This window comes from Bacillus sp. EB106-02-03-XG38 (assembly GCF_058792175.1).
Window position 1 is genome coordinate 859,775 of sequence record NZ_JBYTED010000002.1, and the last position, 41,654, is coordinate 901,428.

Genomic DNA, 41,654 nt, shown 5'->3' on the forward strand with positions numbered 1-41,654 from the left:
TTACTTATTTCAGCATTTTTATTACAGGAGATACTAGCTGTACTCGCTCCTACACTATTCGCGTACTTCAAGCCACCAATAACATAAGGAGTTCGACCACTTGCTGCAATTCCAATCACTGTATCTTTTTCATTTAATCCAATACTCTTTAAATCTTCTTCTGCTAACTCTTCGCGGTCTTCAGCACCTTCCACCGCTTTAGTAAACGCTTTCAATCCACCTGCTATAAATCCTTGCACCATTGTATCATCTGTGCCAAATGTCGGCGGGCATTCAACCGCATCTAAAATACCTAAACGGCCACTCGTACCAGCCCCAATGTAAATTAAACGGCCCTCATCTTCAAAGGATTTAATAACAATCTGTACAACTTTTTCAATTTCTTCTATTTCATTTTCAACTGCTAACGCAACAGTTCGATCTTCTTCATTCATACTTTGTAACACTTCTTTTATGCTCATCTCATCTAAATTCATCGTCTTCTCATTACGATGTTCTGTCGATAAATTTTCTAACATATTACCACCTACTTTGAAATTTAATTTCATACTTTTATTATAACTTCAAGAAATTTAAAATCAATATTACTTTATTATTTTATGAAATTTAATTTCTTTTCATGACGAATTTATGTCCGTCCGTATGCAAAAAAAGATGGGTTTCCCCATCTTCTCATTTTAGCTTCCGTAATCGCAAAGCTTCTTCTCTTGTTTCCATAAATTGATCTAGCACTTTATTACCAATGCGATTAAACGTGATGACATATAAAGCATCAATCATATTGAGTTGTGTCATTCTCGAAGCAATGCTTGCAATACGGTGATCTTGTTCTACATCTGGCATACAAAGACGAATATCCGCCTCTTTATATAACGGCGATGATTGATCAAGCTTCGTAATCGCAATAACTGTTGCACCTTGTCTCTTCGCATATTGCGCCATTTCAAGTACATCTTTCGTACGACCAGATGTTGAAATTGCCACAAATATATCGCCTTCTTTTAAATTCGTCACAAGCGGCAACATCATGTGAAAATCAGATAGCATCATCGCTGTAAATCCGAGCCTTGTAAATTTATAAGCCCCGTCCATCGCCGGAGTAGCTGATCCACCGACTCCGTAAAAGATAATTTTATCTGCATTTACAATACGGTCCGCTGCTTTCTCCAGCTCCTTCTTATCTATAGCCGTAACGCTCGCCTCAATTGCAGCTTTATTCACATACGTAACTTTATTAAACAAGTCGTACGGTCCATCTTCCGTATTCATCACTGAAAAATCATTAATATTATAATCAGCAATCGTTAATTCACGAACGAGTGCGATTTTAAATGCTTTAAAGCTCCCAATACCAATCGACTTACAAAAGCGAACAACACTCGCTTCACTTGCGCCTGCATTCGTTGACACTTCTTTCGTCGTTAAGTTCGGAACAATCTCTGCATTCTCCATTATGTACATGGCAACCTTCTTTTCAGCTGGTGAAAATTGATCCATATTACTTTCAATTTTAAATAGTAACGTTGAAGCTTTCACTATTTAACCTCCACTTCTTACGGTTGCTTTCATTTATTTTCTCTTGTTTCAAAAAGATAAAAACCATCATCGCCAGGAGGATGGTGAACGATTACAGTTCGATCCCCTTTTTTATATGCCGTTATTTCACCTTCAGACTTCTGTTTCTCCCAACCACCTATCCAAATCGCAAAGTCAGGTACAAAAGAAGTGTACTTATAGTCTTTTTGGTTTTCGTCTTCTACATAGGAAGAAAAAATAGAAACTGGAAACTCTTTCACTTTTGATTCTTTCCATGCGGTAAATGGTATGCATAGTGCAATAAGTGTGATTACACCGATAACCTTCCCCTTCGTAATCTTCACACATTTTCTCCCCTCGACTTATCATATACGTAGATTTTACCATAATTACAACCTATTCACGCTATATGACCATTGCTTTTCCAAATAAAAAAAGAGCTTACCTACATGAGATAAGCTCTTCCTCTCTATACAAAATACTTCTTCAAAAGCGGCGGCGTAATGATCGTCGTCAATATAACAACAATAACAATCGCTGTGAAATTTTCTTTCGCTAATAAATTTGCCGTAAGTCCATTTGCAGCGATGATAAGCGCTACTTCACCACGCGATACCATCCCCGCTCCGATACTAATAGAAGATTGAAGGTTGAACCCTGTTAGTCTTGCTCCTAAACCTGATCCGATTAACTTTGTAAAAATGGCAATAAGCGTCATAATGATAATGAACCAAAGCTGACTTCCAATGCCTTGAAATGTAATTTCCATTCCTATACTTACGAAGAAGACCGGTACAAATATCGCATACGCAATCGGTTCAATTTTATGTTCTACTTCGTGCTTATACTCTGTTTGAGAAATGGCAATTCCGGCTGCAAATGCGCCAATAATACCTGCAATTCCCATCATTTCACTGTAATACGAAAAAGAGAAACAAATAATAAGAGCTGCACTAATTAATGCCTCAGTCACACGAAGCGGTACAAGCATTTTCATAATCCACGGAACAACTTTCCATGCGATAAAAACTATGCTGACGAAGAAAATAATTTTCTTTACGATAACAAGTGTTATATTCACATCTTGCGTTCCTAAAAAACTCATAACAAACGCTAATAAAATAACGACGATAACATCATCAAATACGGCAGCACCTAAAATCGTTGTACTTTCTCTCGTATTCATTTTCCCTAAATCTCTTAGCGTTTGCACCGTAATACTAACTGACGTTGCGCAAAGTAATAAACCTAAAAAAATGGCATGGGATTGTATTAATCCAAACAACAATCCTGTTACATAACCACCGATGAAAGGAAAAATAATTCCACCAGCCGCGACTGCAAATGACGATTTCAAATTCCGATTTAACTCTTCTAAATCAGTTTCAAGCCCTGCCATAAACATAAGTAGTAAAACACCAATCTCACTCAGTTCATCAATTAATTCAGAGCTATTAATAATACCGAGTACAGCTGGACCGATAATAATACCGACAATTAATTTACCAAGTACAGAAGGCTGGCCGAGTCTCACGCTAATATCGCCAGCTAATTTCGTACAAAGTAAAATGACAACAAGTTCAAAATAAAATAACATAGCATCTGCTCCTACTTTAACTTTAATGAGTGGGTCGTTAACCCTCGTCCATTCCTGCCAGTAGTTTCCCCTATTCGTTCGCATTTTATTTGTCACATTTTTATTTGACAAAATATTCTGAATTATATTAAGATTAATCCAGCAATTTTAAAAATTATATACCATAACTGTACCTCCATTTACTTACATACTCTTTTCTAGTGGGCTCCTACTATATTCGCAGTTATGGAAATGAAAAAACGGGGGGAGAGTCCAAAGTGAAGTCATTATTACGAAAAAAAGCGCTTAGTACTGAATCACCACGGCAGTTAAATAGAACATTAACTGCACTTGATTTAACGTTTTTAGGAATTGGCGCCGTAATTGGGACAGGGATCTTTGTATTAACAGGTATTGTCGCAGCGAAACATTCTGGTCCTGGTATTATGCTATCATTCCTTATTGCTGCATTTACTTGTGCTTGTGTAGCCTTTTGTTATGCCGAATTTGCTTCTTCTATTCCAGTCTCAGGAAGTGTGTATACTTACGCATATATGACAGTCGGAGAAGTCGTCGCCTTCATCGTCGGCTGGTGTTTAATGCTAGAATATTTACTTGCAGTCGCCGCAGTAGCTGTCGGTTGGTCTGGTTATTTACAATCTTTACTACAAGGATTTAACGTCCATCTACCCGCCATAATCGCCTCGGCCCCTGGCGTAGGAAAAGGTGGCCTCATTGATTTACCAGCTGTTTGTATTTTACTACTCATTACTGGTCTTTTAAGTTTCGGTATACGCGAAAGCGCACGCATTAATAATATTATGGTTCTTATTAAGTTAGCTGTTATTATCGCCTTTATCGTAGCAGGCGCGAAATATGTAAAACCTGAAAATTGGACGCCGTTCATTCCATTCGGATACGACGGTATCATTACCGGAGCTGCCACTGTATTCTTCGCCTTCTTAGGCTTTGATGCAATCGCAACCGCGGCGGAAGAAACGAAAAAACCACAGCGTGATTTACCAATTGGCATTATCGGTTCCCTTCTTATTTGTACTGTTTTATATATGATTGTATCTTTCGTTTTAACAGGTATGGTTCCGTATACACAATTAGACGTTTCTGATCCAGTTGCGTTTGCCTTACATTTCGTTGGTGAAGATACAATTGCAGGACTACTCGCTGTTGGAGCGATGACTGGAATGACAACCGTTCTCCTCGTCGTTATGTATGGACAAGTTCGTGTCTCTTATGCGATGAGCCGCGACGGTCTACTTCCAAAAGCGCTATCACGTGTAAATAACAGAGTGAAAATCCCTTTATTAAACACGTGGATCACCGGCTTTGTTGCAGCTTTATTAGCAGGACTTTTAGATCTACACGTATTAGCTAATTTAGTGAACATCGGTACGTTAACAGCCTTTACATTCGTTTGCTGTGCGGTACTTATTTTACGAAAAACACACCCTGACTTAAAACGCGGATTCCGTACACCTTTCGTACCTGTATTACCAGTTGTCGCAATTCTTTGCTGTTTATATTTGATGGTTAATTTATCTAAAACGACGTGGATTAGCTTTATAGCTTGGCTTATAGTCGGCTTATGCTTCTATTTCTTCTACTCTAGAAAACATAGTCATTTAGCTACTGAAAAAACAAATGATGAGCAGAAAAAAGCATAACAAAATAGCTCGCCGGTAAAACGGCGAGCTATCTTTCTGTACGATTATATTTTTTCGTTAACGATTGTAAAATGAAAAATATGCCGATGCAAGCTGTAAACGATGCCCAATTTCCGATTGGCGTTCCGTATTTAATAATTCCAATACCTACAAGCACTAAGAAAATAATCACCTGATATATGAGCTTCCACTTTTGCATATATTCCCTCCTTTACTTCGTTCCCTTCTTTTTCTTCTTCCATGCATTTAAACTATCAAAGAAGAAGTTAATAAATAGCGTGCCTAAACCCGCTAATAAAAACGTCATTAAAAATAGAACCCATATACTTTTTTCTTTTAAGAAATAATATCCTACAAGGAGCACAACCGCGATCCATACATATTCAAGAATTCTTTTCAGCTTTTTCTCTTCCAAATTATCCGCTCCTTCATTCTATGCTACTTTTAGTATAACAAAAAAGAAGCCTATCATGATAAGCTTCTTTTTCTTCTCTCTTATTTGTTTATGCTTTTTTCAACGAGTGAAATTGCATATTCTACCGTACGATTCATCGTTTCTACTTGTGTATCTTTTACTTTCGCATCTTTTAACACAGATTCTGCCACTGTAATTTTTTGACTCAATGATTTCACTGAACCGTCCGTTACATTTGCAGCTTGCGCTTTTTTCACTACTGCTTTTGCAGATTCAATATTAATTTGTAATTTTTCTTTCGGTGTTTTCAGTTGTTCTTCTGCCACTTTTGATTGTACAAATGTTACATTAGCTGTTTTTAATTCATTATACGTTTGAACAACTTGTTCTCCCGTACTTGCTACATTTTCAAACACTTGCTTTGCAGCACTATAGCTTTTCTCTAGTGCTTGAAATGCTTCTTTTGAATATTGACCTGGCTTATCACCAAACTCATACGTACCAGCTAACACTTCTTTTACTTTTCCAAGCTCTTCATATAACGCGTTTACTTCTTCTAACTTCGTACGATTAGAAAACTCATTATACGCTGCTAATACTTCTGAAGAACTTAACGCTTTACTATATAATTTCGCAAGCGCAATTTGTCCATTTAACGGAATACCACCATTCCCATTGCTATCAGGGTCTGCACCAAGTGCAAATGGTACATTCGGGTGATATACTTTCCCTGTAGCTGGCTGGCTATTTACTTTTTTACCATCTACGTAAATGGCTACTTCACTGCCGTTATACGTTCCAGTTAAATGGTACGTTTTATTTGCTGCTAATTGAACGCCAACACGCTTATAGCTACCGCCAATATGAGCCCATAATTCTACATAACCACTTCCTGTAGATTCAAAGCCAATTCCGCCGCTCTCTGTATTTTGTAAAATACCTTGTCCACGGAGTTCATTCATTGAAAATACAGTTTCTAACGTAAACGTATTTGCTACTTTCTCTTTTTGTGCTGCTGAAAACGGAAGGTATCCAAATGTATTTACTTTTCCATTTAGCTTCATAACATTCTTTTTCAATGCTTTATCATATTCAATAGTCACATTGCCTTTAACATCACCTTTTGTACCAAATGATGAATTGTCTTTAAATGTACCATCTGCAAAGTTCACATCAAAAACATCTGCCTTCGGTACTTTCACATTCGGGTCAATATTATCTTTTTTCGTAGTGATTTCTGCTGTTAACGGCTGTATACTTTCATTGCCGAATGAATCAATCGCAACAACTTCAAGTGTATATGTTTTCCCGCCATCTAAACCTGCAAGTGTAAATGTCAACTCTTTCGGTACTGGATCACGATAAAACTCTGAGAATGCTAACAATTTATTCTTTATTTCACCTGTTTGCTTATCTTTAGCTTGTACACGGTAAGAATGAACAAGAAGGTTGTCCAACGCTTGCTGGAATGTTACTGTTGCTGCATTTTCTGTTACATTTGATACTGATAACTTCGCATCTTTTGCAAAGTAAGGCTTTTCTTTATCACGATCTTCTACATGTGTAAATGTTTCTTTCTTTGATGGCAACTGAATTTTCCACGGTTCGCCTGTCCAAGAATTTGTATGGAAATCACGGCGATTAATCGTTACTTCTTTATCATCCACTTCTACTAATAAACCTTGACTTAATGTACTTGCGCCTGATGGGATATTCCCTTGTACTTTACCACCTTCAACCTCCATATAACTTACAGAAGATGTACCAACTGATGTAAAGTCTTTTTGATGAATTGATCTTGGGTCATCTAACGGATAATGCGAATGCCCTGAAAACGTAATAACCTGTGGGTATTGTTTTAATACCTCATTAATTTTTGCACTATCTTGCGTTCCCCATTCTTGACTACCGTATACTGTATCTTTAATGTGCTGATGTAAAAATACGAAAATTGGTTTTTCTGGATCATCTTTTTGTGCTTTTGCCATCTCTTCTTTTAGCCAATTAATTTGCTTGTCTGAATAATACCCATGAGTTGTCCCATTCTCTGGAGACATAACAAGGAAGTGATACCCTTTCACCACTTTATGATAGTAAATTGATTCCATGCCCGTTTTTTCTAAGAAACGCTTCTGTGCCCCCTCTACAGATAAACCGTTCCAATAATCATGGTTTCCTAGGGAATTCATGCGTACTGCATCTTTATTTGCATTTTCATTGTATACTTGCATGAAACGATCATATTGCTGCACAGATCCTGTATCTGTGAAATCACCTACGATAACAAACGCATCTTGCTTTGGTGCAAGCGTATTGAGCTGTTCAATCGCTCGTTTCCAGCGAAACGTATCATCCGTTCCACTATTTTTAATATGTACATCACTTACGACTGGAAAAACTATCTTCTTTTCACTTGGTGCCTTTTCTTGCTTCTTCTCTTCCGCTTCGACTGATGTACTCCACGGAAATGATACGAATGCTAATACAAAAACCATTAATAATCCAATAAGACCTTTTACTTTTCGTAAAGCTGTTCTTTCCACGTGAATCCTCCTCATAATAATTGATTCATTACAAGGGCTATTTTATCTAAAACATGTTAATTTCGTTTAAATAACAAATGAATTTTATTAGATTTTTGTAAATATACAGTTAATTAGAAGTTAAGTCCAACATTCCTCGTACTATTGTATACAACCACCTTTTGTCTAAAAGAGTCTGATCATTCTTTTCCTATGACTATTCACATATAATCTTTTCTATAACACTAATGATAAGTTAAGGTTTTAGCCTATTAGACAATCTTAATTTTTAACATTTCCTTCTTTTTTTAACACATCGGCCATGCTTCTACATTTAATAATAGTAAAAGACAACTTAAAAGGAGGGGTTGTATTGAAGAACAAAAAAAATATTGGCTGTTTCGCTCCTTTATCTATCATTTGTCCAGATCCTTGTCCACCGTCCCCTCCTCCAAATCCAAGTTGTGAGCGAGTAACTAATGAATTTGCAGGGAATTTCCTCATAACTAACAACACCATTCCCTCTACCAAAGATGCACTACAATCAATGATACTGTGGCAAAGTGATGGGATACTACTTATATCAGGTACTGTCTCGGTTTACAATAGTACTAGCAGCACAGAAGCAATTACAATTCAAATTGTTGGAGCAGTAACTAATGTTTTCACTGTGTTTCCTGGTAATACAATATCGTACACAGGAAAAGACTTAGAGTCAGTCAGGATTATCAATATACAAAGTAATCCTTCACTATATTTAGAAGGTAAGTACTGTTGCCAATTTACATGTTGCTTATAGAATACCAATTTCATTACTTCCTTAATAAAAAAAGCATACCATTTACGGTATGCTTTTTTATGAAATTGGATAACGTACAGTAATACAAAACTCTCCTTGATTAACAGTTGTTCCTGTCGTAGTAATTCGGACAGTCGTAAAATATCGTACAGTGAAAGTACCACTACTTTGTGGTTGTACAGTAATTGTATCAACTACTGTAGCACCTACTAAAAAATCAACTGTAATCGGAGCTGCCCCTACATCATATTTCACGTAACCTGAACCATATACTTCTTGTGTAATATTATTCGTATATACAATTTGAGTACCAGCACCTGTAATAGACCAGTCTGTACATACTTGATCTTGCACAAGTGTTTTATTAGAACAACAAGACAAACCGGAACTTCTCATTCCCATTTTGATTCTCTCCTATTCTGCTATGAAAGTGAATAACGTGTTGTAATACAAAATTCTCCCTGATACGTTCCAGCAGGTGTTGCAGGTAACACAACTTGTATACTATCAAAGCGACGATACGTGAAAGCAATACTCGTTCCTGGGTTTAATGTTTGTGTATCAATTGTAGCCCCAGCAGAATCAAGCGCTTCTACAGTAATTGGACCTGGACCAACATCATATTTAACAAAACCAGTACCAACTACATTTTGGTTAATATTATTTGTATAAAGAACATTATCAATTGCTGTTGCAACTACAGTAGCAGACCACGGACTACACACTTTATCTTGTACATAATTTTTATCTGGACAACACGTTAATGCCGCCCCTGAGCATTCACAAGACATAGAAGTTTCCCCTCTCTCTTACTTATTCCTTATATGTGTATGTCCTTCAGAGTCTTTTGCCTGTACTATTCATCTATTTTCAAAAAATAAGACAACTCCTGTACGAATGACTAGATAGATTCCGTTCTATTTCTTTTTTTCATAAATTTATAGATTAATATACCACCTACAACAATAACTACGACTGCTAATATAGGTAGCATATATTGCCCAACAACATCTGCAGCCTTCTCCCAATGCGGACCTAATTTCATGCCAAAATAGACATATAAAGTCGTTAACGGGAACATTGCTACAAATGTATATATGCTAAATTTCCATATGTTCATTTTCGCCATACCACATGGAACAGAAATAAGCGTTCGAACTCCCGGTACAAAGCGTCCAACAAATGCTACCACTGGTCCATATTTCTCAAAGAAATCATCTGCTTTTTGAATTTGCTCTTCTTTAATAAAGAAGTATTTCCCGTACTTTATTAATAGAGGACGACCACCGTAATAACCGAGTGCGTATAAGGTTAATGGCCCTGTCGTTCCGCCGAGTGTCCCAGCTAATACAGCTAACCAAAAATTCATATCTCCCTCGTACACCCAATACCCAACCATGGGCAAAACGACTTCTGCTGGAATAAATTCAAACGTTAATGCTAGTACAACTCCAAAATAAGAAAACTGCTTTAAAAACTCGATTATATCTAAAATAATTTGCTCCATATTTTTAACTCCTATCCTACGTTTACGTTATGCTTTTCTTGTAATTGCACTGGCGCCATTTTTACAATTCGGTTCAAAATGAATAACACAATTCCAATATCATCTAAAATACCGATAAACGGTAGGAAATCTGGAATTAAATCGAGCGGCATTACAACATACCCAACTAAAAAGGCAATAGATAAAATTTTCTTCTTTATTGAAACCTCTTTTGAAGTAAAAAAGTCAAATAGGAACGGAACGAAACGACGGACATGAAATACAACTCTTAATCTACTAATAAGTTTTTTCATTATAATTTCTCCTCTCTTTGTATACAAAAAGGACCCTACCAAATATGGTAAGGGTCCTAAAAAAGACAATAAGGGGCCTCTACCATTGCTGGTAAAGGTCTCACTAACAACGAAACGTTGCCAATAAAGCCGAGGGTTTCTCCCTGTAATGACGACTTTATTGTAATAAGTTACTCCCCTTTATACACAATTTTATACACTCACATTAAAATATTTCAGAGGGCTTGTCAATATATTTTATATCCCAAGCCCTTCCGTAAAAAACAAAAAACGTATAGGAAATTTCTTACTATCTCATAATATACATAACCATTTTTGAACGAAAGGAGATGTTTCATTTGCATACCGTCTGGAAAGGTGCACTTTCACTTGGACTATTAAATATAGGAATCAAACTATACAGTACCGTAGAAGAAAACGATATAAAATTTTTAAGTCTCCATAAAGAATGCTTAACACCTATTAAATATAAAAAATTTGCTCCTAATTGTACGGATGAAGAAATTGATGATACAGATATTGTAAAAGCCTATGAATATGCACCTCATAAATACATTATTATGGATGAAAAGGAATTAGCTGCGTTGCAAAAAGCTCACGAACCACGATCCATTCGTATTATATCTTTCATCCAAAATAACGAAATCGATTCTGTTCTTTATGACCGTTCTTATTTTATAGGTCCTACCCCAGGACATGAAAAATCCTATTTATTATTAAAAGAAGCTCTTGAACGCACAAATAAACTTGGGCTTATTCATATTTCTATTAGAAAAAAACAGCATTTAGCTATTATCCGTAACTTTGAAGATGGACTTATGTTACAAACCATTCACTATCCTAATGAAATTCGCGATATAACAAGTACACCTAACTTACCAAGTAACGAAAATTATCCTATCCAAAAACAAGAACTCACCGCAGCAATTAATTTAATCCACCACCTTACAAATCCTTTTGAACAAGAAATGTATACAGATGAATATAAAGAAGCCCTTACCGAATTAATCGAAAATAAAATTGAACAACAGGAAAAAACTGAAACAATCTCTCCAGCTCCGAACATCATTAATATTATGGAGACATTACAGGCAAGCATTGAACAAGCAAAAATAAAAAGAGAAAATAAAAAAGGAAAAGAGGCCAAATAAAATTGACCTCTTTTTCTTTAAAGCGGATTACATTTCGGCATTTCAATTCCAGACGATTGAGCTAGTTTTAATAAGTAGTAACATTCCTCTCTTGCCATATGATCTGCCATTCTAGCTGATAATACACTTAATACTTCATTCGATAACTCGAGTTCTTCCACTTCATGTAAAAAATGTGAAAATAATTTCAATTCAAGTGAAACATCTTTTGTAAACTTCTTTAATGCTGGAAAATGATGAAGCTCCGTTCGTAAATACCCAGTCATCTCAACTGCCTTTAAGTAAAATTGTTCAAAATGCTTCGTAAATTCTTCGCTTTTCTCTTTCAATCTTTTTTCAACAAGATCTAGCCCACCAGAAATAGAACCCGCATGACCAGCCGCATCCGTTAACCAAACGAGATGATAATGCAGTTCATGAAAAACAGGCGGAACTTCCCCTTTCTTCAAAAACTCTAAAACTGTTATATACTCTTCCACTTCGTTTACCATATGATTAATAAAAGTTGGCGTAAAATGAATCGTAATTTTCCCTTCCAACTGCTTCTGTATAATATTTAATTTAAACGCCCGAATTTCCTTAGCAGCTTGTTCAGCCTCTTTTGAGAATGCCATCAGATTTACATTCCGAACTTTATTTAACAAATTCGTAAATGTTTCAACAAAGTAAATTGCTTTCTTTATATCCTCTTTTTCCTTCGGAGCTAATGCATCCAGTAAAAATTGTGAATGATCAGTAAGTACCTTTAGCCAAAATTGATGCTCAAACAACGCACTTTCTTCATAATTTCTCTCCACTAAATCCCCTCCGTCTATTCATTCTTCTCTATCACTTGAAGTTTATATCCATCCGGGTCTTGTACTACAATACTCTTCTCACTTTTGTTTTCTGTATAGACAATTTTATAAAATACTAACCTCTTCTTTACGTTCTCTATGTTAGAAATTGAAAATGTTAGAACATCAACTGAGTCCGTAACACTCTTCTCACGCCCGCCCAAACTGCGATTCATCACAAAACTAATTCTCGCTGAATCGGTATCATACCAAACCCCTGTAACATCTAATTGTGGCCTCTCAGAACTAGGTGTTATCCCTAAAATCCCTTCATAAAAATACAGAGTCTCCTTTAAGTTCTTTACTTCCAATACAATGAATTGTTTCACAGTCTCCACAGTCATTCCCCCCGTACCTATTACTTTTTTATATGTGTCATAAATGCTCATTATGTCTGAATACAATACGTAGTAATGAACATGTAAGGAGGTTTATTCGTGAATAAATATATGAGATCATTCGTGCCCTATCATAGTCCTCTCGATCCTTGTCCTCCTATCGGAAAAAAATATTATTCTACTCCTCCTAATTTATTTTTAGGCTTTCAACCGCCAAACTTACCGCAATTCACACCAAAAGAAGCATTGCAAAAAGGGACTTTATGGCCTGTTTTTTATGACTATTATGAAAATCCTTATAAAAAAGGGCGGTGACTACTGACGTGAATCAATCGCTACCAGAAGAATACTATGAGCTTTTACTGGAGCTTCAACAACTGGACTTTGTGCTAGTTGAACTCACGCTTTATTTAGATACACATCCAGATGACATCGCTGCGATTAACCAATTTAATGACTTTTCCTATAAACGGAGAGTATTAAAACAAAAGATGGAAGAAAAGTACGGACCACTCCAACAGTTTGGAAACAGCTATTCGAATGCCCCTTGGGAATGGAGCAAAGGTCCTTGGCCATGGCAAATATAAAGGAGAGAAACTATGTGGATTTATGAAAAGAAATTACAATACCCCGTTAAAGTGGGAACTTGCAATCCAGCACTTGCAAAATTATTAATTGAGCAATACGGCGGTGCAGATGGCGAGCTAGCTGCTGCACTACGTTACTTAAATCAACGCTATACAATTCCTGATAAAGTTATTGGTCTACTTACTGATATTGGTACAGAAGAATTTGCTCACCTTGAAATGATTGCTACGATGGTTTATAAACTAACGAAAGATGCAACTCCTGAACAAATGAAAGCTGCTGGACTTGATCCTCATTACGCTGATCATGATAGTGCACTTCATTACCATAATGCAGCTGGTGTTCCATTTACTGCAACGTATATACAGGCTAAAGGTGATCCAATCGCCGATCTATACGAGGATATTGCGGCTGAAGAAAAAGCACGAGCAACATATCAATGGCTCATTAACTTATCCGATGATCCAGATATAAATGATAGTCTACGCTTCTTACGTGAACGTGAAATCGTCCATTCACAACGTTTCCGAGAAGCAGTTGAAATTTTAAAAGAAGAACGTGATAAAAAAATATTTTTTTAAAACACGTATCCTAGCGATATGTGTTTTTTTACCTTTAAAATTAAATCCTCCTTATTAAACATATAAATAGTATATTTATTCGATTTAATGTATTATTTTTTAATATTTTCAAAATTCCCTATTGCTTTCTAGTCATCAGACCTTTAAAATAGTAACAGTTACTCGACAAATTATTTGAATTTTCGACAAAAACACTCATTAGGAGGATTTTCTTTATATGCGTACAACTTTAAAGCCAGCGCAAATACTTTCGATTAGTTTATTACTATTCGCAGTTTTCTTCGGTGCTGGTAATATGATTTTCCCGCCCCTTCTCGGTCTTTCTTCTGGAGAAAATATGTGGGTCTCCATTACAGGCTTTATTATTACAGACGTCGGTTTATCTTTACTAGCTATCGTTGCTGTTGCCCTTGCCGGTGGTAGTTTTAACACTTTAGCAAGCCGTGTTCATCCAAAATTCGCAGCAATATTCGCTATCATTATTTATCTTTCAATCGGCCCACTATTTGTTATTCCACGAACTGGATCTGTATCTTACGAAATTGGGATCGCACCACTTTTCCCGGACCAATGGTATTCTATGTTAATTTTTAGCGCGATTTTCTTTACAGTCGTTTACTTCTTATCATTAAATCCATCAAAATTAGTAGATCATATTGGAAAAATATTAACGCCAATTTTACTTGGAATTATTGCAATTATGGCAACAAAAGCGATTCTTTCACCAGGAACATTTACAGAACCTGTTGGTGACTATAAAGACATTCCATTTTTCAAAGGATTTCTTGAAGGGTTTTTAACGTTAGATGCAATTGGGGCACTTGTATTATCAACAATTGTTGTAAATGCAATTCGCCAAAATGGTATACAAGAGAAGAAATCGATTGCAAAATATACAATTATTTGCGGGAGCATTGCAGCTCTATTCTTAACAATTGTTTATTTCTTACTCGGTTATATTGGCGCTTCCAACGGCAACTTAGGACAATTCGAAAACGGTGGTCAACTATTAGCTACTGTTATGTATCAATTCTTTGGGACAAGCGGTAATATTTTATTAAGTATCGCCATTATCTTCGCTTGTTTAACGACAGCAATTGGTGTTGTAAGTGCATTCGCCAACTATTTCGCAACAGTACTAACAAATGTTTCATATAAGAAACTCGTACTATACGTTTGTATCTTTAGCTTCGTGATTTCAAACTTAGGTTTAAGTTTATTAATTAAAATTACATTACCTGTATTAATCATTTTGTATCCAATTACAATCATTTTAATTTTCGTATCATTTATTGATAAATATACGAAACGTAAACCTTCTGTCTACATCGGAGCAATGATCGCAGCATTCATTATTAGCTGTATTCATGCACTGGATAATGTGGAAATGATACCAACCTTTATCGCTAATATCGTACACACCATTCCTTTTTATAACTTAGGGATTGGCTGGATCATACCCGCAATCATCGGTGGTATCATTGGATACTTTATTCCGCAAACAGAAGCTGAAGGTGAAGTTTCTACAAAATAAAGAAAAGAAGCAAGCATGAAATCCATGCTTGCTTCTTTTTATCGTCTATCGCTAAATACAGTATTTGTATACGAACGAACCGTTAACATATAGTAACCAAAGTAGATTATGATATACACCGCTATACTGCCTAATAAAGGAAGACTATATTCAAACATTCCTGTAAAGCCCATCAAACTTAAAAATGCAAAGAACGTATGACATATTGCAAGTAGTAAAGGTACTACGAAAATTGCCCCTACTTGCTTTCTTACTGACTCTGTTGCTTCCCTTTTCGTTAGTCCAATTTTCTTTAACATTCCGTACGCTGGTCGCTCTGCCATCGCTTCTGTTATTTGTTTAAAATATAAAATACAACCCGTTGCCAAAATAAAGACAATCCCTAAAAATACACTAGCAAATAATAACACTGCACCATCTTGCAATTCAGATTGGCTCGCCTCCTCAAATGATTGGAGTTTCACTTCTTTAGGAATGATTGTCCCTAGCTCTTTCGTTAGTTCGCTATTACCGTTTCCTTCAACGATAAATCCACTAACTGTTGAAACATTCTTTCCTTTCTGCAACTTATTAAATAACGAATCTCGAACAACAAGCCCCACTGGTGCAAGTTTCGCACTAACAACTGTTTCCTCTCGATGGTCAACGATTGTAATATCATCCTTCATCCCTTCAAAGGACACATTATTTCCTTCAAGCGAATTCTTTTCTATGTTATACGACTTATACGGATCTAATAAAACAACTTCCTTTTCAGAACCGAGAATAACTTGTTTGTTACCTAACTTAGAAGCTGATTTATTATAATCTGTCACTTTTATAATTTGTACATTGCCATTACCTATTAAGTACCCAGTTAATATTTGTTCTCCATCTATCTTCCCTTGCATAGAAAGCATCGCTACAGACGTTTCATTTTTAATTGCTAACTCATGTTTTTGAATTTCTTCTCTAACTTTCTTATCTAATTCCTTTCCAGTCGTTACATACTCATAACTAACTGGATTCATTAATGCCGCTGTCTTCTGCGCTCCATAATACATACTAGAACTAATTCCGATGGTACATAATGTTACCGCACTTAATAAAGATAATAGCGCAAGCATCTTTACGTTTCCTTTTATTCTGAAGAACAATGAAGAAATGGATAAAATGTTCGTTCCATTCCAATATTTCGTTTTATCTCTCTTTATTTTATGGAGTGACTTCACTGTATATTGCTCAAATAGTAAAAACGTACCTTTTACAATACAACCAAAAATCAGTAAACCTGTAATAAAAATGGCTCCAAACCCAAAAACTTGTGTAAGTAGCGCAATGATATAACCTGTAATTAATAAAACAATTGCTCGCTTTGCCTTCTTACTTGCATACGTAGGTGCCTCTTCTTTCTGATTTTCACCATATAATAATTTAACTAAACGATGCTCATAAATTAACTTTTTACTTTTCCATGATGCAATAAAGAAAATTGCACCTATCGTTATAAGAACTTCTACTATAGATAAAAATGAAATCGTAAATGTGAACGTAAACGCACTTCCCATTAACTTCACAAGAAGCCCTGCGCACATATTCGCTATAAATAAACCAGCAAGAATACCTAACACACTTGCCGCAGCACCAACTAATAACGTTTCATAAAAAAGTAACTTCGCAATTTCTTCTTTACGGATACCTAATAAACTGTATAGCGCAATTTCTTTTTTCTTCTTTCGCAAAAAGAAGCTATTACAATAAAAAATAAATATCGTTAAAAAGATAATTAACAATATTTGTGCAAACGTAAATGTCGTTTCCACTTTATCCGACTCTTTTAAAAGAGCTGCTACACTTTCATTTCGTTTAATCGATACGAATGTAAAATAAATAATAATGCTGCCTACTAATGAAATAAAGTATAGAAAATAATCTTTCATATTTCGTTTTATACTACGTTTTGATACTTCTAAAAAATCCATCGTATTCCTTCACCCGCTCTCGCATTTCTCTATACATGAAGTGTATACGAAATTGTATTTCTCCCCTATCGATTTTCATTACATCTCTCTTACGATATTGTAATATAACAAAATAAAAGAACCTAGTTTCCTAGGTTCTTCACATCGTATGTTTAAAAGTAAATAACTCTTCTTTCGACTGCACAACAGATTGTTCCTCTTCTATAGCGTCCTTCTTTATCTCTCCTCCTAACCTTACTTTCATCATCGCCTCTTCTATACTTTTTACAATCATATTTCCTGAAAAAATAGTAAGTCCAAAAAATGTAATGGGAACAAGCGGAATCCACGGATTCACTGTTAATGATCTAAAGTATACTCCAATTAAACCTGACCATTCATGCGTGTAAGATTCTATTTCTTCTATCGGTCCGAAAAACTGAACTGTTCCACCAAAGAATACTTCCAGTAGCCCTAAATGCAGTAAAATGGTAAGAGTTTGCGTAAACTGCTGAAAAAATACAAGTATAAACGTCATATAAAGATGCGGGAAAATATGCTTTATAACAATGTGCCTTCTCGATCCACCTAATATGCACGCAGCTTCAATAAATTCTTCGGTTCTCAATTTACGTACTTCCTTCGCAACATACAGTGCAATAACCGGCATCGCAAGCATTACAAGTAATACCACTTGAAACGAAGCTCTTTCAAAAAAAGTTGTTGTTTCCTCTCCACTTCCAAAGCTATTTATAGATCGAAGAAAGAAATACGCAATCATAACTGTTGGAATGACTGTAAAACTATCAAAGAAAGCCTCGATTTTTGAAAATCCTCTTTTTATGTACGTTCCGAGGACGACACCGAAAAACACACCTATTACCATTCTAAGTGCCGCAATTAAAATAGAGATACCAATCGTCCACTTTGCGCCTTCAATGACTAAATGTAACAGGTCATACCCTTTCCGGTCGGTCCCAAATAAAAATTGTAATGAAGGTGAAAACGGTGGCACTTCTGGATTTCCAGCCGCATCATATTGCAACGTAACTTTTTTAATCTGTCCATCATTCCATATCGTATTTCCGATGCTCAAAAGAACTAATAGGAGAAGAAACCCAATGCTTATCCAAAATCTTTTATCGCGTTTTATATACGTCCACATATTATAGTCTCTCCTTCATCGCAGCTGGAATGAGATAATGAAACAATTTAAACAAAATAAAAATCGGAATATAAATAAGCAGCACACTAACGATGAAAACCTCAACCCTAATACTCTCATACGATTTCAAAAACATAAAAATACCACCCGTATTAAAAATCCATTCTATAATATATAAATTAGATAACATAAAAAAGATATTCGTTTTCGCAAAGAATAATGTACTAAGCAACACATTTCGTAAAATATGGCGATTTAAAATATGAAAGCGCCCCAGCCCTTTCGCCTTAGCAAATAGTACATAATCTTTTTCTAGTTCATTTTCAAAACGAAGCACGATCATTTTTACAAACATAATCGTAGTCGGGATGCTCAAACACAATATTGGCAACCCCCTAATCGACTCGCCTCCAATTGAAGCAATTTGAAAAGGTAAAAAACCTGTTCTTTTAAAAAACCATACAACTAAAATTTGTGATACTAAAATAAGAAGAATGTCTGGAATGGATTCTAGGAGGATAAGAAATGATTTAATGCGATGTTGTATACGCGGTGAACTACTCATAATTACATAAACAATACAAAATGCTACAAATAATGAAATGAAAAAAGCAGCTAAAAATATAATAATTGTTTCTTTATAATGGACAAACAACTGTGGAAATAAAAATTTATCTCCCACATATTTAAAATTGGAGATGTCCATTAAATTCACAAACACTTCTTGTAAACTCTTTATGTACTGTGATGCATGCAGCTCAAATCCATAAAATAGTTTCGGCAATGTCCCTAAACAAATAATACCCAAAATCGAAATAAGAAATTGAAACGTCACTTCCATCCCATTCAAAAATACTTTTTTGACCATTTTCGCCCTTCTCTCTCTATAATTTACCCCTTAATTTTATTCTTAATTTTCTGAATTGTAAATATTTAATATATAAAAAATCGCTAGGTTATGACCCTAACGATTCTTTGTGTAACTGTTTTTCTCTTTTCGCAAATGGCATATATAAAATAAAACATCCAATAAGCGCTGCGAGTTCTAATGAAATAATATAGTAAGGATGCGGCCCTAACATATCAAGTAATGAAGCTGTTTCTGGCTTATGAGCTAAAAACATATAATTACCACCTGTTTTGTAATTTACAAACGAAACAATCGGAATCAATATGTTTAAAAATATCATCGTACGTTTAATAGATTGTAATGTAGGACGATACCCTTCTACCCAAGTCATAAAGAGCGGTGCCCAAATGAGCAATATATGCGCGATAAAATATTCCATAAATCGAAAATGCGGAAAAGCATACTGCAAGTTCGGTGTTAAAATGGCTTGTGATGCACCAATAATTCCTGTGAAAAATACAATCTCATATATGCGATAACTTTTCGTTATAATCATAATCGACGCTAATAATAAACTAATCGTACATAACTCAAACGGTAATGAAGTGGCTAGCTCAAAAATCCCTGCTTTCCACTCCCACATATGCAGTCCAATTTCACTCCCTATAAATAAAAATGCAATCGCATATCGAACCGTTATATTCCACTCATTTTGACGTAATACATCTTGGTATTGATATAAAAAAACGATTCCCACCAACATAATAAATAATATAATGGCATGTTGCCTTGAGTAGGGAATAAACGGTTTTAATGGATGTGCACTAAAATAAGCTTCCATCTTCCTTCCTCCTCTCCTTCATACAATATTATTGTAAGAAAGAAACAACGAGTCAATTCATTTGCTTACACTGGGACAAGCTCTACCTTACATTTACATATTCATACCTTACAAAACTGTAAGGTTATTGTAAGCTAAAACGATTTGTCAGATTCTTCATCTCTTCTATACTGAATGTAGATACTAAAACGAACGAAAAGGTGATAAATAGATGAAGAAGAAAAATAAAGTGTTAATTACTAGTGTAGTAGCAATCGGAATTGCAGCTGGGTCATACTTTGCATTTGCTGGCGGGAGTTCAGAAGTAGCAATGGCATATAGCGGATATAAAGTAACAGAAAAACAAATTGAAAACGCGCAAAAATTTGGCGGAGAAGTCATTCCAAACGGCATCGAAACAATTTCATTCGATCCAACAAAAGGTACGTATGAATTAGCTGTAAAAAAAGGTGATGAAGTGAAAAAAGGTCAGCTCCTTTTTAAATATAATGACCCAACTGCGAAGCAAGGTGTAACAGAAGCAGAAATGCAAAAGAAAATCGCACAAAAAGAAGTAACATTGTTCCAAAAGCAAATTGATGCAGCGAAACAAAAATTACAAAAAGATAAAAATGCAGGCCTTCCTGCTGAAGCATTAAAAGCATCAGAAATTGAAGTACAACAATTAGAATCACAACTTGAAATGAAGAAGTTTGAAGTTGAAAAAGCTGATGAGATGATTAAAGCGGCAAAAGAGAAAGTAAACACACTTTCTGTAACGAGCCCTACTGATGGCGTAATTGATGACATCGTAAAAACTGCTGATGAAAAAACAGGTATGAGTGGCATTACACTTCGTCACGCTGGTCCATTTAAAGTAAAAGGCCAACTTTCTGAATATGAGCTTGCTAGTATGAAAGTTGGGCAAGAAGTAACTGTTTCCTCAAAAACGGTCGCTGGTAAGACTTGGACAGGAAAAGTAACAGAAATCGGTTCTACACCATTAAAGAGCATGGATGAAAACAAAACAGTTTCTAACTATCAATTCACTGTCACATTAGATAATAGTGAAGAATTACAAAACGGCTTCCACGTTTACGTAACAAGTAAATCTGGCGAAGCAACTGGTACGATTGTTCCAAAAAGCAGCATCGTGAAAAAAGGTGACAAAAATGTTGTCTTCGTTATAAAAGACGGTAAAGCGAAAGAACAAGCCGTTACTGTTGAATTCGAGACTGATAGCGAAGCAAAAGTTTCTGGTGTGAAAAAAGGAGAACAAATTATCTCTAAACCTGAAAAAGACTTAAAAGATGGTATGGAGGTTGTCGCCCAGTGATTAACTTAAAAGGCATCACGAAATCTTTCCAAAATGGTGCAGAATCCGTACAAATATTACACGGCATTGACGTAACACTGAACCAGGGAGAATTCACTTCTATTATGGGACCATCTGGTTCTGGTAAATCAACATTAATGAACATTATCGGTTGCTTAGATAAACCAACGACAGGTGCGTACGAACTAGCTGGGCAAAACATTTCAAACATGTCTGAAACAGAACTTGCACGCGTTCGTAATAAAGAGATCGGATTCGTATTCCAAAACTTCATGTTATTACCGAGACTTACAGCACTTCAAAATGTAGAGCTCCCTCTTATTTACGCTGGAGTTGATAAAAAAGAAAGACGTGAGCGCTCATTAGCCGCTTTAACAAAAGTAGGTTTAGCCGATCGCGCTACTCACCTACCTAACGAATTATCAGGTGGACAAAAACAGCGTGTCGCAGTTGCACGTGCAATCGTAAATAATCCAAAGTTCATTTTAGCCGATGAACCGACGGGGGCACTTGATACGAAAACAAGTACACAAATTATGGACCTCTTTTACGAATTAAACAAACAAGGCTCAACAATCATTATGATTACCCACGATCGTGAAATTGGGGAAGCTGCAGCACGTCAAATTGTAATTCGTGACGGAAATATCGTCCAAGATTGGAGAGGTTAATTTTGAACACGAGTGAAAATATACGCATGGCCCTTTCCTCTATCTTTGCCCACAAAATGCGTTCTATCTTAACGATGCTAGGAATTATTATCGGTATTAGTGCCATTATTACTATCATTTCAATGGGTGATGGTACAAATGCAAAGTTTAAAGAAGAATTAGGCCAAGGAAAAGATAATGAAGTAACGATTTACTACAACAACCCTGATTATGGAACAGATAGCGCCAAAATCACACCTGATATGCTAAACCGTATTCAAACTGTACCAGGCGTTAAAGATGTGTATCCAGATGTAAGTATGAAAGTAAAAGCATCTGCTGGTTCAAAAGATGTAAATCTTGATTTAAAAGGTGGAACAGGCGCCTTTATGACAGATTCAAAAATAAAATTAGTTCACGGTCGTGAATTAAACGACAGCGAATTAAACCAAGCAATCCCTGCTGTTATATTAAATGAAGAAGCTTTCAACAAATTATTTAGTAATGGTTGGGAATCAAATCAATACACAGATATAAAAGGAAAGCCGTATAAAATAGTCGGTGTATACGAAACGAAAAACGACTTCGGAATGCCTATGCCTGAAGGTTATACGTCACTTGAAAACGCGCCTGTCATTTCAGGAGTAAATGAGTATGACTCTGTAAGATTAACAATGACCTCTCCGACAGAACGTAAAAGTGTAGAAAAACAAGCCGTTTCTGTTTTAAACGAAATGAAAGCTCCTAAATTTGAGCATAAATTCGAAGCACAAGATTTAGGTGAATTTACGAAGCAATTAGACGAATCAATCGGTATGATGAAAATGGTATTCGGTGGTATTGCTGCTATCTCCTTACTTGTTGGTGGTATCGGCGTAATGAACATCATGCTTGTATCTGTAACAGAACGTACACGTGAGATTGGTATTCGTAAAGCACTTGGTGCAACACGTGGTAAAGTATTAACACAATTTTTAATTGAATCTTGTATTTTAACAGGACTCGGTGGCTTCATTGGATTCATGCTCGGTATCTTCTTCGCTTGGATCGTCTCAATCTTTGCCGGATGGCCACTCGTTGTCTCAAAAGAACTTGGACTTCTTGCAGTAGGTATCTCCATGTTAATTGGTATTATATTCGGTCTACTACCAGCTAACAAAGCTGCAAAACTGGATCCAATTGAATGTTTACGATATGAATAAACAAAAACGTAGGAATTTATACTCCTACGTTTTTTTATTTATCCCGCTTTAATGGGCAGCCCGATTGGTGAGGGATGATAATCAGTGAGGGATGAAGAACCCCCCACTGATTAAAGTTTCACTTTATCTATTAAATCGTGTTTCTTCTATTATATATGTTTCACGTTATACATACCTTTAACTATTTCAAAGTACTAAAGCTATTATAGAATCCTATTATTACAAAAATAATATGTGACAGACTGAAATCAAGGCGTAATTTTTTCCATACCTCGACTTATTTTGTAACAATTATAGCGATTTTTTATTAAATTTCACCTCATTTATATTCCTCCACAGCAAAAATAGTTATTTTTACATAACTAACCACCTGTTCCAACAGCAAGATAATCCGTTTTTGTAACAATTAAGAAATGATTACGTAACACTACAGAAACATTATTAACCTATTAGAAATTGAAATACTCTTCTTTTTATGCATCATATGCTCTAACCTCCCCTATAAGCTATAAGAAAGCGCTTTTAGGATATTCCTGGAATTATTACAGAATATTAATGACCCGTTACGAAAGCTTTGTAATTTTATGTTTTTCGCAAATAAGAAAATAATGGTTGCTATAATGAGGTCAACGAAAACAAATGCAATGGAGGCTATTATGAAAAAATTTATGGGTATAGCAACAGCAGCGGTTTTTGGTCTTGGGATTTTCACAACATCTGCTAAAGCAGAAACAATCGTAACGACTGATGTACTAAATGTACGAGAAAACCCAACTACTGAATCAAAAGTTGTAGGAAAATTATTAGATGGATATAAAGTTAACGTTTTACATACAGAAAACGGATGGTCAAAAGTGAAATTAAACAGCGGTAAAGAAGCTTTCATTAGCGCTGACTATACAAAAGACACTTACTACGTAACAGCAAACGTATTAAACGTACGTGCTGGTGCAAACACAGACTCAGAAATTCTTGGTAAATTAAAACAAGATGATGTAATTGAAACAACACACCAAGTTGAAAATGATTGGATCCAATTTGAATATAACGGAAAAACAGCTTATGTTCATGTTCCTTACTTAACAGGTAAAGCTCCAGTTAAAGTTCAACCAGCAGTTAAAGTTGAAAAAGCAACGAAAGTTCAAGATACAGCTAAAGCAGTGGAAGCAACTAAAACTCGTGAAGTAGCTGAAACGCAAGCTAAAGCTAAGGCGGAGGAAGCAACTAAAGCTCGTGAAGCAGCTGAAGCTCAAGCAACAATTAAAGCCGAGGAAGCGGCTAAAGCTCGTGAAGCAGCTAAAGCTCAAGCAGAAGCTAAAGCTCAGGCAGCGGCTGAAGCTGAAGCAGAAGCTAAGGCTCAAGAAGCAGCTAAAGCTCGTGAAGCGGCTAAAGCTCAAGCAGCAGCTGAAGCTCAAGCAGCGGCTAAAGCTCAAGCAGCAGCTAAAGCTCGTGAAGCAGCTAAGGCTCAAGAAGCAGCTGAAGCTCGTGAAGCGGCTAAAGCTCAAGAGGCAGCTAAAGCTCGTGAAGCGGCTAAAGCTCAAGAGGCAGCTAAAGCTCGTGAAGCGGCTAAAGCTCAACAACCTGCTACACAACAACCTGTTGCAAAAGAAACTGAAACAAGTGCACCATCATCTTCTCGTGAATTACGCGTTGTAGCAACAGCTTACACAGCAGATCCACTTGAAAATGGTTATAAAGCAGGCGACCAAGTAAAATCAGCTATGGGCCATAACTTAACAGCTAATCCAAACATGAAACTAATTGCAGTTGACCCAAGTGTCATTCCATTAGGTTCAAAAGTATGGGTTGAAGGTTACGGAGTAGCAATCGCTGGTGATACTGGTGGAGCTATTAAAGGAAATAAAATTGACGTTTTAATGCCAGATAAAGGAACATCTAGTAACTGGGGACGTAAAACAGTTACAGTGAAAGTTTTAAACTAATTAAAAAAAAGAGTCAGTCTCAATAATGAGACCGACTCTTTTTTTATGATTCTTTCATTCTTTCTCCTTCTCTCCCGTCCAAATTAAATCTATCTCTTTGCATTTTATATATGATAGATTACTATTTCAACAGAAAAAAGAGGATGCCATAGCATCCTCTCCTTCCCTATTCCACACAAGTAAACTGTGTCCAAGCTCCTACATAATCTAGTAAGAATAACTCTTCTTCTGCAATTGTACCGACAATATTTTTCCGTTCATCTATCGGCATTTCTTTTAGAATGATTTGTAGTTCGCCTTTATATTTACCAAATGAGTTGTTACCAATTACAACTTGCCCTCTTTCCTGTAATACACTTTCGCGCACTGGGAAGTCATAGTCTTTGTATTTTTTACGCACTTCTGTAGAGCGCACCATATATTCTGTTATGTCGCCGCGTCTTACGTGTAATTCTTGCAGTGTCGCTTTCTTCTCTACTTCAGTCGCTTCGTCTACAAAGTGTACCTTTAGCTGTAACATGTAACGGTTTAAGTTTCCTAGTTTCTCTAACTCGTCTTCACTCGCATAAGCATTTCCGATAATCACATCATCGATTAGCCCTGTTGCCCATAAATGTTTCGCTTGTACTTCAATTGGTAAGTTACGATGCTCTTCTAACGTACATAGTCCGTCATTAATATCCCATGGACCGATGTTAGCTGCATGTGACGTAATAAACGCTGCCGTGCGAATACCGTGTTTTTTAAAACGTTCACTACAGCGAATGAAATAATCATACGGAAGACCAGTAAATTTTTGCGGATAAAAGTTATGACAACCAATTAAAGCTGATTTATTCGCCTGATGCGAAAGAATATTTTCTAAGTATGCAATATCATTACTTACGTTCAGTTCAATTTTTAAGCCGTACGGGTTATTTGTCATTTTCGCTTCTGTTAATCCGTCAAAACCTAAATCTAAACGAATACCATCTGCACCTAACTCTGCAAAGAACGATAGATCGCTATAGCTAATACCAAGTTGATCAAATACCGCCGGAGCTACATCTAAAATAACTTCCATATTATGATCTTTTGCATGATTAATAATTTCTTTAAATTCAGCTACAATTTCTTCTTTCGGACGATTCACGGATAAAAGACATGTGAATATTCTTGAAAAACCGTGGCGTGCCGCTGCCGAAATATATGCCATATCTTGTTCTTTCGTTGAATGCTCTGGATAAAGTGAAATTCCTAATTTACGCTCCATGCTTTTGCATCTCCTTCACACGTTGTATTAATGCCATGCTCGTAAATCTATATTTTGCAGATAAACATGTTGCACATAAAATCGTTGGTACAATAATTACGTATGGTGATTGTAATCCTAACATTACATAAGCACCCATTGAGCAACCGATAAATAAAATTGATACGAGTAGTAAAACTAATAAAGATCTACTTTGTACCCATTTTGAATAATGCGCAATACACTGCCCCGCTACGAATGTAATTAAGATGATAATTGCTCCGAGCATTTTTCTTTCTCCTCTCCTGCTACTTGTTGTTTCTCATACATTTTGAAGAACGGATAGTAAATAACGAATGAGATAACAAAGTTAACAAGTACAAGTACACCAGCCATAATTGTCCAGTCCGTACTAATAACCGCTGCAATTGGTGCTAACATCGTAAATGGCAATTTCGCCATCATCAGCGGAATCATCCCTGAAACAACTGCGAAATATGATACTGTCGTTGTCACTAACGGTGTAATAACGAATGGAATAATTAAGATTGGGTTCATTACAATTGGTGCCCCGAAAATAATCGGTTCGTTAATATTGAATAAACCTGGCACAAATGATAATCTACCTAACTCTTTTAGGAACTTAGATTTAGAGAACATAAACATAATAACTAAAGCTAACGTTGAGCCTGATCCACCAATCCATACGAACCATTGAATAAATTGCTCTGTAAATAAGTTTGGTAATTGATGTGCATTTCCTGTAGCTGTGAATACTTCCATATTTTCAAGAATTGCTGAATCCCACATCGGACGAATGATTGGTCCTAAAATCGCAGGACCATGTATACCGAATGACCAGAAGAACACGATTAAGAATACTGTTAATAAACCACCGAATAAATTATTTCCTACTAATACTGATTTTAGTGGTGCGATTAAATATGTGATTGTTGTATTTACATCAAATTTTAAACCGTAACGAATACCCCAGAATAAAAGAATAACGACTAAAGTTGGAATTAATGCTGCAAACGAATTTGAAACTGCTGGTGGTACACTATCTGGTAATTTAATCGAGATATTATGCTTAATCATAAAGTGATAAATTTCTACTGCAATTAAAGCTGTAACGATTGCTCCGAATAAAGATGTTGCACTTAATGTTCCTACTGAAATGTATCTACCTGCATCAATAACGCCTGGTACAGCTTTCGTAATTTGAATTGGTTCAACTGATGCTAGTAAAAAGGCGAGTACAGATAATAACCCTGCACTTAACTGATTGAGCTGATAAAAGTTCGCGAGTGAAGCTCCTACCCCAAATGCTGCGTATAACGCCATTAGTCCTACTGTAAATCGGAATGGAATATCTAAAATATGGCGAAACGGTGCAATCCACTCCATATATGCATCAATTGGTAAATTTAAAAAGATAACGAAAAATGATCCGACAATCGTTAACGGCAATGTAGAAATAACTCCGTTTCGAATTGCTAATAAATGTCGTTGTCCTGCAATCTTTTGCGTTGTTGGCATAATCTTTTGTTCCATAAAACTCATAAAACCATTCATCAATACCCCTCCTCTTTCTCTTTACTACGAAAGAATGAAATAAAGTTATAACATTATAATGTTTATATTTAAAAAAATATAATTATGCTAAAACTAATTGTTCTGCTTGTTTCAGTACTTTTAAACCATCACACATGCCATAGTCTCGCTGTTCTATTATTGCGACCGGTATATCGTATGAGTTCGCAAGGAACTGTACCGCTGGAAACAAATACTTCACTTGTGGTCCGATTAAAACAACATCAGCATTTTTTATTTCCAGTTTCACAAGTTCTGAATCAACTGCTTTAATTTTATAATCCTTCCCTTGTTTCATTGCCTCTTCTTGCATTTTCCTTACAACCATACTCGTTGACATGCCTGCTGCACAACATAATAAAATGTACATCTTATACTGTCACTTTCTCTTCCACTCGTTTATGAAGAGCGATAAATTCTTCAGCAAGTTCTTTCACTGTAATTGCATTCATTAAATGATCTTGTGCATGCACTAACAGCAAACTGATTTCTGCATGATTTCCTCTTGCTTCTTCTTGAATTAAGTCAGTTTGAATGCGATGAGCTGCTGAAATTTCTTCACTAGCAAGTGTCATCTTTTCACTCGCATTCTTAAAATCTCCTTGTCTTGCAAAAGCAATTGCTTCCAGTGACGCGCTTCTCGCGTTGCCACCATGTAAAATTAACGCAAATGGAGTTTGCATATCAGTCATTTTAAATTCCCCCAAGCTATCTTTTTTCTATATTGTTATCTTATTATGAAAACGCATACAATTAAACATAAAAAACTTCCGTTGTATAACGGAAGTTTTTACATACTTTTTATATAGACAGTAATACTTCTTGGAAATCTTCAATTACTTCAACATGCGTTAATTTCTCTATCACACTTTGACTAGACATAATATCATATAAAAAATCATAAAGCTTTTGTAAATCTTCATTATTATTGCGCTTTACACTAAATAAAATAATAACTTGTACCTTCTTATCTCCCCAGTCAACCGCTTTATCAAGTGTACAAAACATCAAAAATGTTTTCTCACTTAATAACTGCATCGGATGTGGAATCGCAACTAAATTCCCAACCGCTGTAGGAGATGTATTCTCTCTTTCCATAACAGAGTCATAAAAGTTTTCTGGTACATAATTTTTCTCAACTGCTTTCTTACATAAAAATTGGATAACCTCTTCTTTCGTAGAAGCACTATGATTTAAAAAGATTAAATCTTCCTTTATATACTGCTGCACACTAGTATTCACATGCGTAAACAACTGCTGACCGATTGACTTAATCTCTTTATCATCAAATATTGAGTTTACTTTTATAACAGGTACAGGCAAACCACTTGGTATATGAATCGTACTAATAATACAATCTATCTTTTCTTTATAAAGATCTTCTACTTTCAATTGATAATAGCCTGTAATCCCTACAATCTCTAATTTATCTCGGAACTGTGATAAAATTTTATATTTCAATAGCTGGGCGCTTCCTTGACCAGTCGCACAAACTAATAAACATCTTTTCTTTTGATTCTGTTCCTGCAAACGACTCATCGCTCCGCCAAAGTGAATCGCAATATAACCAATTTCACTTTCTGGAATTGATTCTCCCGTATATTCACCAATTATATCTCCAACGAGAACCGCAATTTCAAAAGCATACGGATAATTCTTTTTCACTTCTGCCAAAAGAGGATTTCTCGTATTTAACTTATACTTCAAACGATTTAATAACGTTTTTAAATGAACACCAAATCCAAATAATAATTCTTCATCATAATAAAAAATAAGATTGCGTTCTTCTGCGACTTTAAAAAGAATATGTTGCATGAATGCATATAAATCTTTTCCTAATAACTCTTCCACATTTTCATAACGATCTTTCGCTGTAACAGCAGTACTTAATAAATGCATCGTTACATATAAAACTTCTTCTTCGGGAAATGAAAGATGCAACGCTTTCTCTAAATCTCCTACAATCTCTTTCGCAATTGTATATTCTTTCTTTATGATAAGTTCAGCTTGTTCCTTATTTAGCCCTTTCATATAATGTTGATCTTCACAACGCTTTAACGCGATCGCAATATGAATGACTAAATTATCAATCTCTATATCTGATAAATATATCGTTCCTCCCTCGATATACTTTAATATAACCGAACGGATAAGTGGTATATGAGGTAACGATACATATGTATCACTCTGCTCAAATTGCTCATGAAACGGCGTATGATCATAACGCGGTAAACCATATTGTGATAAACAAGAACGAATATGAAACTCCTCTCCCACAATACGTATACCATAATACGGTCTCTTTTCAATTTGTAATTGATAACGACCACATATATCTGTCACATCTTTCATAATTAAATTTACAGTAGATTTACTTACATAAATCTCCTCTGCTAACTGTGAAAGCTTCACATATCCCTCTGTCGTTAAAATACGTTGCAGAATGTACGCTATCCTTTCTTCATAAGAAGTTGGGATTTTTTCCGTCTGTTTTTGAAATAGCCCCACGCAAAACTCTTCAAACTTCTTCGTTTGTATAATTTCTAGTTCGTATCCAGTCCCTCTTTGCGATTCAATTTTCGCTCCGTTTTCTTCCAATATATCATTTAATAATTTTATATCTTTTTGAATCGTCTTCGTTGATACATGTAAACGGCTCGCTAAAAAAGCTCGATTTAACATCGATTTCTCTTCTAAAAACTCCTCTAAAATAGAAACTAATCGCTGATACACCTTTGTCATAGCTCTTCCTCTCGCAATTATATAAAAAGGAAAAAGCTGCTGAGGTCAGTAGTTTTTTCCTTTTTTATTTAATCTATTTCTTTAATGTAAACCCGAATTTATCCCATGCTTGTAAATAATCTAATAAGAAAATTTCTTCTTCCACAATTCGGCCAACTACATTTGTTTTTCCTGTGTTCACCATATCTTTTAAAGCAATTTGTAATTCACCTTTATATTGACCATACTGTTCATTATCAATTAAAAGATCTCCGCGTTTAATTTCGCGTGTATTATGTGGTTTGAATTCTTCTTTCTTATACTTCACACGACTTTGTGTCGAGCGAATCATGTATTCAGATACATCTCCGCGATAAAAATGCGGTTCCTCTAATACAATAATTTTTTCTAATTCTGTTGTTGTATCATATAACTCTATATCAAAAGTTTGTTTTTCTTTATTTAATGCACCTAATGCCTCTAATTCTTTTTCTGATGCATACGCATTCGCAATAATCACATCATCAATTAATTCTGTCGCAAACAAATGCTTCGCCTGTGTTGTCATCGGTAATTCACGATGCTGCTCTAACGTACATAATCCTTCTGTTACTGGCCAAGGTCCGTATGTTGCATCAAATGATGAAATAAAAGCAGCCGTTCTCATACCGTAATCTTTAAATTGTTTCGAGCATTTAATGAAATGATCGTATGATAATCCTGAATAACGATGCGGATAAAAATTATGGCACCCAATTAAATTTTCACGATTTGGTCTATGGCTCATGATGTTATCAACATATTTCGTACCGTTACTCATATTAATTTCAATTTTCAAGCCATATGGATTGTAAGTCATAATTGATTCTTCTAAACCAGAGAATCCAACATCTAAACGAATACCGTACGCACCTAATTCATGGAAGAACGATAAATCGTTATATGAAATACCTAATTGTGTAAAGACAGATGGACTAATATCGACTAATACTTGGAACCCTAATGCATTTGCATGAGAGATCGTTTCTTTAAACTCTTCTATAATTTTCTCTTTCTCTCCATCTACAGACAATAAGCATGTGAATACACGTGTAAATCCGTATTTACTTGCTAATGTTAAATATTCCTTATCTTTCTCTACTGTTGAATGTTCTGGATAAATAGAAATACCTAATCGTCTCATATGTACACGCCTCTTTCTTCATTGTTTTGTAAACCTTTTCAAATATATGTAGTGAAAAAGTATATATCCCCTTCTCGTTCACTACTTTTTGAATCCGCTTTCTTTTAAGAAAAAACAATTTCTATCATTCATAACAACCACAAGTCTATACATCTATACTTTACAACTTTTTTTCATAGTTGTGTAGCTTTTACACAAATTTGTCAGTTTTTCCACCTCGAAAATTGTTATACGTTTTCAAGGCACCTTCCTTGACTGTTACATTGACCAATACATATACTCGAAAGAACAGAGAAATTTTATATAGGGGATGAATATATGGGAGAGGCAATACTCGTAAAACGAGAACCGTTATGGACGAAAGAGTTTGTTGCGCTAATTCTAGCAAACTTATGTATGTTTTTAGGGTTTCAAATGTTAATTCCTACTTTGCCTGTTTATGTGAAAGAAATTGGCGGCACAAGTTCCAATATCGGATTAGTTGTCGGTATGTTTACCGTTGCAGCACTTTTTGTTAGACCGCTAACGGGAAATGCCTTGCAAAAGTTCAGCAAAAAAATCATTTTAATGATTGGTACTGCAATTTGTTTACTCGCTATGGGCAGTTACCTTTTCGCTTCAACCGTTTTCCTATTGCTTGCCGTTCGAATTTTACACGGAGCTGGCTTTGGTATTACAACGACTACATATGGAACTGTCGTTTCAGATTTAATTCCGCAAGCTCGCCGCGGTGAAGGTATGGGATATTTCGGCCTTTCTGGAACGATTGCAATGGCGCTCGGTCCACTTATCGGACTTTGGCTTATGCAAACATATAACTTCACAATTCTTTTTTTATGTGCACTTTCCTGCACGATTATTTCATTAATATTAACGAAACTACTTCAAATCAAAAAATCGCCGCAACCACCACAGCAAACATCTGGTACCTTTCTCGATGGATTTATTGAGCGCAAAGCTTTACTTCCTTCATTATTAATATTATGTATTACATTAATGTACGGAGGTATCGGGAGCTTTATTACATTATTTGCTACGGAAGTCGGAATTGCTGATATAAGTCTCTTCTTCTTATTTAATGCACTTGCAATTGCTGTCACTCGTCCGTTTTCTGGAAAGTTATATGATGCAAAAGGTCACACATTTGTCATTATTCCAGGAGTTATTATTACGTTTACAGGTATTATTTTGTTGTCGTACACAACTACTATTCCGAGTTTAATTATTGCAGCAGCATGTTACGGAAGTGGCTTTGGAGCGATTCAACCTGCACTGCAAGCATGGATGATCGACCGAGTAGCACCGCACCGACGAGGCGTCGCTACCGCTACATTCTTCTCAGCATTTGACCTTGGAATTGGTGCTGGCGCAATTATATTTGGATTCATTGCACATTTTACAAACTACGCAACTGTATATCGCTATTCCTCTCTACTACTTATTGCTTTCCTGTTCATTTACATAACAAATGTAAGGAAACAAAAGCATGGAGATAAAAACAGAGAAAAAGCTGCTGGATAATTTCAGTGGCTTTTTTATCGTATTTTCAATGTTATAAAACTACATGCATTTTCCTACATATTTTTTTAACTTTCATCAAAAAATATACGATGAACTCGCAGACGCTTTCCTTCATATTCAACTGAACAACACTATTCTAAAAAGTTTGATTTCTTTACAAAATTAAGATTTATATAGGATGAAAACCAATAAAATACAGCTGTTTCTTTAAGGAATTGTAAACTTTTCTTCTCTTTGTAAATTTAGTGTAAATTTTACTAGCAAACCGTTTACAGTGCCTCAAGGTTCAGTTAATAATTACATCGTACATGAAATTTAAGGAGTGGAATGCGTGGAATATAATGTTCAAGATATGATCTTCCAGTTCATTGGTGGATTAGGTATTTTCTTATTCGGGATTAAATACATGGGCGATGGACTGCAACAAGCAGCTGGAGATCGTCTTCGCGATATTCTAGATCGCTTTACAACAAACCCACTGATGGGTGTATTAGCAGGTATGTTAGTTACTGTATTAATCCAATCAAGTTCAGGAACAACCGCTTTAACAGTCGGACTTGTAAGTGCCGGATTTATGACATTAAGACAAGCAATTGGTGTTATTATGGGTGCGAACATCGGAACGACAGTTACCGCATTTATTATCGGAATTAAAATCGGAGAATACGCACTTCCAATTATGGCAGTTGGAGCTATCTTATTATTCTTCTTTAAAAATAAAAAAGTACATTCTTTAGGTCAAGTTATATTCGGTTTTGGTATGTTATTCTTCGGTCTAGAATTAATGAGCGCAGGTATGAAACCTCTTCGTTCTTTAGAGTCATTCCAGGAATTAACAGTTAGCATGAGTGACAACCCAATTTTAGGAGTTGTTGTTGGTACAGTCTTCACTTTAATTGTACAAAGTTCAAGTGCGACAATCGGTATTTTACAAGAACTATTCGGTCAAGGTGCAATCGATTTACAAGCTGCCCTTCCTGTATTATTCGGTGATAACATCGGTACAACAATTACAGCTGTATTAGCAGCAATCGGTACTTCTATTGCAGCAAGACGTGCAGCATTAGTTCACGTTATCTTTAATATCGTCGGTACAATTATCTTTACGATTTTATTAGTACCGTTTACAAGCTTAATTCAATATTTCCAAACATCATTAAACTTAAATCCAGAAATGACAATTGCATTTGCACACGGAACATTTAACGTAACAAATGCAGTGATCCAATTCCCGTTCATCGCTGTATTAGCATGGATTGTAACAAAACTTATTCGCGGTGAAGACTCTGCTATTGATTTCAAACCGCAACATTTAAATCCAATCTTTATTGAGCAATCTCCAGCTATCGCTTTAACAGAAGCTCAAAAAGAAATCATCCGTATGGCTGAGTTTTCATTACACGGACTAAAAGAAGCAAACCAATTTTTAAATACACAAGACAAAAAACACGCTGATATGGCTACTCAATTAGAGGGCGCTATTAACAATTTAGATAAAAAAATTACCGAGTATTTAGTTTTACTATCAGAAAAACCACTTTCACCAACAGACTCTGAAAAGCATTCTGTTTTAGCAGGTGTCGTGGGAGATATCGAACGTGTCGGTGATCATGTAGAAAACCTTGTAGAACTTGTAGATTTCCAAATTTCAAACCGTGTTTCTCTATCAGACGAAGCACTAGCTGAACTAAATGAAATGCTTGAGTTAACAATTTCAACATTACAAGATGCAGTTGAAGCTTTAACAAACTTCGATACTGAACTAGCTCAAACTGTTATTGCGAAAGAACGTAAAATTGACCAAATGGAACGTGTTCTTCGTAAACGTCACGTATTACGTCTGAACGAACGTAGCTGTTCAGGTGATGCAAGCATCATCTTCGTTGATATGGTAAGTAACTTAGAGCGTATCGGTGATCACGCTGTAAATATCGCTGATGGTGTTTTAGGTGAACAAGGTAAAATCAATTTAAAACAATCATTATAATAAGAAAGAGACGCTAACTTGAGCGTCTCTTTTTTCATTTCATATTTACAACCGTTCTTCCTTTTAACTTTCCTTGCAATATAAGTGTAAACTTTTCATCTAACTCTTCTAATGTACATTCTTCTGTATAAGATTGTAACTCTTTATTTTCCCATTCATTCGCTAAAAGCGCCCACACATCTCTTCTTACACCTACTGGGCATTGCACAGAATCTATTCCTACAAGGCTTATGCCTCGCAAAATAAACGGATATACCGTTGTTTGTAATTCCTGGCCTGCCACATTACCGCATGTCGTTACACAACCACCATACTTTACTATTTTTAAAGCTGTTTCTAACATATGTCCACCTACAGTATCGATAACCCCGGCGTATATCCCTTTTAACATAGGTCTTCCTGATTCATCATTCAATTCCACGCGATGAATCACTTTTTTCGCTCCTAGACGTAGTAGCATCTCTTCCTCTTCCATTTTCCCTGTTGCTCCTGCTACATTAAATCCTAACTTACTTAAAATACTTACAGCTACACTCCCTACGCCACCTGTAGCACCCGTTACTAAAACATCTCCCATACTAGGTGTTATACCTGCTCTCATAAGCTTATATACTGATAAAGCCGCTGTAAAACCTGCTGTTCCGTACATCATACTTTCCTTTAATGACATTCCCTCTGGTAAAGGGACAGCCCAAGATGCCGGCACGCGAATATATTCTCCGAAACCACCAGAAGTATTCATCCCTAAATCATATCCCGTTACAATGACTTGATCTCCTATCTTAATAGTAGCATCTTCACTACTCACAACTTCCCCTGCCGCATCAATACCTGGCGTATGAGGATATGTTCTCGTAACACCTTTATTACCAGTAGCTGACAGCGCATCTTTATAATTTAACGAAGAATAATGAACCCGTATTAATACGTCTCCCTCAGGTAAACTACTTACTTCTCTCTCGACAACGTTTCTTACAAACTGCTTATTTTCTGTTTCGTTCACAACGATCGCTCGGAATGATGTATGATTCATTATGTTCTCTCCTTTATCCGTCAAATTCTTCTTTATTATATAGAAGAAACAAGTAAACCTACTCATTTCTTCTTGGCTATATTTCAACAAATCTTACTTCTCTATTACTTTCTCATAATATATATTTTCATTTCTACTAAAAAACCTTATACTTATTCTACATCTGAAAAATAAAATATATAAAATCTGACTTTTTATAAATAAATTGAATTTTTACGAAATGTAAATGATTTGTAATGTTTTTTTTCGCTAAATTTCATTATAATAAGTGGATATGAGTGTCGTATTTCAATCCAAATGAAGGAGTACAGGAAATGGAGCAAAACCCATCTTTGCAAGAAAATACACGCAGTAAACCGAAAAAAAGTAAGAAAAAAATAAAAATTATTATAAGCGTTATACTATTCTTTTTAATAGTAGGTGGCGGTTATACTTGGTTTTTAGTAAATAAAGCATCTTCTGCTGTTCGAAATGCCGCACATGATTTAGCGCGCGGTGATAAATCTGATTTACGTGATAAAGCTGTAAAACCTATTACAAACAATGTCTCTGTCTTAGTAATGGGTGTTGATGAAAGCGATGTCCGAGGAAAAGAATATGGTGAAGCTATTAGAACAGATGCACTGTTGCTTGCAACGTTTAATAAAGATAGTAAAACTGTAAAACTATTAAGTATTCCACGAGATACATATACTTATATTCCAGTGGAAAAGAAAAAAGATAAAATTACACACGCTCATGCATACGGTTCTACTAAAAATGGAAAAGATGGTGGACCACAAGCAAGTATTGACGCAGTTGAAAAATTACTAAATGTTCCTGTTGATTACTTTGTAAAGTTTAACTTCAAATCATTTATGAAAATTGTCGATGATTTAGGTGGTATTGAAGTCGATGTACCGGTTGAATTTACTGAACAAGATAGTAATGATAATGCTGATGCGATTCACCTGAAAAAAGGTGTTCAAAAGCTAAATAGTGAAGAAGCGCTTGCTCTTGCTAGAACGCGCCACATCGATAGTGATGCAATGCGTGGACAACGTCAACAGCTCGTGATTGAAGCAATTTTACACAAACTAACAAGTGTTGGCTCTGTAACAAAAGTTGGTAACATTATTGATGATATTAACGGACAATTCGTTACAAACTTAACATTTGATGATATGCTTTCATTCTATAAGTACGGATCGGATTCAGAAATCGAGAAATTACAAATTCAAGGTGACGATTGCTATATGGAAAAAGGTGACGATACATGTAGCAAATCCGCTGGTGGCGGCCGAACGTATTACTACAATCCAGATAAAAAAGAATTAGCAAAAGTTACAAACGATCTTCGTGCTCATCTTGGATTACCTGCATATACAAAAACAGAATCGGATTCAAAGAAAACAAGCACAGAAAAAACAAAAGAATCTAAGTCTGAAAATTCAAGTGAACGCGAATCAAGTAACAATGAAGAAAAAAATAGCAGTGCAGACACAGAAACATCGTCTAACGACAATGAATAAAAAAGAAGCAGTTCTCTATGTAGGTAGAGTACTGCTTCTTTTTATTTATCCGAAACTAAAAATCAGAACTTTCTAACTATCTTTTTTAATATTTTTAAATTATAATAAATAGTAGCAATCTATTCCAATTATCAGGGGGCTCATACATATGAAAGCTGCAGTAAAACATAACATCTCAGATTTTAAAGACTACTTAAAATCAAACGATATATACATGGAAGAAAATATAGATGAAAATGATGGCTCTGTTCACTTTTCAGTAGGATTAGAGACAGAAGCTGGCGCAAAAATTCAACTTATCGCTGCTTTCCAAAACGAACATCCTACTGTAGATATATACTGCTTCAATGTTGCTCACGTACCGGATGCAACAGCAACAAATGATATTTTGCACGTTATCAATGAATTAAACACATCTTATCGATTTGCAAAATTCACATTAAACAAGCAAAATGCAATTGATATTTCAGCATCACTTGCATTCTCAGAACCAAACTTCAATCCAGCACTTGTATTTGAACATACGAGAATGCTATATAAATTAGCAAATGACGAATATAAAAACTTAATGAAAGTTATTTGGGCGTAAATAAAAGGATGGGCTGCAAGCAGCGCCATCCTTTTATTTCGATAACATATCAATCCACATCTTAACAGCAGTTCCTACAATCAAAATCGATAACATATATTGCAATGCTTTTTGATTGATCTTCTTCCCAATTCGCGCTCCAAGCGGCGCAGCAATGATACTTGCAACCGCAATAATAATAGCTGGAATTACAACTACTTGCCCAGTTATCACTTTTCCAGTCGTAATCCCTACTGAGGAAATAAACGTAATTGCGATAGATGTTGCTATTGTTGTGCGTATCGGCAATTTTAAAATAACTAGCATAATCGGAACTAATAAGAAAGAACCTCCAGCTCCTATAATGCCTGATGCTCCGCCTACAATAAATGCTAACAAACTTGCTAACCATTTATTATATTTCACTTCAGCACCATTATTTCGTTTCGGTACGAACATCATAATAGCAGCAATTGTTGCTAACGCTGCATAAACAACATTGACCGTATGTTCCGCCAATACGTTAGCCCCAAAACTCCCTATGAAACTTCCTACTAATATACTAGCTCCCATATACATAACTAGCGTTTTATCCATATCATTACTTTTCCGATAGGCCCATGCCCCTGCAAAAGTTGCAAAGAATACTTGCACCGCTGTAATACCACTCACTTCATGTGACGTATAGCCAGTAAATCCTAGCAATACAGGAATGTATAAGATCATCGGATAATTAATAATCGCACCGCCAATTCCAACCATTCCTGATATAAACGATCCGATAAATCCAATTATAAAAAGTAATACGACTAAGCTCATCTTATATCCCCCGCCTTCTAAAAAGAAGGTGATTTAAATGAATAAGTTCACATTCCCATCTGAAGCATCTGCTAAATATGCTCCTACTCCTGCAAACTCTACCCCTTCCATAATCTCTTCCTCTTTTAACCCTAATAAATCTACTGTCATTTGACAAGCGACAAGTTTAATCCCCTGTTCTTTCGCCAAATCGATTAAATCTGGTAACGGCATCGCATTATGTTTTTTCATAATACCTTTAATCATCTTTGGTCCCATACCAGCAAAATTCATTTTTGATAATCCCATCTTATCCGCACCACGCGGCATCATCTTTCCAAATACTTTTTCAATGAAAGTTTTCTTTACCTTCACATGCTCATCTTTCCTTAAAGCATTTAAGCCCCAAAAAGTATGAAAAATAGTTACCTCTTGATCGTATGCCGCTGCACCATTTGCAATAATATAAGCAGCCATCGCTTTATCATAATCTCCGCTAAATAAAACGATTGTTGTTTTCTTCTGTTGTTCCATGTTGTTCTCCCTCCAATTACCTATAGGGGTATTTTGTTTTTTATAAAAAGACTCAAATCATTTATCCCGCATTAACGGGCAGTAAGACCCCCACCTCAAAATTCAGCGGAAGCGAAGAAGTTAGGTGAAGGACCAACTGCCCGTAAAAGCCCGATTGGTTCAACTAATAATCAGTGTGGGATGGACAAAAACCCCCACTGATTAAAGTTTCACTTTATCTCTGTACTATAAGACTTTACCTTCCCACGCTAACATACCACCTACCATATTGATCGCTTGAAAACCGTAGCTCTCTAAAAACTGAACTGCTCTTGCACTTCTTCCGCCAGAGCGGCAAACGATAATATACTCTTTCTTTTTATCCAACTCATGCATACGAAATTCTAATAGTCCTAATGGAATGTTACATGCTTCTGGGATTTTCCCCTCGGCAACTTCTTCTACTTCACGTACGTCTACGATATTTACTTCTTCTTTACGTAACAATTTTTCTTCTAATTCTTTTACTGTCATTTCTTTCATTTTAAATTTCCTCCTCACAAACCATTCATACCGCCTGAAACATTGATAACGTGCTGAAATTCTAATTTCTTTAATACCTTTGCTGCTTGCTTACTTCTCATCCCGCTCTGACAAATAACGATTACTTCTTTATTTTTATCTAACTGATTTGCTTTACTAGCTAACTCATTTAACGGGATATTTTGAAATCCTTTCATATGATTCCCTCTATACTCACCTATTGTGCGAACATCAATGAATTGTTTATTCTTTTGCCCCATCATACGTTTTAATTCTTTCCCTGAAATATTTTTTACTCCTCTAACTGGTAAGAAGCGGGAAATAATAAACCACGATACAAGTACAATTAAGATTACATTCAATATTGTCTTTACATCCATAAAGCTATTTAAACTCCTTCTGTGCTTTTTTTCCATCCAAATATATACTATAACTTTGAATATGGAACCCTTTCTTTCTTAAAAAACGAACACTTAAATTCCGATCCACTTTATTATGAACAATAAGATGCAAAGGCTTATTTGGTATTTCGTGATAATACCGGCTTAAGTACACATACGGTATACACATAATTCTAGAAGTGTTATCAATGTGACTCTCTGTATAATTGCGTACATCTACAACAACACTTTCCATTTCCCTTACTTGTTCTAACGAAATATATGCAACATTTAAAACCGGGATGTAACGTTTTACTAAAACTCCTAGCATCAATACTATTAGAGATATAACTATATAATACATATATGATTATCCTCTTTCCTTTCCATAATAAGCAGAGGACTTAATCTTCCACTTATACTGGAACTGCTATGCTTTCTTGATCCAGAACTTTAATTCACCAGCTTCTTCCGTATGTTTTAACACTTCATGACCGCCTTTTTGTGACCATGCTGGTATATCTTTAATCGCACCTTTATCTGTTAAGTGTACTTCTAATACTTCTCCTGATTGTAATACTTCCATTGCCTTCTTTGTTTTTACAATTGGCATTGGACATGCTAATCCTTTTACATCTAATACTTCTTTCACCTTCATCTTATATGCCTCCTATTTTTATAATTAAGCCTTCTTAATCCAGAACTTTAATTCGCCATCTTCTTCTGTATGCTTTAACACTTCATGACCGCCTTTTTGTGACCATGCTGGTATATCTTTAATCGCACCTTTATCTGTTAAGTGTACTTC

At 35.6% G+C, this 41,654-nt stretch carries 48 protein-coding genes (1 of these 48 cut by a window edge); 15 read left to right on the plus strand and 33 right to left on the minus strand.

Annotation, left to right across the window (positions count from 1 at the left end):
• The 4 genes from murQ to AC3WTI_RS13795 form a co-directional block, all read right to left on the minus strand.
• Window positions 1-518, minus strand: partial view of an N-acetylmuramic acid 6-phosphate etherase gene (gene murQ / locus AC3WTI_RS13780; protein WP_087957474.1) — the 5' portion only. Its footprint begins 367 nt before the window's first position; the window shows 518 of its 885 coding nt (coding positions 1-518); the start codon lies at window positions 516-518; its stop codon lies off the left edge, out of view.
• Window positions 519-672: 154 nt separating this feature from the next.
• Window positions 673-1,536, minus strand: coding sequence for a MurR/RpiR family transcriptional regulator (locus tag AC3WTI_RS13785; RefSeq protein WP_000648163.1), 864 nt, complete (start codon window positions 1,534-1,536; stop codon window positions 673-675).
• 29 nt (window positions 1,537-1,565) lie between these two features.
• Complete coding sequence (locus AC3WTI_RS13790) at window positions 1,566-1,880, minus strand: outer surface protein (protein ID WP_087957473.1); 315 nt, start codon at window positions 1,878-1,880, stop codon at window positions 1,566-1,568.
• 125 nt (window positions 1,881-2,005) lie between these two features.
• Complete coding sequence (locus AC3WTI_RS13795; protein ID WP_253621485.1) at window positions 2,006-3,217, minus strand: cation:proton antiporter; 1,212 nt, start codon at window positions 3,215-3,217, stop codon at window positions 2,006-2,008.
• A 173-nt stretch (window positions 3,218-3,390) separates the two neighbouring features.
• Here AC3WTI_RS13795 and bcaP point away from each other — a divergent pair, with 173 nt between their 5' ends.
• Window positions 3,391-4,794: a branched-chain amino acid transporter BcaP gene (gene bcaP / locus AC3WTI_RS13800; protein WP_087957472.1), complete on the plus strand. Its 1,404-nt coding sequence runs from the start codon at window positions 3,391-3,393 to the stop codon at window positions 4,792-4,794.
• A gap of 28 nt (window positions 4,795-4,822) precedes the next feature.
• Here bcaP and AC3WTI_RS13805 read toward each other — a convergent pair whose 3' ends face one another.
• From AC3WTI_RS13805 to AC3WTI_RS13820, 4 genes are all read right to left on the minus strand, one after another.
• Window positions 4,823-4,993, minus strand: coding sequence for a hypothetical protein (locus tag AC3WTI_RS13805; RefSeq protein WP_087957471.1), 171 nt, complete (start codon window positions 4,991-4,993; stop codon window positions 4,823-4,825).
• 12 nt (window positions 4,994-5,005) lie between these two features.
• Window positions 5,006-5,209: a hypothetical protein gene (locus AC3WTI_RS13810; RefSeq protein ID WP_000391504.1), complete on the minus strand. Its 204-nt coding sequence runs from the start codon at window positions 5,207-5,209 to the stop codon at window positions 5,006-5,008.
• A gap of 80 nt (window positions 5,210-5,289) precedes the next feature.
• Window positions 5,290-7,752: a LamG-like jellyroll fold domain-containing protein gene (locus AC3WTI_RS13815; RefSeq protein WP_253621484.1), complete on the minus strand. Its 2,463-nt coding sequence runs from the start codon at window positions 7,750-7,752 to the stop codon at window positions 5,290-5,292.
• Between the two features lie 261 nt (window positions 7,753-8,013).
• Window positions 8,014-8,262: a hypothetical protein gene (locus AC3WTI_RS13820; protein ID WP_309247729.1), complete on the minus strand. Its 249-nt coding sequence runs from the start codon at window positions 8,260-8,262 to the stop codon at window positions 8,014-8,016.
• Here AC3WTI_RS13820 and AC3WTI_RS13825 point away from each other — a divergent pair.
• The gene (locus AC3WTI_RS13825) at window positions 8,150-8,530 is read left to right on the plus strand and encodes an S-Ena type endospore appendage (RefSeq protein WP_492304372.1); all 381 of its coding nucleotides are present in this window, start codon (window positions 8,150-8,152) and stop codon (window positions 8,528-8,530) included. The genes AC3WTI_RS13820 and AC3WTI_RS13825 overlap by 113 nt on opposite strands.
• Before the next feature lie 57 nt (window positions 8,531-8,587).
• Here AC3WTI_RS13825 and AC3WTI_RS13830 read toward each other — a convergent pair whose 3' ends face one another.
• The 4 genes from AC3WTI_RS13830 to AC3WTI_RS13845 all read right to left on the minus strand — a co-directional run bounded on the left by AC3WTI_RS13830 (window position 8,588) and on the right by AC3WTI_RS13845 (window position 10,330).
• The gene (locus AC3WTI_RS13830; protein WP_000525802.1) at window positions 8,588-8,932 is read right to left on the minus strand and encodes a DUF3992 domain-containing protein; all 345 of its coding nucleotides are present in this window, start codon (window positions 8,930-8,932) and stop codon (window positions 8,588-8,590) included.
• Between the two features lie 20 nt (window positions 8,933-8,952).
• Window positions 8,953-9,321: a DUF3992 domain-containing protein gene (locus AC3WTI_RS13835; RefSeq protein WP_001277528.1), complete on the minus strand. Its 369-nt coding sequence runs from the start codon at window positions 9,319-9,321 to the stop codon at window positions 8,953-8,955.
• A gap of 110 nt (window positions 9,322-9,431) precedes the next feature.
• Window positions 9,432-10,037: a DedA family protein gene (locus AC3WTI_RS13840; RefSeq protein WP_087957468.1), complete on the minus strand. Its 606-nt coding sequence runs from the start codon at window positions 10,035-10,037 to the stop codon at window positions 9,432-9,434.
• Window positions 10,038-10,048: 11 nt separating this feature from the next.
• Window positions 10,049-10,330, minus strand: coding sequence for a YkvA family protein (locus AC3WTI_RS13845; RefSeq protein WP_048526326.1), 282 nt, complete (start codon window positions 10,328-10,330; stop codon window positions 10,049-10,051).
• A 338-nt stretch (window positions 10,331-10,668) separates the two neighbouring features.
• On the opposite strand from AC3WTI_RS13845, the gene ku reads away from it, so the two are divergent.
• Window positions 10,669-11,481, plus strand: a complete 813-nt coding sequence (gene ku, locus AC3WTI_RS13850; RefSeq protein ID WP_087957467.1) for a non-homologous end joining protein Ku — start codon at window positions 10,669-10,671, stop codon at window positions 11,479-11,481.
• A 17-nt stretch (window positions 11,482-11,498) separates the two neighbouring features.
• Here ku and AC3WTI_RS13855 read toward each other — a convergent pair whose 3' ends face one another.
• Both AC3WTI_RS13855 and AC3WTI_RS13860 read right to left on the minus strand, forming a co-directional pair.
• Entirely contained in the window at window positions 11,499-12,278 is a 780-nt protein-coding gene (locus AC3WTI_RS13855; protein ID WP_253621482.1) for a DUF2935 domain-containing protein, read from the minus strand.
• Between the two features lie 14 nt (window positions 12,279-12,292).
• Window positions 12,293-12,706, minus strand: coding sequence for a VOC family protein (locus AC3WTI_RS13860; protein ID WP_002017546.1), 414 nt, complete (start codon window positions 12,704-12,706; stop codon window positions 12,293-12,295).
• Window positions 12,707-12,754: 48 nt separating this feature from the next.
• Between AC3WTI_RS13860 and AC3WTI_RS13865 the strand changes: the two genes are divergently transcribed.
• From AC3WTI_RS13865 to brnQ2, 4 genes are all read left to right on the plus strand, one after another.
• Window positions 12,755-12,970 (plus strand): spore coat associated protein CotJA, encoded by a 216-nt coding sequence (locus AC3WTI_RS13865; protein WP_001046257.1) that lies wholly within the window; start codon window positions 12,755-12,757, stop codon window positions 12,968-12,970.
• A gap of 8 nt (window positions 12,971-12,978) precedes the next feature.
• Window positions 12,979-13,242: a spore coat protein CotJB gene (locus AC3WTI_RS13870; protein WP_142286645.1), complete on the plus strand. Its 264-nt coding sequence runs from the start codon at window positions 12,979-12,981 to the stop codon at window positions 13,240-13,242.
• A gap of 12 nt (window positions 13,243-13,254) precedes the next feature.
• Window positions 13,255-13,824, plus strand: coding sequence for a spore coat protein CotJC (gene cotJC / locus AC3WTI_RS13875; protein ID WP_000265273.1), 570 nt, complete (start codon window positions 13,255-13,257; stop codon window positions 13,822-13,824).
• Window positions 13,825-14,041: 217 nt separating this feature from the next.
• Window positions 14,042-15,358, plus strand: a complete 1,317-nt coding sequence (gene brnQ2 / locus AC3WTI_RS13880; RefSeq protein WP_144488324.1) for a branched-chain amino acid transport system II carrier protein BrnQ2 — start codon at window positions 14,042-14,044, stop codon at window positions 15,356-15,358.
• A gap of 38 nt (window positions 15,359-15,396) precedes the next feature.
• On the opposite strand, the gene AC3WTI_RS13885 is transcribed toward brnQ2, so the two are convergent.
• The 4 genes from AC3WTI_RS13885 to AC3WTI_RS13900 all read right to left on the minus strand — a co-directional run bounded on the left by AC3WTI_RS13885 (window position 15,397) and on the right by AC3WTI_RS13900 (window position 20,154).
• Window positions 15,397-17,319 carry an FtsX-like permease family protein gene (locus tag AC3WTI_RS13885; RefSeq protein ID WP_087957463.1) on the minus strand — a complete coding sequence of 641 codons (1,923 nt, stop codon included), beginning with the start codon at window positions 17,317-17,319 and terminating at the stop codon, window positions 15,397-15,399.
• Window positions 17,320-17,458: 139 nt separating this feature from the next.
• Window positions 17,459-18,463, minus strand: coding sequence for an ABC transporter permease (locus tag AC3WTI_RS13890; protein ID WP_144488323.1), 1,005 nt, complete (start codon window positions 18,461-18,463; stop codon window positions 17,459-17,461).
• A gap of 1 nt (window position 18,464) precedes the next feature.
• A complete protein-coding gene (locus AC3WTI_RS13895; RefSeq protein WP_098903373.1) occupies window positions 18,465-19,331 on the minus strand; it encodes an ABC transporter permease subunit in 867 nt (288 codons plus the stop codon).
• A gap of 88 nt (window positions 19,332-19,419) precedes the next feature.
• The gene (locus tag AC3WTI_RS13900; RefSeq protein WP_071726409.1) at window positions 19,420-20,154 is read right to left on the minus strand and encodes a YwaF family protein; all 735 of its coding nucleotides are present in this window, start codon (window positions 20,152-20,154) and stop codon (window positions 19,420-19,422) included.
• Window positions 20,155-20,365: 211 nt separating this feature from the next.
• Here AC3WTI_RS13900 and AC3WTI_RS13905 point away from each other — a divergent pair, with 211 nt between their 5' ends.
• The 4 genes from AC3WTI_RS13905 (at window position 20,366) to entC (ending at window position 25,264) form a co-directional block, all read left to right on the plus strand.
• Complete coding sequence (locus tag AC3WTI_RS13905) at window positions 20,366-21,469, plus strand: efflux RND transporter periplasmic adaptor subunit (RefSeq protein ID WP_097840880.1); 1,104 nt, start codon at window positions 20,366-20,368, stop codon at window positions 21,467-21,469.
• Window positions 21,466-22,140: an ABC transporter ATP-binding protein gene (locus AC3WTI_RS13910; RefSeq protein WP_000609098.1), complete on the plus strand. Its 675-nt coding sequence runs from the start codon at window positions 21,466-21,468 to the stop codon at window positions 22,138-22,140. Before AC3WTI_RS13905 ends, AC3WTI_RS13910 begins: the two co-directional genes overlap by 4 nt.
• A gap of 26 nt (window positions 22,141-22,166) precedes the next feature.
• Window positions 22,167-23,321: an ABC transporter permease gene (locus tag AC3WTI_RS13915; protein WP_439823278.1), complete on the plus strand. Its 1,155-nt coding sequence runs from the start codon at window positions 22,167-22,169 to the stop codon at window positions 23,319-23,321.
• Between the two features lie 533 nt (window positions 23,322-23,854).
• On the plus strand, window positions 23,855-25,264 hold the full coding sequence (gene entC, locus AC3WTI_RS13920) for a cell wall-binding protein EntC (protein ID WP_492304373.1): 1,410 nt from the start codon (window positions 23,855-23,857) through the stop codon (window positions 25,262-25,264).
• A gap of 166 nt (window positions 25,265-25,430) precedes the next feature.
• Here entC and AC3WTI_RS13925 read toward each other — a convergent pair whose 3' ends face one another.
• From AC3WTI_RS13925 to AC3WTI_RS13955, 7 genes are all read right to left on the minus strand, one after another.
• Entirely contained in the window at window positions 25,431-26,516 is a 1,086-nt protein-coding gene (locus AC3WTI_RS13925; protein WP_087957457.1) for a DUF871 domain-containing protein, read from the minus strand.
• Window positions 26,506-26,784, minus strand: coding sequence for a hypothetical protein (locus AC3WTI_RS13930; protein WP_087957456.1), 279 nt, complete (start codon window positions 26,782-26,784; stop codon window positions 26,506-26,508). The genes AC3WTI_RS13925 and AC3WTI_RS13930 overlap by 11 nt, the downstream gene beginning before the upstream one ends.
• Entirely contained in the window at window positions 26,760-28,070 is a 1,311-nt protein-coding gene (locus tag AC3WTI_RS13935) for a PTS sugar transporter subunit IIC (protein ID WP_001013061.1), read from the minus strand. The genes AC3WTI_RS13930 and AC3WTI_RS13935 overlap by 25 nt, the downstream gene beginning before the upstream one ends.
• Before the next feature lie 82 nt (window positions 28,071-28,152).
• Entirely contained in the window at window positions 28,153-28,458 is a 306-nt protein-coding gene (locus tag AC3WTI_RS13940) for a PTS sugar transporter subunit IIB (RefSeq protein WP_087957455.1), read from the minus strand.
• A gap of 1 nt (window position 28,459) precedes the next feature.
• Window positions 28,460-28,780: a PTS lactose/cellobiose transporter subunit IIA gene (locus AC3WTI_RS13945; protein ID WP_087957454.1), complete on the minus strand. Its 321-nt coding sequence runs from the start codon at window positions 28,778-28,780 to the stop codon at window positions 28,460-28,462.
• Between the two features lie 109 nt (window positions 28,781-28,889).
• Entirely contained in the window at window positions 28,890-30,830 is a 1,941-nt protein-coding gene (locus AC3WTI_RS13950) for a BglG family transcription antiterminator (protein ID WP_144488321.1), read from the minus strand.
• A gap of 73 nt (window positions 30,831-30,903) precedes the next feature.
• A complete protein-coding gene (locus AC3WTI_RS13955; RefSeq protein WP_087957452.1) occupies window positions 30,904-31,992 on the minus strand; it encodes a DUF871 domain-containing protein in 1,089 nt (362 codons plus the stop codon).
• Between the two features lie 318 nt (window positions 31,993-32,310).
• On the opposite strand from AC3WTI_RS13955, the gene AC3WTI_RS13960 reads away from it, so the two are divergent.
• Complete coding sequence (locus AC3WTI_RS13960; RefSeq protein ID WP_087957451.1) at window positions 32,311-33,513, plus strand: MFS transporter; 1,203 nt, start codon at window positions 32,311-32,313, stop codon at window positions 33,511-33,513.
• A 331-nt stretch (window positions 33,514-33,844) separates the two neighbouring features.
• Window positions 33,845-35,500: a Na/Pi cotransporter family protein gene (locus AC3WTI_RS13965; RefSeq protein WP_087957450.1), complete on the plus strand. Its 1,656-nt coding sequence runs from the start codon at window positions 33,845-33,847 to the stop codon at window positions 35,498-35,500.
• A gap of 34 nt (window positions 35,501-35,534) precedes the next feature.
• Here AC3WTI_RS13965 and AC3WTI_RS13970 read toward each other — a convergent pair whose 3' ends face one another.
• A complete protein-coding gene (locus AC3WTI_RS13970) occupies window positions 35,535-36,533 on the minus strand; it encodes a YhdH/YhfP family quinone oxidoreductase (protein WP_097840876.1) in 999 nt (332 codons plus the stop codon).
• A 314-nt stretch (window positions 36,534-36,847) separates the two neighbouring features.
• Between AC3WTI_RS13970 and AC3WTI_RS13975 the strand changes: the two genes are divergently transcribed.
• On the plus strand, window positions 36,848-38,044 hold the full coding sequence (locus tag AC3WTI_RS13975; RefSeq protein WP_097840875.1) for an LCP family protein: 1,197 nt from the start codon (window positions 36,848-36,850) through the stop codon (window positions 38,042-38,044).
• Window positions 38,045-38,192: 148 nt separating this feature from the next.
• Window positions 38,193-38,633 (plus strand): hypothetical protein, encoded by a 441-nt coding sequence (locus AC3WTI_RS13980; protein ID WP_048526307.1) that lies wholly within the window; start codon window positions 38,193-38,195, stop codon window positions 38,631-38,633.
• A 33-nt stretch (window positions 38,634-38,666) separates the two neighbouring features.
• On the opposite strand, the gene AC3WTI_RS13985 is transcribed toward AC3WTI_RS13980, so the two are convergent.
• The 7 genes from AC3WTI_RS13985 to AC3WTI_RS14015 all read right to left on the minus strand — a co-directional run bounded on the left by AC3WTI_RS13985 (window position 38,667) and on the right by AC3WTI_RS14015 (window position 41,627).
• Window positions 38,667-39,431, minus strand: coding sequence for a sulfite exporter TauE/SafE family protein (locus AC3WTI_RS13985; RefSeq protein WP_097840874.1), 765 nt, complete (start codon window positions 39,429-39,431; stop codon window positions 38,667-38,669).
• Window positions 39,432-39,464: 33 nt separating this feature from the next.
• Complete coding sequence (locus AC3WTI_RS13990) at window positions 39,465-39,944, minus strand: DsrE/DsrF/DrsH-like family protein (protein WP_000437728.1); 480 nt, start codon at window positions 39,942-39,944, stop codon at window positions 39,465-39,467.
• Window positions 39,945-40,169: 225 nt separating this feature from the next.
• On the minus strand, window positions 40,170-40,466 hold the full coding sequence (locus AC3WTI_RS13995; RefSeq protein ID WP_087957446.1) for a rhodanese-like domain-containing protein: 297 nt from the start codon (window positions 40,464-40,466) through the stop codon (window positions 40,170-40,172).
• A 14-nt stretch (window positions 40,467-40,480) separates the two neighbouring features.
• Window positions 40,481-40,846, minus strand: a complete 366-nt coding sequence (locus tag AC3WTI_RS14000; RefSeq protein WP_087957445.1) for a rhodanese-like domain-containing protein — start codon at window positions 40,844-40,846, stop codon at window positions 40,481-40,483.
• A 4-nt stretch (window positions 40,847-40,850) separates the two neighbouring features.
• Window positions 40,851-41,210 (minus strand): sulfurtransferase, encoded by a 360-nt coding sequence (locus tag AC3WTI_RS14005; protein ID WP_087957444.1) that lies wholly within the window; start codon window positions 41,208-41,210, stop codon window positions 40,851-40,853.
• Window positions 41,211-41,276: 66 nt separating this feature from the next.
• Window positions 41,277-41,504, minus strand: a complete 228-nt coding sequence (locus AC3WTI_RS14010; RefSeq protein ID WP_097840873.1) for a sulfurtransferase TusA family protein — start codon at window positions 41,502-41,504, stop codon at window positions 41,277-41,279.
• A 24-nt stretch (window positions 41,505-41,528) separates the two neighbouring features.
• Entirely contained in the window at window positions 41,529-41,627 is a 99-nt protein-coding gene (locus AC3WTI_RS14015) for a sulfurtransferase TusA family protein (protein WP_492304374.1), read from the minus strand.
• Window positions 41,628-41,654: the final 27 nt, after the last annotated feature.

Coding starts and splice junctions, on each gene's coding strand:
- AC3WTI_RS13835 (WP_001277528.1), bottom strand. CDS start 9,321: ATGTCTTGTGAATGCTCAGGGGCGGCATTAACGTGTTGTCCAGATAAA.
- AC3WTI_RS13945 (WP_087957454.1), bottom strand. CDS start 28,780: ATGACTGATATGCAAACTCCATTTGCGTTAATTTTACATGGTGGCAAC.
- AC3WTI_RS14000 (WP_087957445.1), bottom strand. CDS start 40,846: ATGGATGTAAAGACAATATTGAATGTAATCTTAATTGTACTTGTATCG.
- AC3WTI_RS13935 (WP_001013061.1), bottom strand. CDS start 28,070: ATGAATGGTTTTATGAGTTTTATGGAACAAAAGATTATGCCAACAACG.
- AC3WTI_RS13915 (WP_439823278.1), top strand. CDS start 22,167: ATGGCCCTTTCCTCTATCTTTGCCCACAAAATGCGTTCTATCTTAACG.
- AC3WTI_RS13975 (WP_097840875.1), top strand. CDS start 36,848: ATGGAGCAAAACCCATCTTTGCAAGAAAATACACGCAGTAAACCGAAA.
- AC3WTI_RS13995 (WP_087957446.1), bottom strand. CDS start 40,466: ATGAAAGAAATGACAGTAAAAGAATTAGAAGAAAAATTGTTACGTAAA.
- AC3WTI_RS13990 (WP_000437728.1), bottom strand. CDS start 39,944: ATGGAACAACAGAAGAAAACAACAATCGTTTTATTTAGCGGAGATTAT.
- AC3WTI_RS13840 (WP_087957468.1), bottom strand. CDS start 10,037: ATGGAGCAAATTATTTTAGATATAATCGAGTTTTTAAAGCAGTTTTCT.
- AC3WTI_RS14010 (WP_097840873.1), bottom strand. CDS start 41,504: ATGAAGGTGAAAGAAGTATTAGATGTAAAAGGATTAGCATGTCCAATG.
- AC3WTI_RS13925 (WP_087957457.1), bottom strand. CDS start 26,516: ATGGAGCGTAAATTAGGAATTTCACTTTATCCAGAGCATTCAACGAAA.
- AC3WTI_RS14005 (WP_087957444.1), bottom strand. CDS start 41,210: ATGTATTATATAGTTATATCTCTAATAGTATTGATGCTAGGAGTTTTA.
- AC3WTI_RS13905 (WP_097840880.1), top strand. CDS start 20,366: ATGAAGAAGAAAAATAAAGTGTTAATTACTAGTGTAGTAGCAATCGGA.
- AC3WTI_RS13830 (WP_000525802.1), bottom strand. CDS start 8,932: ATGGGAATGAGAAGTTCCGGTTTGTCTTGTTGTTCTAATAAAACACTT.
- AC3WTI_RS13885 (WP_087957463.1), bottom strand. CDS start 17,319: ATGGATTTTTTAGAAGTATCAAAACGTAGTATAAAACGAAATATGAAA.
- AC3WTI_RS13890 (WP_144488323.1), bottom strand. CDS start 18,463: ATGTGGACGTATATAAAACGCGATAAAAGATTTTGGATAAGCATTGGG.
- AC3WTI_RS13930 (WP_087957456.1), bottom strand. CDS start 26,784: ATGCTCGGAGCAATTATCATCTTAATTACATTCGTAGCGGGGCAGTGT.
- AC3WTI_RS13940 (WP_087957455.1), bottom strand. CDS start 28,458: ATGTACATTTTATTATGTTGTGCAGCAGGCATGTCAACGAGTATGGTT.
- AC3WTI_RS13795 (WP_253621485.1), bottom strand. CDS start 3,217: ATGCGAACGAATAGGGGAAACTACTGGCAGGAATGGACGAGGGTTAAC.
- AC3WTI_RS13805 (WP_087957471.1), bottom strand. CDS start 4,993: ATGCAAAAGTGGAAGCTCATATATCAGGTGATTATTTTCTTAGTGCTT.
- AC3WTI_RS13985 (WP_097840874.1), bottom strand. CDS start 39,431: ATGAGCTTAGTCGTATTACTTTTTATAATTGGATTTATCGGATCGTTT.
- AC3WTI_RS13950 (WP_144488321.1), bottom strand. CDS start 30,830: ATGACAAAGGTGTATCAGCGATTAGTTTCTATTTTAGAGGAGTTTTTA.
- AC3WTI_RS13900 (WP_071726409.1), bottom strand. CDS start 20,154: ATGGAAGCTTATTTTAGTGCACATCCATTAAAACCGTTTATTCCCTAC.
- AC3WTI_RS13970 (WP_097840876.1), bottom strand. CDS start 36,533: ATGAATCATACATCATTCCGAGCGATCGTTGTGAACGAAACAGAAAAT.
- AC3WTI_RS13860 (WP_002017546.1), bottom strand. CDS start 12,706: ATGAGCATTTATGACACATATAAAAAAGTAATAGGTACGGGGGGAATG.
- AC3WTI_RS13845 (WP_048526326.1), bottom strand. CDS start 10,330: ATGAAAAAACTTATTAGTAGATTAAGAGTTGTATTTCATGTCCGTCGT.
- AC3WTI_RS13895 (WP_098903373.1), bottom strand. CDS start 19,331: ATGGTCAAAAAAGTATTTTTGAATGGGATGGAAGTGACGTTTCAATTT.
- AC3WTI_RS13960 (WP_087957451.1), top strand. CDS start 32,311: ATGGGAGAGGCAATACTCGTAAAACGAGAACCGTTATGGACGAAAGAG.
- cotJC (WP_000265273.1), top strand. CDS start 13,255: ATGTGGATTTATGAAAAGAAATTACAATACCCCGTTAAAGTGGGAACT.
- AC3WTI_RS13955 (WP_087957452.1), bottom strand. CDS start 31,992: ATGAGACGATTAGGTATTTCTATTTATCCAGAACATTCAACAGTAGAG.
- brnQ2 (WP_144488324.1), top strand. CDS start 14,042: ATGCGTACAACTTTAAAGCCAGCGCAAATACTTTCGATTAGTTTATTA.
- AC3WTI_RS13980 (WP_048526307.1), top strand. CDS start 38,193: ATGAAAGCTGCAGTAAAACATAACATCTCAGATTTTAAAGACTACTTA.